The 56,849-nt window shown below is 47.3% G+C and carries 66 protein-coding genes (2 of these 66 cut by a window edge); 26 read left to right on the plus strand and 40 right to left on the minus strand.

The genetic code is table 11. The features are described 5' to 3' along the window. The 9 genes from WHJ28_RS09435 to WHJ28_RS09475 form a co-directional block, all read right to left on the minus strand. A protein-coding gene (locus tag WHJ28_RS09435) for a hypothetical protein (RefSeq protein ID WP_340041923.1) crosses the window boundary here: on the minus strand, positions 1-84 show its start. It extends 207 nt beyond the left edge of the window; the window shows 84 of its 291 coding nt (coding positions 1-84); the start codon lies at positions 82-84; its stop codon lies beyond the left edge, outside the window. A 5-nt stretch (positions 85-89) separates the two neighbouring features. After that, complete coding sequence (locus WHJ28_RS09440) at positions 90-302, minus strand: hypothetical protein (protein WP_340041924.1); 213 nt, start codon at positions 300-302, stop codon at positions 90-92. Between the two features lie 135 nt (positions 303-437). Beyond that, entirely contained in the window at positions 438-803 is a 366-nt protein-coding gene (locus WHJ28_RS09445) for a hypothetical protein (RefSeq protein WP_340041925.1), read from the minus strand. A 95-nt stretch (positions 804-898) separates the two neighbouring features. Beyond that, entirely contained in the window at positions 899-1,108 is a 210-nt protein-coding gene (locus WHJ28_RS09450; RefSeq protein WP_340041926.1) for a hypothetical protein, read from the minus strand. 15 nt (positions 1,109-1,123) lie between these two features. Further along, positions 1,124-1,504 (minus strand): hypothetical protein, encoded by a 381-nt coding sequence (locus tag WHJ28_RS09455; protein ID WP_340041927.1) that lies wholly within the window; start codon positions 1,502-1,504, stop codon positions 1,124-1,126. Positions 1,505-1,548: 44 nt separating this feature from the next. Continuing rightward, positions 1,549-1,818 (minus strand): hypothetical protein, encoded by a 270-nt coding sequence (locus WHJ28_RS09460; protein WP_340041928.1) that lies wholly within the window; start codon positions 1,816-1,818, stop codon positions 1,549-1,551. A gap of 14 nt (positions 1,819-1,832) precedes the next feature. Further along, complete coding sequence (locus tag WHJ28_RS09465) at positions 1,833-2,174, minus strand: hypothetical protein (protein ID WP_340041929.1); 342 nt, start codon at positions 2,172-2,174, stop codon at positions 1,833-1,835. A gap of 12 nt (positions 2,175-2,186) precedes the next feature. Continuing rightward, a complete protein-coding gene (locus WHJ28_RS09470; RefSeq protein WP_340041930.1) occupies positions 2,187-2,465 on the minus strand; it encodes a hypothetical protein in 279 nt (92 codons plus the stop codon). 2 nt (positions 2,466-2,467) lie between these two features. Then, a complete protein-coding gene (locus tag WHJ28_RS09475) occupies positions 2,468-2,737 on the minus strand; it encodes a hypothetical protein (protein WP_340041931.1) in 270 nt (89 codons plus the stop codon). A gap of 174 nt (positions 2,738-2,911) precedes the next feature. Here WHJ28_RS09475 and WHJ28_RS09480 point away from each other — a divergent pair, with 174 nt between their 5' ends. Continuing rightward, on the plus strand, positions 2,912-3,112 hold the full coding sequence (locus tag WHJ28_RS09480; RefSeq protein ID WP_340041977.1) for a helix-turn-helix domain-containing protein: 201 nt from the start codon (positions 2,912-2,914) through the stop codon (positions 3,110-3,112). A 5-nt stretch (positions 3,113-3,117) separates the two neighbouring features. Further along, positions 3,118-3,393, plus strand: coding sequence for a helix-turn-helix domain-containing protein (locus WHJ28_RS09485; RefSeq protein WP_340041932.1), 276 nt, complete (start codon positions 3,118-3,120; stop codon positions 3,391-3,393). Positions 3,394-3,415: 22 nt separating this feature from the next. Here the strand turns inward: WHJ28_RS09485 and WHJ28_RS09490 are convergent, their stop codons facing one another. After that, a complete protein-coding gene (locus WHJ28_RS09490) occupies positions 3,416-3,670 on the minus strand; it encodes a helix-turn-helix domain-containing protein (RefSeq protein ID WP_087394812.1) in 255 nt (84 codons plus the stop codon). A gap of 602 nt (positions 3,671-4,272) precedes the next feature. Beyond that, entirely contained in the window at positions 4,273-4,569 is a 297-nt protein-coding gene (locus WHJ28_RS09495) for a type II toxin-antitoxin system RelB/DinJ family antitoxin (protein WP_340041933.1), read from the minus strand. A 187-nt stretch (positions 4,570-4,756) separates the two neighbouring features. Here WHJ28_RS09495 and WHJ28_RS09500 point away from each other — a divergent pair, with 187 nt between their 5' ends. The 21 genes from WHJ28_RS09500 (at position 4,757) to mobP3 (ending at position 22,730) form a co-directional block, all read left to right on the plus strand. Beyond that, a complete protein-coding gene (locus WHJ28_RS09500) occupies positions 4,757-5,395 on the plus strand; it encodes a hypothetical protein (RefSeq protein ID WP_340041934.1) in 639 nt (212 codons plus the stop codon). Between the two features lie 10 nt (positions 5,396-5,405). Next, a complete protein-coding gene (locus WHJ28_RS09505; protein WP_101691930.1) occupies positions 5,406-5,801 on the plus strand; it encodes a hypothetical protein in 396 nt (131 codons plus the stop codon). Further along, complete coding sequence (locus WHJ28_RS09510; RefSeq protein WP_101691931.1) at positions 5,798-6,028, plus strand: PF20097 family protein; 231 nt, start codon at positions 5,798-5,800, stop codon at positions 6,026-6,028. The genes WHJ28_RS09505 and WHJ28_RS09510 overlap by 4 nt, the downstream gene beginning before the upstream one ends. Before the next feature lie 25 nt (positions 6,029-6,053). Next, a complete protein-coding gene (locus WHJ28_RS09515; protein WP_340041935.1) occupies positions 6,054-6,668 on the plus strand; it encodes a hypothetical protein in 615 nt (204 codons plus the stop codon). Between the two features lie 42 nt (positions 6,669-6,710). Beyond that, positions 6,711-7,106, plus strand: coding sequence for a hypothetical protein (locus WHJ28_RS09520; protein WP_340041936.1), 396 nt, complete (start codon positions 6,711-6,713; stop codon positions 7,104-7,106). Between the two features lie 22 nt (positions 7,107-7,128). Beyond that, complete coding sequence (locus WHJ28_RS09525) at positions 7,129-7,536, plus strand: hypothetical protein (protein WP_340041937.1); 408 nt, start codon at positions 7,129-7,131, stop codon at positions 7,534-7,536. A 34-nt stretch (positions 7,537-7,570) separates the two neighbouring features. Further along, on the plus strand, positions 7,571-8,164 hold the full coding sequence (locus WHJ28_RS09530) for a hypothetical protein (RefSeq protein ID WP_340041938.1): 594 nt from the start codon (positions 7,571-7,573) through the stop codon (positions 8,162-8,164). 16 nt (positions 8,165-8,180) lie between these two features. Further along, the gene (locus WHJ28_RS09535; protein ID WP_340041939.1) at positions 8,181-8,522 is read left to right on the plus strand and encodes a hypothetical protein; all 342 of its coding nucleotides are present in this window, start codon (positions 8,181-8,183) and stop codon (positions 8,520-8,522) included. A gap of 94 nt (positions 8,523-8,616) precedes the next feature. Further along, positions 8,617-8,976, plus strand: coding sequence for a hypothetical protein (locus WHJ28_RS09540; protein WP_340041940.1), 360 nt, complete (start codon positions 8,617-8,619; stop codon positions 8,974-8,976). A gap of 310 nt (positions 8,977-9,286) precedes the next feature. After that, positions 9,287-9,502 carry a helix-turn-helix domain-containing protein gene (locus tag WHJ28_RS09545; protein WP_195278539.1) on the plus strand — a complete coding sequence of 72 codons (216 nt, stop codon included), beginning with the start codon at positions 9,287-9,289 and terminating at the stop codon, positions 9,500-9,502. After that, positions 9,495-11,363: a class I SAM-dependent DNA methyltransferase gene (locus WHJ28_RS09550; protein ID WP_340041941.1), complete on the plus strand. Its 1,869-nt coding sequence runs from the start codon at positions 9,495-9,497 to the stop codon at positions 11,361-11,363. Before WHJ28_RS09545 ends, WHJ28_RS09550 begins: the two co-directional genes overlap by 8 nt. After that, positions 11,360-12,574, plus strand: coding sequence for a restriction endonuclease subunit S (locus WHJ28_RS09555; protein ID WP_340041942.1), 1,215 nt, complete (start codon positions 11,360-11,362; stop codon positions 12,572-12,574). Before WHJ28_RS09550 ends, WHJ28_RS09555 begins: the two co-directional genes overlap by 4 nt. A gap of 3 nt (positions 12,575-12,577) precedes the next feature. Then, positions 12,578-13,405 carry an AbiJ-NTD4 domain-containing protein gene (locus WHJ28_RS09560; RefSeq protein WP_340041943.1) on the plus strand — a complete coding sequence of 276 codons (828 nt, stop codon included), beginning with the start codon at positions 12,578-12,580 and terminating at the stop codon, positions 13,403-13,405. Positions 13,406-13,447: 42 nt separating this feature from the next. Continuing rightward, on the plus strand, positions 13,448-14,443 hold the full coding sequence (locus WHJ28_RS09565; protein ID WP_340041944.1) for a DUF3644 domain-containing protein: 996 nt from the start codon (positions 13,448-13,450) through the stop codon (positions 14,441-14,443). 44 nt (positions 14,444-14,487) lie between these two features. Continuing rightward, positions 14,488-15,027 carry a hypothetical protein gene (locus WHJ28_RS09570; protein WP_340041945.1) on the plus strand — a complete coding sequence of 180 codons (540 nt, stop codon included), beginning with the start codon at positions 14,488-14,490 and terminating at the stop codon, positions 15,025-15,027. Positions 15,028-15,052: 25 nt separating this feature from the next. Then, the gene (locus tag WHJ28_RS09575; protein WP_340041946.1) at positions 15,053-18,190 is read left to right on the plus strand and encodes a type I restriction endonuclease subunit R; all 3,138 of its coding nucleotides are present in this window, start codon (positions 15,053-15,055) and stop codon (positions 18,188-18,190) included. A 169-nt stretch (positions 18,191-18,359) separates the two neighbouring features. After that, positions 18,360-19,067: a hypothetical protein gene (locus WHJ28_RS09580; protein WP_340041947.1), complete on the plus strand. Its 708-nt coding sequence runs from the start codon at positions 18,360-18,362 to the stop codon at positions 19,065-19,067. A 357-nt stretch (positions 19,068-19,424) separates the two neighbouring features. Beyond that, entirely contained in the window at positions 19,425-19,634 is a 210-nt protein-coding gene (locus WHJ28_RS09585; protein ID WP_215655125.1) for a helix-turn-helix transcriptional regulator, read from the plus strand. Next, positions 19,631-20,047, plus strand: coding sequence for a helix-turn-helix domain-containing protein (locus WHJ28_RS09590; protein ID WP_340041948.1), 417 nt, complete (start codon positions 19,631-19,633; stop codon positions 20,045-20,047). Before WHJ28_RS09585 ends, WHJ28_RS09590 begins: the two co-directional genes overlap by 4 nt. A 359-nt stretch (positions 20,048-20,406) precedes the next feature. Beyond that, positions 20,407-20,772 (plus strand): hypothetical protein, encoded by a 366-nt coding sequence (locus tag WHJ28_RS09595; protein ID WP_340041949.1) that lies wholly within the window; start codon positions 20,407-20,409, stop codon positions 20,770-20,772. Beyond that, a complete protein-coding gene (gene mobP3, locus WHJ28_RS09600) occupies positions 20,760-22,730 on the plus strand; it encodes a MobP3 family relaxase (RefSeq protein ID WP_340041950.1) in 1,971 nt (656 codons plus the stop codon). The genes WHJ28_RS09595 and mobP3 overlap by 13 nt, the downstream gene beginning before the upstream one ends. A 69-nt stretch (positions 22,731-22,799) precedes the next feature. Here the strand turns inward: mobP3 and WHJ28_RS09605 are convergent, their stop codons facing one another. Further along, positions 22,800-23,474, minus strand: coding sequence for a metallophosphoesterase (locus tag WHJ28_RS09605; RefSeq protein WP_340041951.1), 675 nt, complete (start codon positions 23,472-23,474; stop codon positions 22,800-22,802). Positions 23,475-23,676: 202 nt separating this feature from the next. On the opposite strand from WHJ28_RS09605, the gene WHJ28_RS09610 reads away from it, so the two are divergent. Together WHJ28_RS09610 and WHJ28_RS09615 are read left to right on the plus strand one after the other, a co-directional pair. Next, complete coding sequence (locus WHJ28_RS09610) at positions 23,677-23,982, plus strand: hypothetical protein (protein ID WP_204860388.1); 306 nt, start codon at positions 23,677-23,679, stop codon at positions 23,980-23,982. A 4-nt stretch (positions 23,983-23,986) separates the two neighbouring features. Then, positions 23,987-25,093 (plus strand): tyrosine-type recombinase/integrase, encoded by a 1,107-nt coding sequence (locus WHJ28_RS09615; protein ID WP_340041952.1) that lies wholly within the window; start codon positions 23,987-23,989, stop codon positions 25,091-25,093. Here WHJ28_RS09615 and WHJ28_RS09620 read toward each other — a convergent pair. The 21 genes from WHJ28_RS09620 to WHJ28_RS09720 all read right to left on the minus strand — a co-directional run bounded on the left by WHJ28_RS09620 (position 25,071) and on the right by WHJ28_RS09720 (position 53,479). Next, positions 25,071-25,985 (minus strand): hypothetical protein, encoded by a 915-nt coding sequence (locus WHJ28_RS09620; protein ID WP_270338915.1) that lies wholly within the window; start codon positions 25,983-25,985, stop codon positions 25,071-25,073. The two genes, WHJ28_RS09615 and WHJ28_RS09620, sit on opposite strands and share 23 nt — an antisense overlap. A gap of 150 nt (positions 25,986-26,135) precedes the next feature. Then, on the minus strand, positions 26,136-27,662 hold the full coding sequence (locus WHJ28_RS09625; protein ID WP_340041953.1) for a recombinase family protein: 1,527 nt from the start codon (positions 27,660-27,662) through the stop codon (positions 26,136-26,138). Beyond that, entirely contained in the window at positions 27,647-29,305 is a 1,659-nt protein-coding gene (locus WHJ28_RS09630; RefSeq protein WP_340041954.1) for a recombinase family protein, read from the minus strand. Before WHJ28_RS09630 ends, WHJ28_RS09625 begins: the two co-directional genes overlap by 16 nt. Positions 29,306-29,308: 3 nt before the next feature. Continuing rightward, positions 29,309-30,937 (minus strand): recombinase family protein, encoded by a 1,629-nt coding sequence (locus WHJ28_RS09635; protein WP_340041955.1) that lies wholly within the window; start codon positions 30,935-30,937, stop codon positions 29,309-29,311. Between the two features lie 122 nt (positions 30,938-31,059). Beyond that, positions 31,060-31,284, minus strand: a complete 225-nt coding sequence (locus WHJ28_RS09640) for a DUF6870 family protein (RefSeq protein WP_117925360.1) — start codon at positions 31,282-31,284, stop codon at positions 31,060-31,062. A 532-nt stretch (positions 31,285-31,816) separates the two neighbouring features. Beyond that, positions 31,817-32,245 carry a sigma-70 family RNA polymerase sigma factor gene (locus WHJ28_RS09645; RefSeq protein WP_340041956.1) on the minus strand — a complete coding sequence of 143 codons (429 nt, stop codon included), beginning with the start codon at positions 32,243-32,245 and terminating at the stop codon, positions 31,817-31,819. Between the two features lie 489 nt (positions 32,246-32,734). After that, complete coding sequence (locus WHJ28_RS09650) at positions 32,735-33,481, minus strand: ATP-binding protein (RefSeq protein ID WP_340041957.1); 747 nt, start codon at positions 33,479-33,481, stop codon at positions 32,735-32,737. Further along, a complete protein-coding gene (gene istA, locus WHJ28_RS09655; protein WP_244095387.1) occupies positions 33,481-35,100 on the minus strand; it encodes an IS21 family transposase in 1,620 nt (539 codons plus the stop codon). The genes WHJ28_RS09650 and istA overlap by 1 nt, the downstream gene beginning before the upstream one ends. Positions 35,101-35,441: 341 nt before the next feature. Beyond that, on the minus strand, positions 35,442-36,101 hold the full coding sequence (locus WHJ28_RS09660; RefSeq protein ID WP_290570388.1) for a phospholipase D-like domain-containing protein: 660 nt from the start codon (positions 36,099-36,101) through the stop codon (positions 35,442-35,444). After that, positions 36,083-37,840 carry a DUF1998 domain-containing protein gene (gene drmB, locus WHJ28_RS09665; protein ID WP_290570386.1) on the minus strand — a complete coding sequence of 586 codons (1,758 nt, stop codon included), beginning with the start codon at positions 37,838-37,840 and terminating at the stop codon, positions 36,083-36,085. The genes WHJ28_RS09660 and drmB overlap by 19 nt, the downstream gene beginning before the upstream one ends. A gap of 1 nt (position 37,841) precedes the next feature. Continuing rightward, a complete protein-coding gene (gene drmA, locus WHJ28_RS09670; RefSeq protein WP_300262815.1) occupies positions 37,842-41,171 on the minus strand; it encodes a DISARM system helicase DrmA in 3,330 nt (1,109 codons plus the stop codon). 2 nt (positions 41,172-41,173) lie between these two features. Further along, on the minus strand, positions 41,174-43,822 hold the full coding sequence (locus WHJ28_RS09675) for a DEAD/DEAH box helicase (RefSeq protein ID WP_290570383.1): 2,649 nt from the start codon (positions 43,820-43,822) through the stop codon (positions 41,174-41,176). Beyond that, positions 43,823-45,436: a site-specific DNA-methyltransferase gene (locus tag WHJ28_RS09680; protein ID WP_290570381.1), complete on the minus strand. Its 1,614-nt coding sequence runs from the start codon at positions 45,434-45,436 to the stop codon at positions 43,823-43,825. Positions 45,437-45,460: 24 nt separating this feature from the next. After that, positions 45,461-48,085 (minus strand): DISARM system SNF2-like helicase DrmD, encoded by a 2,625-nt coding sequence (drmD, locus tag WHJ28_RS09685; RefSeq protein ID WP_340041958.1) that lies wholly within the window; start codon positions 48,083-48,085, stop codon positions 45,461-45,463. A gap of 2 nt (positions 48,086-48,087) precedes the next feature. Further along, positions 48,088-49,368, minus strand: coding sequence for a DNA cytosine methyltransferase (locus WHJ28_RS09690; RefSeq protein ID WP_290570377.1), 1,281 nt, complete (start codon positions 49,366-49,368; stop codon positions 48,088-48,090). Positions 49,369-49,389: 21 nt separating this feature from the next. Beyond that, positions 49,390-49,617, minus strand: a complete 228-nt coding sequence (locus WHJ28_RS09695; protein ID WP_290570376.1) for a helix-turn-helix domain-containing protein — start codon at positions 49,615-49,617, stop codon at positions 49,390-49,392. 489 nt (positions 49,618-50,106) lie between these two features. Continuing rightward, positions 50,107-50,529 (minus strand): HTH domain-containing protein, encoded by a 423-nt coding sequence (locus tag WHJ28_RS09700; RefSeq protein WP_340041959.1) that lies wholly within the window; start codon positions 50,527-50,529, stop codon positions 50,107-50,109. A gap of 71 nt (positions 50,530-50,600) precedes the next feature. Beyond that, positions 50,601-51,050, minus strand: coding sequence for a hypothetical protein (locus tag WHJ28_RS09705; RefSeq protein WP_340041960.1), 450 nt, complete (start codon positions 51,048-51,050; stop codon positions 50,601-50,603). Between the two features lie 48 nt (positions 51,051-51,098). Next, entirely contained in the window at positions 51,099-51,443 is a 345-nt protein-coding gene (locus WHJ28_RS09710) for a hypothetical protein (RefSeq protein ID WP_340041961.1), read from the minus strand. A 156-nt stretch (positions 51,444-51,599) separates the two neighbouring features. Next, on the minus strand, positions 51,600-53,009 hold the full coding sequence (locus WHJ28_RS09715; RefSeq protein WP_340041962.1) for a relaxase/mobilization nuclease domain-containing protein: 1,410 nt from the start codon (positions 53,007-53,009) through the stop codon (positions 51,600-51,602). A gap of 32 nt (positions 53,010-53,041) precedes the next feature. Continuing rightward, the gene (locus tag WHJ28_RS09720) at positions 53,042-53,479 is read right to left on the minus strand and encodes a hypothetical protein (RefSeq protein ID WP_340041963.1); all 438 of its coding nucleotides are present in this window, start codon (positions 53,477-53,479) and stop codon (positions 53,042-53,044) included. 120 nt (positions 53,480-53,599) lie between these two features. On the opposite strand from WHJ28_RS09720, the gene WHJ28_RS09725 reads away from it, so the two are divergent. Continuing rightward, the gene (locus tag WHJ28_RS09725) at positions 53,600-53,839 is read left to right on the plus strand and encodes a helix-turn-helix domain-containing protein (protein WP_125116840.1); all 240 of its coding nucleotides are present in this window, start codon (positions 53,600-53,602) and stop codon (positions 53,837-53,839) included. A 442-nt stretch (positions 53,840-54,281) separates the two neighbouring features. On the opposite strand, the gene WHJ28_RS09730 is transcribed toward WHJ28_RS09725, so the two are convergent. The 7 genes from WHJ28_RS09730 to WHJ28_RS09760 form a co-directional block, all read right to left on the minus strand. Further along, on the minus strand, positions 54,282-54,668 hold the full coding sequence (locus WHJ28_RS09730) for a hypothetical protein (protein WP_340041964.1): 387 nt from the start codon (positions 54,666-54,668) through the stop codon (positions 54,282-54,284). Positions 54,669-54,728: 60 nt separating this feature from the next. Then, positions 54,729-54,911, minus strand: a complete 183-nt coding sequence (locus tag WHJ28_RS09735) for a hypothetical protein (RefSeq protein WP_340041965.1) — start codon at positions 54,909-54,911, stop codon at positions 54,729-54,731. A 138-nt stretch (positions 54,912-55,049) separates the two neighbouring features. Then, complete coding sequence (locus WHJ28_RS09740; RefSeq protein WP_340041978.1) at positions 55,050-55,253, minus strand: hypothetical protein; 204 nt, start codon at positions 55,251-55,253, stop codon at positions 55,050-55,052. Positions 55,254-55,483: 230 nt separating this feature from the next. After that, entirely contained in the window at positions 55,484-55,783 is a 300-nt protein-coding gene (locus WHJ28_RS09745) for a CD1845 family protein (RefSeq protein ID WP_340041966.1), read from the minus strand. After that, a complete protein-coding gene (locus WHJ28_RS09750) occupies positions 55,780-56,091 on the minus strand; it encodes a hypothetical protein (protein ID WP_044946414.1) in 312 nt (103 codons plus the stop codon). Before WHJ28_RS09750 ends, WHJ28_RS09745 begins: the two co-directional genes overlap by 4 nt. 162 nt (positions 56,092-56,253) lie before the next feature. Next, entirely contained in the window at positions 56,254-56,598 is a 345-nt protein-coding gene (locus WHJ28_RS09755) for a plasmid mobilization protein (protein WP_340041967.1), read from the minus strand. Then, positions 56,595-56,849: the final stretch of a DUF3848 domain-containing protein gene (locus tag WHJ28_RS09760; RefSeq protein ID WP_340041968.1), read on the minus strand. Its footprint extends 552 nt past the window's final position; 255 of the gene's 807 nt are visible here — the last part of the coding sequence; its start codon lies off the right edge, out of view — the gene reads right to left on this strand; the stop codon is at positions 56,595-56,597. The genes WHJ28_RS09755 and WHJ28_RS09760 overlap by 4 nt, the downstream gene beginning before the upstream one ends.

Here is a 56,849-nt window from a genome sequence, read left to right on the forward strand (position 1 = left end):
GAATTCCTCGTAGCTCATATTCCCCTTGGCCTTCATGGCGGCGCTGACAGACTGGAGTTCGGCGGGTGTCCAATCTCTGCTCATGGCCATTACTCCTCTATGGTGAAATGCGCGCCTTCTGTCAGCAAAACCGTCCCCGTTCCAGGCTCGTAGGTCATCATGTTCCTGCGACCTATGTATTTGGCGGGCAGTTCTCCTGCTGCCACACGGTCAAGGTTAAACGGCGTCGGCTCCCATTTGCCGAAATAGCCTGGGCATTGCGCCACCATCTTGTCCCACTCTTTTTTTGTGTAGTGCTTCATACGCATACCTCCTACTCGACTTTCAATGTCATGTATGTAAAAGGGGCGGCGATTCTCCCCTGTGCCGACGGGTTCCCGCGACGCCCCAAGCGGGGCGTTTCGGCCTGTACCCAGCAGGCCATCATCAGGCGGGCGTTACCAGGTGTCGCGGTGCGGGATGAACTCGACCTCGGCACCAGCCGGAACCGGGTCGCATGGCTCTCCATCGAAGTCGTTATCCTGCTTCGTGCAGATGGCCGGATGGCGATCCGCCCGGGGGTCGACATCGACATACAGCCGACCGCCGCATTCGTAGACCGGGCGGCTCCAGCTGTCGCGGCCGACGAAGGTCAGCTGCAGAGGCATCTCCCATTCCACCGGATTCTTCATGATTGCCCAAGCGGACAGCGGGAGCTTAATTCCGCCAGGCATATCCTCCAAGGCTTCGAGCATCCCGCACTCGTCGCATATCTGCACCCCTGCACGCCGGCTCAACGCATTCTTCGACGGGTTGATGTTCATGGACTGCCTGCCACACCTGGGGCACGGGAAGTCCTTTCCGTATTGCTTTGCCGCAAATTCCTCAATAAATTCTCTCGGGCTGTTCATTGGTATCCTCACTTTCTGTCGTGGATCTCCTGGAGTTCGTCAATAGTTGCCATGTCAACCTCCAGGGCGTCGATCATATTCTGGAGGCCGTCCGCAAGACCCTTGGCCTCCGGGTGCGCTCCGGCACCTTCCAGGGCTTTTTCCTGCATCGCGCGGTAATTGTCAATCTCAGCCCGGATGCCGCGCCGGGCGTAGGACAGAATCTTCAGGTAAGTCATGCACATCACCGCCCGTCAGGCCGCCGGGGTAGCGGCGTCCTTGGGGGCCTTGGCGGCCTGCTCGGTCTTGACCTTGGCAGGCTTTTTGGCCGCAGGCTTCTTCGCGGCCTGCTTCTTGGGAGCGGGAGCCGGTGCGGTACCGGTCTCGATGGCCTCAATCTCGTCCAGCTTTTTCACGATCCGGCGGGCCTTCTGGAGCTCGCCGCGCACGGTCTTCAGCTCGGCCTCCTTGTCGGCGATGGTCTTGCCCAGGGCCTCGAAGGACACCAGAGCGTCGGAGCCAGTGATGGACTGGGCCAACTTCTGGAGGCCCCGGAGCTTCCGCAGGTCGGCGCACAGGGCCTCGGCGGCGGTCAGCTTCTTGTTGATGGTGTTCATGTACTCGGTCTTAGTCATGGTAATTTCCTTTCTCCCCGTAGGCCCGGTAGGTCAGGCGATAATTAACCCTCTGCGATTTCTTCGATGGTTCCGTAAAGGTCTTCTATGTCCAGCTCTCCAAGAGAGTCAACGACACCCTCCAGAGCATCGATGTACTCCTGCATCTGCTGTCCTCTGTCTGATTCCTGGAGCCCCTCCGGCAAGTTGTCGTAAGCCTCCTGCTCCTCGTTCAAGACATCCTGCAGGGCTTCCTTGACAGTTTCCAGGACGGTCGAGAGCTCGTCCATCTGCCCGAGGATTGTCCTTAGCGACTTGCGCCGAATCCTGTTCATGTTCTCCCCCCCCCTCAAAATGGAAGGCAAAACAGCCAGAGTTTGTGGATCACGCTGCTCTCTGGGTGCTTCTTATGGAGATCGTCCACGATGTCGAGGATCTTCACCCCGACGGGGTTGTACCCGAAGAAGTGCCAGCGAGCGCCGTCGAACCGCTGATAGAAGCGGTTCGTGTGCCACCGGCGCTGGATGGTCCAGCGGCCGGGGTACATGGCGTTCATCAGGAGCTTACAGGTCCTCGCGGTGTAGGTGACGCGTCCGACCTTCTGGCCGTGGAGCTCGAACCGGGTGCCAACCGGCATCGTCATCACCTCGGCCGCATAAGCGACCACGGAAAGGATAGCGGGTTTCTTCATGAGTCTCCCTCCTCAAATCTCGTCGCTGCCGTCGATCTCGAAGATTGTGGTGACGGCATCGCGCTCCAGGATGAACATGACGTTGGTGATCGTCTGGCCCTCGCTGTGCTCCTTGATGTCCTTGGCCAGCCGGTACAGGTTCTCGACGGTGGGCTGGAGCACGTCCGCGCTCTTGAGCATCTTGTCGTACTGATCGTAGGTGCCGCGGGTGTAGAGGTCGTTCTTGATGCAAGCGGCCTGGACGGAATCATCGGACCAGCGGCGGATTGCCTTGATGTCGGGGGTGTTCATGGTTAGTTATCTCCTTTCTGTTCCGGCTTGAGCTTGAAAGCATCGAACAACCGCTTGCCATCTTCGCCGTAGATCGTCTCCACGGTGGTTAGATTCCCAAGGGCCTTGCTCATCGGGGTTCCGTAGGTGCCGCGTTCCCACAACCCAGAGGCCTCCGCCATCTTCCAGAAGCAGTTGACCTCGATGCCAGCGTTGGGGCCGGGGAATGCGTGATGCTTTGTAAATCGAGCCCTGATGAAGTTCTCACACCACTCAACCTTGACCTGTTTCATTTCGCGTTCTCCTTCGTTTCTTTTGAGTTATTATATGTTGTTATCGTGTTCCTGTGAGCATACGATACATCATTCTGCTCGTCTTGTCAACACTTATTTTCGTTTTTCTTGAAAAAAGTTTTGACAAAGCGAAACTTACGTGTTATTGTATTCTCGAAGGAGGTGAGCCCTGTGGTGTCCTACAAACCGTTATGGCATACCCTAATTGATCGGGAGATGAAAAAGATGGAGCTGGTGGAAAAGGTCGGAATGAGCCGAGCCACTCTGAGCAAGCTGAATAACGATCAGTATGTTTCGCTGGAAGTGCTGGACAGAATATGTGAAGTATTAGAGTGCCCCATTCAAGATGTTGTGAAAATAGAGAACGGAGAGTAGTTACGATGTATGACGATATTCTTGATCGCGGGATTAAGCGAACCATCATATCGTTTGATCCGTTTCTAAAGCGAGATGATGTGAAGGGTCTGACCGATGCACAGGTAGGCAGACGCTTCGGTTTGGCAACCTCTACGGTAAAAGCAATGCGTCTGCACCAGGACGTCCCCTTTGACACCATCCAGAAGATTTGCCATGTACTCGGTTGCCAGCCAGGCGATATCTTGAATGCAACAGAGGTCTGGACTATACTGCCTACAAAAAAAGACCCGGACGATTGACGTCCGGGCCCTGTGGAGCGGCTTACTTCTTGCTATGTATCGGCGCACCTGTGCGGCTCTTTGTCCGCGGCTCGCTGTTCGGCTCCCGCACGATGAGGTCGGAGACTTCGCAGCCAAGCGCCTCACATATCAGGTCTATGTGCTCCAGCTTCACCCGCTCCGCGAGTTCGTGGTACAGCTCATTGATGGTCGATGGGCGAATACCTGTCATCCGAGCGAGATCCGCTTGCGTCCACCTCCGCTCGCCAAGCCGGGTGGACAGTAAAATCCTAATCATAGCCAAGCTCCTTTACGTGAGATTCTAACAAGGATTTTAAGATCCCGCTGGATTTTGTGAGAAAATCACGTATTCCGTTAGAACATTGGCGTAAGGCAAAAAGAGGCCGCTACACAGGGAATGCCCTGCATAGCGGCCTCTTTTTTCATTTCTCCGCACATAGCGGACAGACCAAGACGAACACTCCGCCGACTGCATAGATCGTCGGTGTGGTGTTCGCCTGGCTCTCTTTTGGTGGACCCGAAGGGGATCGAACCCTCGACCTTACGGATGCGAACAAGCCCCTAAAACTTTTTTCGAGCATTTCCGGCCCTTTTTAGCTGTTTCAGTTCCGCTCTACTTCATCTTTGAGCATCTTTAACCATGCTGTTTCCGTGTGGTCCGGAACGGTGTGTGGTAGGTTCTGTGGTCAGAAACGCTCCCCAGCCCTTGCCGGTGTTTTCGCCGACAGGGACGGGGAGCGTTTTTCATGCTTCTAACTCCTGCATTGTACCTCTGTGGACGGGATTAAGCAAGTCATTTCTGTGCTGTCCACGGCTCAGAAATTGGGGGACTGTAAACAAAAAGAACTTTGCCAGTCAGTTTGACTTGATACTCCATCCTCAAATACTCTCACTGATACGGGCAAAGGCAGAGTTCAGATCCATACCTTGACCCGCCTTGGCCTGATTCAGTCCTTTCTCCATCATCTGGTTGAACTGTTCCGCGGAGAGTTCGTCCTGCGTTGGAAGAGCGGGAATACGGAAGGAATAGGGGATGCTGTTTGTCATAATAATCTGTCGATAAAGAGAATCGATCAGCACAGATACCGGGATACCTAACTGATCGAGAATCGCCTCGGCCTTCTGCTTGATCTCGGGTTGGACCCTTGCCGTTACATTGGCTGTTTTGGCTGCCATAAAGGACACCACCTTTCCAAAACTATTATATTCATTTGTATAGCGTTTTGCAATACATTTCATCGAGAACATAGAGGTGGATTTTCTATCCACAGATTAAGAAACCTTAAGAAAATGTTCATGAGCATCCTCCATTCACTGTGATATAATTTCAGGACTTCACCAAGGTATAGCCGGAGGATATGATATGAAACGCATCATCACAAATGGGATTACGAATCTGGAGCCGCTGCCTGGCAGCAGCGAATGGTACTGGGGCACCGACTATGCCAGCAACGATTTATATGAGGCCGAGGAACTGTTCCACAGCGGCCATCCCATCGACAAAAACCGGCTTGTCCTGGTCCACTGCCCGGAGGGCACGGTCTATGAGCCGGTATGCACAAAGCCGGGGCAATATCTTGGAAGACCGGTGTATCACGACGGGCGGGTGGTACTGCTTCTGGTGGATTTTCCAAAGGAAGAGATTCGTATTCTGACCTTCCATGAAGCACAGGAAACCACGGAGCCGCTGGCGGTGTTGCCTCTCTCAATCGTGGCGGACTGCTATAATCTCATGCTGGAGGCATCACCGCTTATGCTGACCCGGTCAGCCCACGACAATCAGTTTCAGATTATCTGGCCGGAACGCCGGGACTTTGCCATAGAGGACCATGAGTTTTTTGAGTTTCTGGAAGGAAACAGGCTGTATACTTCGGTTTGGTATGAGGTCCCGGACTATCGGGAGGAGCTTCTGGTGCGGGATTATGATACCGGGGAACTGCTGGAGCGAATCCCGGGGAGCTTCCGACGAATGCCGAACGGCCAGAGGTGGCTCCTGGTGTGAGGAGGAACCTATGAAACCGGATATTGAGAAAACACGGGCCTATTACCACAATCTTGGCCCAGAGAACATCTGTGATTGCGCCTACTGCCAAAACTACTGTGCCAGGGTCAAAGCGGCCTATCCGGAGGTGGCCCGGTATCTGGACTCCCTGGGGGTAGACATTGAAAAGCCCTTTGAAACCTCTCCGCTGGAGCCGGACGAGAACGGATACCTGGAGTACTGCGTCTGCCAGTATGTGGTCTTTGGCAGCTGCCCCAAGGACTTCACCCACCGGATCGGGGATGTGACCTTTGGCCGCTCGGACTGCCATCCCAATACAGGAATTGATGAGGAGCACTTTGTGCTGGACTTTTATCCCATCAGGCTGCCGTTTGAGGAGCCGGAAAGCGAGGATATTGACCTATGAAATGTTTGGATTGCGGCGCTGAGATGGAGCAAGGCACGGCGGAGTGCGTTGGCGCTGGTTTTGAGAGCTGGTATGAGTTCACCTCAGAGACAGAGAAGGCGAAAAAGGGAATTGCGGGATTGTTCACCCGGCAGACCATCACCATTCCGTCTACCCTGGCGGAGCACCCCGCATGGCATTGTCCCAGGTGCAGAAAAGTTTTGATGTGGGTAGACAGTAAGGAATAAACGCGGAGCAAAACGGAGGCAAAGGATGGAGCAAATATTTAAAAAATGGTATCCTCATGATAACCTGGACACGATGTACGATGTGGACGATATATGGATGAGGCCGGATGGATACACCTTGATTTTGCTGCCGGATGGGAGATACAAAGAGAAGCTGGAAGGGCAGCGGCTGATGCTCACATGGGAATCCATCGTCAGCTATCAACTGTCTGGGAAACGTTACCGGGAAGATCTCTGGATCTCCGATTCTAAGCAGGCATGGTCTTTCTGGAAAAGTACAGACTCCGCATATTTGAATACGCTCCGAGAACGAAGCACCCTGCTTCCTGAGGGCACTGTCCACTGGCTGTTTGTGGGGACCAATCTTGTTGTAGATGTAATTGCAGCGCAGCCGCCTAAGGTCACCGTGATCGCGCCCAGTGCTGGAATTGCTAAGATGCACCGCAAGGAGTTTGAGTTCCAAGGGTGCGTGGAGGTGCCCATGGAGCTTTCAGAGGACCAGTTCCTGGACCGATTCCTGATGTTCATCGAGGAAAATCGCTGGAGCTTCGGCGGCGGTGTACGAACCATCATAGACGGCTGCTATATCAACGCGGACGGCACTCCGGGGAAGCCGGTTTGGCCGGAAGGAGACAAGTAAGGGATACCCTGTAAAATAACGAAAAGAAAGGACGATGAAAGGATGGCACTTGATATATATGCAGCCAAAGACCTTAACCATGCGTTTGAGATTGCGTCGGTGAGGCCCAGAAAAACGATGAAACATCACGTGGTATCAGAACCGGAAGAAATAGGCCACTTCCTGTACGATATCAGAGACGAGCTCACAAACTATACATGCTATTATCAATTCGATCCATACATGGAAATCCAACTGGAAGCAGACCAGGTTCCGGCAATCAAGACTTTTTCGCAATCTATCGTCAAGTGGCTTGAGGAACATGGCGCAGAAGAAAACCGTGTAATTCAGCAATATGGCTTGTCCTTCCCGAAGATCCGGCGTTTTGCGGACGAATTGGGTCATGTATGTGATGTAGCCATGGAGCATGGATACGGATTGTCCGGCCTGGGAGACTAAACAGGCCAGAAGGAAAATGCATATGACAAATCTGCTATACAGCTTAATGCTGTTTAATGAGCGACAGGAAGGCTTTTTCATCGGCCTGTTCGAATCCACTGAAAAGGCCCGGCAAGTGGCGGAACACTACTTATCTGCTCTCTCAGGATTCCGGGATTACCCCTGCACCTATGAGATCACAGAAAAGTTGGTGGTTGGTACAATCGGCCAATCTCAGAAAGTCCATATGATCTGGGGCTGGGACGAGGACGAAGACGGGACTGAGACAGGCGTCTGGAGCAGCACCTGCTATGCGGATGAGCAAGACGCCCAACAGGCTCTGGAAGAAGCAAGACGGAGTATGAACAAGCAAGAGTGGAGCCTGGATACCTACCTCATTGGTCAATGCCACTGGACAGAGGGCTTTGTAAGAGTCTTTTCTTCAGAATAAGAGCGAAAAAATATATAAGCGAGGAGATCAAACAATGGCTCTAAGTTATGATGAAATGCAGCAACTGTTTGAACAAATGGGGTTCAAAGGTTTTTCTATGCGAGCGTATGATGCAGAGATGGAATATCTTATTTCTGAGGCGGCGGAGGACAATGCAAAAGCGTATTTGATCGATATAGTCCCCGGCGACCTTGAATACGGACAGAATGATGGGATAGCTTTACTGGAAAAGCATTATTATAAAGAGGCTAATATGGCTCGTCTGCTTCGTAAGTGGTTGGATATTGTTCTCCATTTTTCATGTTACTATCCGCTGGAGACTGTTCTGGTTACTGGCGTAGGCTTACCAGATATAGAAGATTTCAAAGAACAAACGCCCAATGAAGAAGGATATTTCCTTGAAATCCCGATGGAATCCATCGATGACATGGATGAACTGTCTGACCTGGTGTTTCAAAAGACCTTTGGAACTATGAGATTCTTGTTCCCGGCACTTGATATGGTGATTCATATTGAAACCGGCGAAGTATACAATATTGTTACGCTGAAGAAAATTACAGAAGAAAACCAGACTGCCGTAGAACTCCTACGAAAACTGGTGGAGGCTCAGGGGATGTTTCTTGTGTAGAGGAGGATGGTGTGTCATGAGCGAGATGTTGCTGAACGGGATACCGTTTGATGATTACTTTGAAAAGTACAAAATATTAGAGAAAACCAAGCAGTTCATGATGGAGTACCTGAAAAAATGGTACGATGATAATCCGGAGGATTTTCAGAAAGAAATGAGGGCAGATTACCGGACTGTAGCGGAAACTTACCAGTTTAAGCGCAAAATTGCCGCATTCGAGAAAAATTATATGTATGACTCGCCCTTACTCTGCATCGCTTTCAGTATGGACATCTACGATGATGAGGGCGATTATGTGGCAATTTACACCGCAATTTTTGATCTTAACGGCAACTACATTGATGATCTAATGCGCTGATCGTGATGACATGATACTTCCAAGAGGAATTACAGGATTTTGGGGCACGGACACCGCTCCGCCGCCGCATTTGGACGAAAAAGCGTTCTGCCAGATGTGCTACTCCATTGCCATGGAAAATGGTGGGGCTGTGACGGAAGTGGATACGGATACTGCCGCAAGGAACTTCTATTCTGCCAAACTCAGCCGGTATGACCAGTCCGTCTTTATTTTGCAGAACATCCATTATCCCTACATAGCTTTTGCACAGCGGGACGCCGCCAGCAGATTTGTTCTCATCAGTCCACCGGATTGGTTGCAGCTGTCGGATGACCCAGTGCGGGTTCTGAGCCCCAACGAGCTGAACCAAGACTGGCACGGCCTGTGTGGGGAGCTGAACCCGGAAGAACTGGAGCAGATCCGTTATTGGAATCCGCAGACGGCAGGCGAGATCATATTTAACACTTGGGATTGACAGGAAAACTGGTCGATGTTAATTTTATCATCGGCCAGTTTAATTATATCATTTTAGAAAAATGATATAATTAAAGCAAAAGCCACTCGTCAAACATTTTTAGCGTAATTTTCTTAGAGCATTAAAGATAAAAACAGCCCAGATAGACAAACAGCCCGGCCTGTGAATGAAACAGGCCGGGCTTAATTATTGTGGGAGTTATTTTCAGACCTTTAAGATATTTGTCGCAAGAGCTTGCGATATTTTCTTGTGTATGATGATATATTTTGCTATAATTGAATCAAAATTTTATACCCTGGAGGACACGCAAATGGCTGTTTCATACAACAGACTTTGGAAATTGTTGATCGACAAAAAGATGAGTAAGGCAAGCCTGCGAAAAGCAGCTGGGATTGCCCCCAACACGATGACAAAACTAAGCCGTGATGAAACAGTTACCCTTGCGGTACTGGAAAAGATCTGCGCTGTGGTCGATGCGGACTTTGGCGACATTATGGAATATATCCCGGAGGAAAAACATGATTAACATTCGTAAATTAGAAGCCGAACTGTGGGAGTCCGCTGATCTGCTGCGTGCAGGCTCTAAACTAACCTCAAATCAGTATTGTATGCCAGTCCTTGGCCTGATCTTTCTGCGTTACGCGTACAGCCGCTTCAAACTGGTAGAGGCTGAGATTTTGAAGGACCGTCCCATGCGCGGCGGACGGGTGCTGCCAGTGGAAGCCAGCGACTTTGCCTCCCGCAGTGCCCTGTTTCTTCCTCGTGAGGCTCAGTATGCCTATCTGGTGGAGTTGCCGGAGAACATCCCCGCTGCCGGGCTGACCAACTGGCGGGGCGAGGTCATGAACAGTCTGGGTGAGGTGGTCAATAATGCAATGGAGCTGGTAGAACAGCAGAGCGAACAGCTCTCCGGCGTGCTGCCCAAGGACTACACCATGTTCTCAGATGAACTGCTGGCCGAGCTGCTGCGCATCTTCAACAACAGCGCTCTGGACGAGGTGGGCGGCGACATTGTGGGCCGGATCTACGAGTACTTCCTCAATAAATTTGCCAAGAATATTGCCCAGGACGACGGTGTGTTCTTTACCCCCAAGTCCCTGGTCAAGATGATCGTCAACGTGTTGGAGCCCACCCAGGGTATCCTGCTGGACCCGGCCTGTGGCAGCGGCGGGATGTTTGTCCAGACCGGTGACTTTGTGGAGCACGCCGGAATGCGAGCCAACAACACCATGACTTTCTATGGGCAGGAAAAGGTGGAGTATAACGCCCAGCTTTGCCTGATGAACCTGGCGGTCCACGGCCTGACCGGCGTGGTGAAGTCGGGCGACGAAGCCAACACCTTCTATCACGACGCCCACAATCTGGCGGGCGAGTGCGACTATGTGATGGCAAATCCCCCCTTCAATGTGGACAAGGTGAAGTCGGAGTCCGCCCAGAGCGCCGGGCGGCTGCCCTTTGGTTTGCCCTCTGTCAACAAGAACAAAGAGGTGGGCAACGCCAACTACCTGTGGATCTCCTACTTCTATGCCTACCTGAATGAGCAGGGCCGGGCGGGCTTTGTTATGGCCTCCTCCGCTACCGACAGTCAGGGCAAGGACAAGGACATCCGGGCACAACTGGTAAAAACCGGTCATGTGGACGTGATGGTTAGCGTGGGCAACAACTTTTTCTACACCAAGAGCCTGCCCTGTTCCTTGTGGTTCTTCGATAAGGGAAAAAGGGAAGAACTGCGGGACAAAGTGCTGTTCATTGATGCCCGGAACTATTACACCGTGGTGGACCGCACCCTGAACGAGTGGAGCGAGTGGCAGCTGAAGAACCTGAACGCCATTGTGTGGCTGTATCGGGGTGAGGTGGACAAGTATCAGGCGTTGGTGAAGGAGTATGACCGGGCCTTGGTACATCATGTAACGCTGATGCATGCCAATGAACTGCTGTCTGCCGTCCATGAGAGAAAGAACTTTTCTGAAGTTGTAACCGCTTTTGAGGATTACCGGAAGCGGCAGCAGGAGCTGGCCAAATTTGATTTGGAAAAGGTCGTTCGGAAAGATAAGAAAAAGACCCAGGCCCTGTGGGATGAAAAGCTGGCCGTCATTGACGAAGCCATTGTAACTGCGAAAGAGGCCGCTTGGCTGACGGAGAAATTCGGCGAGGGCGAATATGCCGACATTCCCGGCCTGTGTAGGGTAGCCACGCTGGGGGAGATCGAAGCCAAGGGCTATTCCCTCACCCCCGGCGCCTATGTGGGCGTAGCCCCCACTGAGGACGACGGTGTGGATTTTCACCAGCGCATGGCCGAGATCCACCAGGAACTGCGCTCCTTGCAGGAGGAATCCAACCGCCTGATGGAGACCATCTCGAAGAATTGGGAGGAGATGGGGCTGTGAGTTGGGAGAAAGTAAAGTTAGGGGAAATTAGTCTCTGCATTCAGCCTGGACCATTTGGCTCGCAGTTGCACAACTCCGATTATGCAGATGAAGGGACTCCGATTGTTATGCCCAAAGATATGGTTGATGGGCATATTCGACATACGGGGCTAATCAGAGTACCAGAAGAACATGTAACGAGGCTTCAGCGTCATCAAGTTTATGAGGGCAACCTTATGGTTGCACGAAAGGGCGATGTACGCAAATGTGTTTACATTACGCAAAACGAAAATGGCTGGTTGACGGGAAGTGATTGCCTAAAGGTTGCGCTAAATGAAAGTTGTTGTTTTCCCAAGTACATATATTATCAGTTAAGAAGCCCCTATATAGGGAAATGGCTGGAACAAATTTCAATCGGAGCAACTATGCCGAGCATAAATACAGGGTTGCTTAGCAGCATTGAGATATATTTACCACAGCTTGACACCCAGCGCAGGATTTCCGATATTCTTTCCACCTATGACGATCTGATCGAGAACAATCGAAAGCAGATCAAACTGCTGGAAGAAGCGGCCCAGAGACTGTATCAAGAGTGGTTTATAGACCTGCGCTTCCCTGGCCATGAGCACACTAAAATCGTGGACGGTGTGCCAGAGGGGTGGGAAATTTATCGTTTTTCTGACAAAGTAGATATTATGAGCGGCGGGACACCCAAAACGGACAATCCAAACTATTATAATGGAACAATTCCTTTCTATACCCCCAAAGATAGTGATGGTGCATTCTTTGCATTTAAAACTATTACCAATATTACCGAGGAAGGGCTAAATAATTGCAATAGTCGCCTTTATCCTAAAAATACAGTAATTATTACAGCCAGAGGTACTGTTGGGAAAACTACATTGCTTGGTGTTCCCATGGCCATGAATCAGTCTTGTTACGCACTAAAGTCTGATGAAATTTCTGCTCCATACTATCTGTTTTTTGCATTGAATAAGGAGATCGCTTCTCTAAAAGCAATGTCCAATGGTGGAGTATTCAATACCATTATTGTAAAGACCTTTGATAGTATCCATATTACAATTCCTTCAAATAATCTAATAACAACATTTGAAACTTTTGTGACGCCCATTATGGAACAGATAAAAGTGAAAATAAAAGAAAACTTCGCTCTATCAGAAGCCCGTGACCGACTATTGCCCAAGCTAATGAGCGGAGAAGTGGAGGAGTAAACCATGGTATTTTCTCAAAGAAATGCTTATGTAGAAAAAACAATTCGATTAGAAACGGTAGATAGAAAACTGAAACAACGAATTATCAGCGCGTTTCTAAAACATGAATTTAATTCATATGAAAGTTCTGACTGGTCGTATTATGGAGACGAGATTCACGACTTAATAATCAAAATTGGCGCACCAAATCAGTTCTCCTCATTAGAAACAGTCAAACAGCAAAATATAATAAATTTACAGAACTATTTGATGGAATCAAGTGAGTGGTACAAAATATTTGATTTTATTGAGTATTATTTAGAATGCGTATCTACCACCAAAGTAGACGAAGTAACAAGTGTGATAAATCGTATTTTAGAAGAAGAGTCCTATGGCTATAGGGTGCTCGATAAACAGGTTATACCTATCACTAATGTACAGGAACTATCCACCATTCATGAAGCACATTCGACTCTATTTGATTCAGTAAATAAGCATTTTAGCAAAGCGCTTGATTTATATGCTGACAGAACAGAGCCTGATTATGAAAACTCAATTAAAGAATCTATTAGTGCAGTTGAAGCTATGTGCTGTATTATTACCGGTGAAACAGGATCACAAGCAACATTAGGAAAGACAATTAAGAAGTTGAAGGACAAGGGAATACATATTCATCCGGCGATGGAAAGCGCGTTTTCTTCCTTATACGGTTATACATCTGATGAAGATGGTATCAGACATGGAAGCATAGGATTCACAAACGCCCCTGCCGAGGACGCAAAATATATGTTGGTTTCCTGCTCGGCATTTGTAAATTATCTGATTGAAAAATGGTCCAAGGTTAGCGATTAAAATCATCGTTGAATTGATTATTTGCTGCATGGAGGTGTTACTATGTCCCGAGGCAAATCTGTTACAAAACTTCTACTTGATTCCTCACAAGCAGCACTTTTTGCCGGAATTGAAATTCATAACAAGCCGCATATTTCCTATCGATACTCTACTGCTGTTATACTAATTATAAATGCCTGGGAACTGGCATTAAAGGCCTATGTCTACAAGTTCATTTCGAAAAAAGGCATCTATGAGAATAAAAAAGACCCCAACCATACAATTACATTCACAAAAGCGCTAACATTAGTGCGTGACCATGTAAATACATCTGAAAAGAACAAGAAATTTCAGGCCGTATACGAGAACTTAGAGCGTTTAAATGAATACCGCTGCTCCAATGTGCATTTCTTCGAAAAATCACTTGATCCTGTTATGTTTATGCTTATTTGTAAAGCAGTGCTGAATTATGATGCCTTTCTAAAAAAATATTTTAAAAAAGACATTTCCAAGGATGATAACTTGATTATTTTGCCGGTTGGAATGAAATTGCCATTTGACCCCATAGACTACTTGAAACAAGACTATGGACGAGCTCATAATGAATTTGTAAATGACGTGATACAATCCATCAAGGGCTTGCATGAAGCAGGAGTTCAGGATAGCATTGTAGTTGGGTTCAATATTATTACAGAAAAAGTTCGTGATACGAAAAATGCAGATATTATTGCGGCATTGAGTAAAGATCCTGCAGCAGTTGCTTTATATAGAAAAATCCGTCCTACTGATGATCCTAATGCACCAGTGTTTCGAGTTGAGCCCGATATTCCACCGTTACGATATGAAGACTTGCGATCGAAAGCCAAAGAGAAAAATCCGGACATCAAGTTTGGGAAGATTTTTAATATGGCGATGAAAAAGATAAAGGCTGATAAACGCTACTGCCAACCTAATTATCTCGATCCACATAACAAGGCTGGAACAAAGAAAGATTTTTACACATTAGAGGCAGTTGATGCTTTACTTGCGGAATATGAAAAATTGCAGGCAGTCACATGACTGCCGACTACTAAAGGCGTTGAGCAAGAAATGGAGGTGTGGATTTGACAGAAGAAATTTATAAGGATTTGATTGCGGCCGTCAGCCAATTATCTGAAAAAAGCGTATTGGATTATGTTATCGCTATAGCGCCAATAGTGTTATCTACTGTTGCAGTAATTATTTCCCTCAGTATTGCATATCGGCAAAATAGGATCGATTTGTTTGAAAAAAGATTTGAGGTATATGCGGAAATACAACGATGCCTCGCTTTTCAACGATTGCTTACAGATGCCCGTAGTCCTCAAAAAGCGTATGATGCATTCTGTGCGGCGTATGGTTGTGATGAGTCAATTGACTTTTTAAAACATGGATGGGCAGTTAAAAAGTATATTCCAATTGAAAAGCAACTAATGCAGTCACATTTTTTATTTAATGGCATAGATGAAAAAATGCTATCAAATGTTTGCAGAAGTTTGCTCGCCGTTTTATTGCAAATTGAGACTCAAGAAGATTTGCAATATCAAAAATTACAATTCAATAAAAGTACTACAGAACTGTTGCAACAGTTTTGTAAAATACATGATCAATTGAAACTAAAGTAATCCAAAATTATATAGGGGGGATTCTATGAGCTACGACTACTCCGAAAATATCCTTGTTCAGGAGAGTACCGGGCACCTGCTGGAGCGGGAGCTGGGCTGGGAGATAGCCTTTGCCTACAATACTGAACAGCTGGGCAAGGATGGCACTTTTGGCCGGACAAGCTACCGGGAAATCCTGCTCACGCGGTATTTTCGGCAGGCCATCCAGCGGCTGAACCCGTGGCTCACCTCCGCCCAGCTGGACGAGGCCCAGAAGAAGATGGAAAGCCATCTCTCCACCGCCTCCCTCATGCAGATCAACGAGGAGAAATACACCCTCATTCGGGACGGCATTTCCGTTACCGTGCAGCGCCCCGGCGGCAGAACTGAGGAGAAGAGAGCGGCGGTCATCGACTTTCAGAACCCGGAAAACAACCACTTTCTGGCCATCAAGGAACTGAAAATCCACGGCGATCTCTACCGCCGCCGCACGGATATCGTGGGCTTTGTGAACGGAATCCCCCTGCTGTTTGTGGAGCTGAAGAAGAACACGGTGGATGTTCAGGACGCCTATACCAATAACTACACCGACTACCTGGACACCATCCCCCACCTGTTCTACTACAACGCCTTTCTCATCCTTTCCAACGGCCTGGAGGCCAAGGTGGGCACCCTGGGCAGCAAGTATGAGTTCTTCCATGAGTGGAAGCGCCTCAGTGAGCAGGAGCAAGGCAGTGTGGCTCTGGAAACCATGCTGCGGGGTATCTGTAAAAAGGAAAACTTCCTGGATCTGCTGGAAAACTTCATCCTCTTCGACCACTCCGGCGGACGCACCGCAAAGATCCTGGCCCGCAATCATCAGTATCTGGGTGTCAATGAGGCGGTTAAGGCCTACGAGGCTCGGAAACTAAACAACGGCAAGCTGGGTGTCTTCTGGCACACCCAGGGCAGCGGCAAGAGCTATTCAATGGTGTTCCTGGCCCAGAAGATCCGACGGAAGTTCGCAGGCTCGCCTACCATTGTCATCCTCACTGACCGGGATGAGCTGAACAAGCAGATCAGTGACACTTTTGAAAACTGCGGTCTGCTGGGTAAGACCAAAGCCAGCCAGTTTATCGCCACCAGCGGCGAGGATCTGGTACAGAAATTGAAGGGCAATCCCAGCTTCATTTTCACCCTCATTCAGAAATTCAACAAGGCAAACCCAGAACCAATCTATCCCGACCACGATATCCTCATCATGTCTGACGAGGCCCACCGCAGCCAGTACGGCATCTTTGCCGACAATATGACGGCGCTGCTGCCTACCGCCTCACGGATTGGCTTTACCGGGACGCCTCTGCTGTCCAACGACAACATCACCGAGCGCACCTTTGGTGGATACATATCGGTGTATGACTTCAAGCGGGCGGTAGAGGATGGCGCTACAGTTCCTCTGTACTATGAGAACCGGGGCGATAAGATCGCGGATCTGCACAACCCGGAGATCACCGACCGGATTCTGGACGCCATCGAGCGGGCCGATCTGGATGTGGATCAGCAGGAAAAGCTGGAGCGGGAATTTGCCAAGGAGATCCATCTGCTGACCGCTCAGCAGCGCCTGGAGTCTATTGCAAAGGATTTTGTGGGCCATTATTCCGATCTGTGGACCAGCGGCAAGGCCATGTTCGTCTGCCTGAACAAGGTCACCTGTGTCCGGATGTATGATCTGGCTCACAAATACTGGGCGGAGGAGATCGCCAGACTGGAACAGAAGATCAAGCACGCCACCCAGCAGGAGGCCCAGGAGCTGAGCCGCAAGCTGGAGTGGATGAAAGAAACCGAGATGGCAGTGGTCATCAGCCAGGAGCAGAACGAGATTCAGACGTTCCAGAAGTGGGGCTTGGACATCAAGACACACCGACAGAAGATGGAAAAACGGGAACTGGACAAGGAGTTCAAAGATCCTGCCAATCCCCTGCGGGTGGTGTTTGTGTGCGCTATGTGGCTCACCGGCTTTGATGTGAAGTGCCTGTCCTGTCTGTATCTGGACAAGCCCCTTAAAGCCCACACCTTGATGCAGACCATTGCACGGGCCAACCGTGTGTCAGAGGGCAAGAGCAACGGCCTCATTGTGGACTATATCGGTATTGTAAAGGCTCTGCGGAAGGCCTTGGCGGACTACACTGCTAATGTAGGCGGGCAGGGCGGCACCGATCCTACAGTGGACAAAGAAGAACTGATTGCCCGAATTCTGGATACCATCTCAGCGGCAAAGGACTATTTACAGCAGCATGATTTCTGTTTGCAGGATCTGATCGATGGAAAGGATTTTGAAAAACTGGCACTGCTCCAGGAAGCAGCCAATGCAGTGAGCGGTACCTTGGAGGAACGAAAGCAGTTTCAGACTTATGCTACTGAGTTGGTCCGCCTGATAAAGTATGCTGACAGCCAGGATGTTTCTTCGGCAGACAGGAAGGAATATGAAGCCATCGTGGCCATCTTCCATGAGCTGCAGAAAAAGCGCAAGAGCGCCAGCAATGTGGATCTGATGGTGGAGATCAACAGTATTATCAACGAATATGTGCAGGTGGATTCACCCGGAGAGGGAATTGTCCCTTCCCGCCAGTTTGACATCAGCAAAATTAATTTCGATTTGCTCCGGAGAGAGTTTGCAAGAGCAAAGAAGAAAAATCTGATTCTCAAAGACCTGGATGACCTCATCCAAGAGCGTCTTGATAAGCTGCTGTTTTCTAACCACCTGCGTATCAATTACTACGAGCGGTACCAGCAGATCATCGAGGACTACAACAGTGAGCAGAATCGGGCTACCATAGAGAAAACCTTCATGGATCTGATGGATCTGGCCAACAGCATGGATCAGGAGGAGCAGCGGTATGTCCGGGAGGGTTTCTCCAGTGATGAAGAATTGTCCCTCTATGATCTCTTGTTTTCTGAAAATCTTTCCAAACAGGATATTCAGAAGATCAAACAGGTAGCAGTTGATCTTCTGGCAAAGGTGAAGGCCAAAATCGCGGAGCTGGATCACTGGACGGACAAGCAGGAAACCAAAGCCGCGGTAGACAACCTCATTCGGGATACCTTGTGGGCGGAATTGCCGGAGTGCTACGACGAGGTCAGTATTTCTGGATACCGCCAAAAAATCTATGAATATGTGTATACCCGTTATCCCGATGTTGCGTAATGCATGGAGATATACTGGTGCTGTAGGCCTTCATGCAGTTTTGCAAGCAAGACGAGTAAACCTATATGGCGAAGTATCGGTGCTGTAAATTTCCTCCACAGTGGTATTTGGGTAGAAAACCTCCTCAAATTCTGTGTGGGAATAAACAATAAAAAGAGGAGGTGCGGAAATGGCGGGCAGGCGGATTAGTGCTGGATACTATCGACGGTACGACGGTAAAGTGGTCTATGTTATCTCACTGGCCACCGACGCCGACACTGACGAAGAGATGGTCGTCTGGACCACCTACCCCTTTGCGGCTGTCCCCAGATACTACACCTCCAGCAAAAAATCCTTCTGCGCTTTTATCGAAGTGAACGGCGAGCGGAAAGCTAAGTATAAGCGATTGCTCAATATGAAGATATCAGGGGAGGCCATAGAGCGTCTGGAGGAAGAGGGCTTCCGGGGACCGGTACGTAAACGAAAAAATCGGCAACTGGATGAAGCTTATGACTCCCGAGATTATCAGCAGTCTCTTACCTACTACGCATACGCAAAAGATCTCTGTGAGCACTACAACTTTGACTGGAACAAATATCGCCTCTGTGTGAAGGAAAAGAGATTTGCCGCCATCACCAAAAGTGACTTCGCCAAGCTGAAAGAGGACCTACAGTTTCTGGACAATGCCCTGAAAACGGTGCTGACTGCATACCAGGATTATTTCCGGGAGCGGTTCGTGGACGGCCTGTCCATCCGCAAGTACGCGGATGCCCATCAGCTGAACCGTGGCAGCGTGGACTATCAGCAAAAGAAATTCTTCTCTGCTCTGGCCTCTCTGCTGAAAGAGCGGGACGAGGCGGAGGGAACATGCCGGCTGCTGAAACCAGCACAAAAGTAAATAATCTAACCTCAAACGGAGCGCCTGCGGCAAAGCAGACGCTCCGTTTTTCTGTCAAGTGTATGTCAATAGGATGTGATTTCCCCAATACAAGTAGAGAGGCAATTCGGGCGCCATCCAAAAGTTATGTCAAATCTATGTCACACGCAAATGTTTGCGGCTAAAGAAGTAGGGGGAGATTTGACAGCATGGAGTATACGGTGGTTATTTGCCAGCAAGATTGCTAAGTCAAATCGCTCCAGTTTGGTCAAAGCTCTGAAATTTATTCTTCCGGCTTTCTAAAACTGCTCTTCCTCCTCCTGTATATTTGTAAAGCTTCCTGCTTGACGGGAAATAGGATGAAAGGAGATGGTCAACATGAAAGAATCTGTCTACAAAAGTTACGACGAACTGCCGCTGTTTCTCAATTCGGAATTGGTGGCGAAGGTACTGGGCGTATCGCCGTCCAGTGGGTATGAACTGATGCACGAACCGGACTTCCCGGTACTGCGTGTGGGCAGCCGCATGGTGGTGCCTAAAGAAAGATTTATTCAGTGGGTGGAGGAGCATACGGGAGGTGCAGGATGAAGTACATGGGAAACTTTTTCTCTCTGCCAAATGAGATCTTTCTCTTGGGACTGAGTTCCGGCGAGTTGGCGGTGTACTGCTATCTGCGCCGGTGCGAGAACCAGAAGACGCACCAGTGCTGGCCCAGCTACAAGACCATCGGGGAGGCAGTCGGTATGTGCGCAAATACCGTGAGCCGGTATGTGAAAAAGCTGGAGGAGCATGGGCTCATTGTAGTGGAGCCCACTAAGGTCACAACAAAGGCTGGTGTGACGCGCAACGGGACCTTGCAGTTCACATTGCTCCCACCTCAGAATGTGATTGCCCGGCACTACGAGGAAAAGCTGGCGGAACTGGAACTGACAACAGAACGGCAGCGGGTGCAAAAGTGCCTGGAGCAGCAGGCCAAGAACAGCCCGTATTCCCCAGCGTAAGGCGCTGTGTGCCTTCTTTCGGTGTTGGGCAGAGTCCCTGCCCCACCAGGGGCTTTTGAGGCGGAATTGGGCCGCTTTCGGAAATGTCTCTGGGGACGAAAGAAAAAGCAGGATAAAGGCAAGGCGTCGACCGCGACGCCTTTGGCCGGTCACAACTGCCCGCAGTGCGGGCAGTTTCAGGAGTTTCTGTGGGCGTTGGAAATGGGGTCAAAATCAGAGAGCAAACAGAGTTTTGCGGTCGTTATCCCCCAATGCTTACTCCCACAAGGAAAAAACAGGGGTCAAGCCCCGGAAAGGAGATCATGATGAGCAAAAAAGAGAAATTTCCTCTCTACCTCTCACCGGAGAAAAAAGCAACTTTGGAACGACGATATACGGAAGATGGCAGCCGCAGTCTCACCGCTTTTATTGAGAATGCCATCGACTTTTATCTGGACTATCTCAGCGCCAACAACGCCGGATTGTTTCTTCCCACCTCGGTTCAGTCCTACCTGGACGGCCGGCTGGATCAGTTTGAAAATCGCATGGCGTCGCTGCTGTTCAAGCAGGCGGTGGAACTGGACATGGGTATGAGCACGCTGGCCGACTGCGTCAAGCTGGACGAGGAGTATCTGCGCCGCCGCCGCGCCAACAGCATCGCCAATGTGAAGCGCACCAACGGCAGGCTGCGGTTCGAGCAGATCGTGAGAGATGCCAACGGGAGTGATGATGAGTGGCGAGACTGATTGTCAAGAGTCCCTACATCAAGTGCGGCGGCGGTCAAGGTGCGGGCGGCTACATGAAGTATATTGCCACGCGGGAACGGGTGGAGATCATTCCAGATGACCGTCCGCCCACCCGCAAGCAGGAGCAGCTCATCACTAAACTGGTGAACGATTTTCCTGACACAAAAGGTTTGTTGGAGTATGAGGACTACACTACTCGTCCCACCAAGGCCAATGCCTCGTCTCTCATCACTCTGGCTTTGGAGGAGAACTGGTCCCAAGTACAATCATCTGAGGGCTACGCAAAATACATTGCCACTCGTCCTCGCGCTGAGCGTCTGGGTAACCATGGACTGTTTGGAGATGAGGATAGTGTGGATCTGGACAAGGCCATGTCGGAACTGGAGCACTACACAGGAAATGTGTGGACGCACATCATCTCGCTCCATCGGGAGGACGCGGAGCGCCTGGGCTATAACAACGCCCAGGCGTGGCGTTCTCTCCTGCGTACACACCGCAATGACATTGCTACTGCCATGCAGATCCCGCTCCAGGATTTCCGTTGGTACGCCGCCTTCCATGACGAGGGTAAGCACCCCCATGTGCACATGATGGCGTGGTCGACACAGCCGGGAGAAGCATATCTGACACGGGACGGCATCCGCAATATCAAATCCACACTCACCAATCAGATCTTCAAACAGGAGATGCTCCATCTCTACGAACAGAAGTCTGAAAGCAGAGATGAACTGGTGCGGGAGACGCGAAATGCCATGCTGGAGTTATCACAGCAGATGAGTGAGTCGGTCTGTGAGCATCCAGAGGCAGAGCAGATGATGCTGGATCTTGCGCAACAGTTGGGTGATGTGAAAGGTAAGAAGTCCTATGGGTATCTTCCAAAATCGGTGAAAAAGCAGGTAGACGAGATCGTAGACCAGATGGAACGGCTGCCGGTTGTGAACGAGTGCTACCAGAAGTGGTGGGACCTGCAGTGCAGAGTAAGTGACCTCTATTCAGAGAAGAAACGCCAGCGTCCGCCGCTGTCTCAGCAGAAAGAGTTCCGCGCTATTAAAAACGCAGTGATCCAGGAGGCCGAGCGTATTCGGCAAAATCAAATTTTCTTTGAGGACAGGGACATGGAGGATGGCGGTGGCTGGGTAGATGACCGGGAACTCACCTGGGTGTGCTGGGAACTGCGGGGGACGATTGAAAATGAAGAACTGCCTCTCGCGGAACGGGATGCTGCCGCAGCAAAGATGGAACAACTGGCCCAAACGGGTGACGCACATGCGCAATATTTTCTGGGACTGTTGTATCGAGACGGCGGACTGCTTGTTCCGGATACAGAGAAAGCCAAACATTGGTTGGAACAGGCAGCAAAGCAGGAGGCCCACGCCGCGCAATACTCCCTGGGCGGATTGCTTCTCTCTGACGATCCGGATGTGCGTGATCCGAGCGAAGGCATCCGTTGGATGAAAGCATCCGTCAAAAACGGAAACGACTACGCTGCCTATGTGTTGGGCAAGGAGTATCTCAGCGGTAAGCATGTGGTGAAGAATTCTGGCACAGCAGCGGAGTATCTCCACCAGGCGGCGCAAGCGGATAACCCTTGGGCACAGTATCTGCTGGGCAAACTGTACCTGATGGGCGAAGGTGTGGAACAGGATGATGACGCCGCCTACGAGTGGTTTCAGGCCGCAGCAGAACAGGGCCACACCTATGCGCAATTTTTTGTGGATCGGATGGAACAGCAGGGACAGCTTGTATCACCCAGCCTGCTGCTCTCGGCTACCCGACTGCTCCATCATATGGGTAACATCTTCCGTGACAATGCGCCAACCACTCCAACCTCGGGTGGTATGCAGATTGACCGCAAGCGTTTCCAGAAGCTTCGGGAAAAGAAAATTGCCCTGGGGCACAAGCCAGATGACCATGAGGAAGAGCAGAATATGGGCGGCATGACCATGGGCGGATGGTAAGAGGCGAAAACAAATACAGTGGAATAATCAGTGAGCCTCCCACACAGTTGCGGGAGGCTCCATCAAAACTCAAATGAAGATTTCGGTTTCTATTCCGCCCACATAGAACTCAGCCATGTCATCCAGGCGCAGGCAGGCCAGACGACGGTGGGGAGCGTTCAGGTTACCGCAGCCACAGTCGATGTCGATGATCCCGTTCCCGTGCCAGATAGAGGAATCCTCGTCCATTCTGCCGGTGAGAAATACTGTAGGGGTGTGGCCGACGATGCAGATGGTGTCCGGATAGGGGCTTACGCTGTCTGGTTCTACCCGGCCCCAGATGCGGGTGTCGTGGTCGTCCCCTGGGAAACCGTGGACAAGATGGAATTTTTGATTGCCCACCGTGAGCTCCAGAGCATCCGGTAATTCAGAGAGGAAACGCAGAATGCGGTTTCGCTTCTGGTGCGTGCAGTGGTAGAGCAGCTCCCGGTAGGTGGTCCCTCCGCCGTTCTGCCGCCACAGGTCGCGGGCACCGAATTCGTTGTGGGGACCGAGGGTGCTCAGACACATCTGCTCGTGGTTGCCCAGGAGCATGGTCATGTTGGAGGCTTCCATGATCTGCTCCAGCAGATCGATGCCACCGGTGCCCCGGTCGATCACATCCCCAAGGATGTATAAATGGTCCGTATCAGAGAACCGGATCTGCTCCAGCATCCGAAGAAAGAAATCCCGTTCTCCGTGGAGATCTGCCATGCAGTAGATCATTCGTTACACCTCCCACAGCTAACACGGAGTAACCGCATCTTACCACAAGCTACGAATCGATACAAGACGGCGCGCAGGACTTGCGCTGCATAAACAAAAATAAGCGCCGGGCAATTGATAACAAATTGATAACTCGCTGGGATTGGGATGGCTATTGACCAAACCTTGTGGTATGTTGTGTCGCTGATAGGAGGCGGTACACATGAACGACTACATGAGAGCCCTGCACCAGAGGTTCTACCGGGAGCCGGATTTCAGTGAGTTAGAAGAGGACATTGAGAACACCCGCCAGGAAGTGCGTGACTGCCTGGACAAGCTGCAGCGGCGCAGGCTCATGCACTTGGTGGATACTCAAAATCTGCTGCGGGAGGAGACTTCCTTGGCCAGCTTTATGGCCGGATTCAAACTGGCCTGGGGACTGAGCAAAGAGCTGGAGGTGGATGGTCTGTATTCCTTCGATGAGGAGGAGACAGAGCGCGTCTGCCGCCAGATGAGAGAGGAGGAATGAAACTATGGGAAAGCGCAGACCGTCCGGGGACGGCATGGTCCGCAAGCGGGAAGATGGACGCTGGGAGGGTCGAATCGTAGTAGGGCACAAGGAGAACGGCGAACCTATCTTCCGATATCTATCCGCCAAGACGCAGAAGGAGCTGTTGAAAAAGCTCCATCAGAATATCGAGGAATATCGGGATGTGGAACTGAGCGAGAACAGTAAAATGCCCCTGGGCCAGTGGCTGGACCGCTGGCTGGAGGAGTACGCCGCCCCCTCGGTGCGACCCTCCACTCTGGAGGGTTACCAGGGATATGTCGAGCGAAACATCAAGCCCTATTTGGGAGACAAGCCGGTGGCAAAAGTCACCCGAGAGGATGTCCAGAAGCTGTACCGGGAACTCCAGAAAAATGGTCGGAAAGAGTTCCATCCGGAGTATGGACACAAGCTGTCCAGTACGACCATCCGCCGCATCCACGGGGTATTCCACCAGGCCATGGATGCGGCGGTGCGGGAAAACCTCATCGCCCGAAACCCCACCGAGGGCATCACCCTGCCCAAAAAGAAAACGGCCCCCAAGCAGATCCTCAATGACGATCAGCTGGAGCGATTCATGGAGGCAATCCGGGCGGACAGTGTCTGGCACGACTTCTTCTACACCGAACTGACCACCGGCTTGCGGCAGGGTGAGATATGCGGCCTTATGTGGAGTGACTTCGACGAGGTACATGGAACGCTCTCCGTCCGCAGGACGCTCCATGTCCAGAAAGGTGGCAGGCTGGTTGCCGGTGAGACCAAGACGGGCACAGGAAAACGGACCATCACCCTGCCGCCCAGCACCGCCCAACTGCTGGCCCAGCGGAAGAAGCACTCCTACTCCCAGTGGATCTTCCCACATCCGCTTCGACCGGAGCAACCCACCAGTCCCGGCACCGCCTACAATCACTTAAAAACGCTGTTGAAACGGGCAGGGCTACCCAGCATTCGCTTTCACGATCTCCGGCACCCGTATGTCAAGCACACGACAAAAAAATATAATTCTGAAAAGCAGAAAACCCAAACTACCAATCTTAGTGCTGATAGTCTGGGGTTTCTGTTTTTGCTTTTTATTCTACGACTTTGCCCGTAGTATAGGTGGGATTATCCCCATCATTTCCTTCAAAGACTACTTCTGTTGTAGCACCGCATTCTTCACAACGGAGATATAGTTTTTTCACCATTCCATCTTCATCTGAATCATCACCATCAATGCTTAATTTCTTACTTTGGCAAACTGAGCAATGGTATTGAGAAAGTGGATCGAAAACTTTCTGAAGGATGTTTTCATAAACGCCAACAAGAGAAATACAAAGCGTAACACAGGTTGAGGCTTCGTAGTATGTAGCACTACGCGAATGTGTAATCTTATTGGCGTAATCCCAGGTGGATTCTGTTAGTTTCTTAATAATACTTCTGTAATCTGCGTTTTCCGATCCTTTCAAATAGAACTGAATAAATAGTTCACATTTTCGCTTGAAATTTGATGCTTGGGGCTGCTCCCCATCACCAGCCATTGCAGGGTCATAAATGTGGTTGCCGAGTTCAATCAATGTTTCTCTGCACTGAACACCTATCGCTTGAAAATCTTCAATCTCCTTAGCGGTATCAATTAGCGCAGCGACACTTTTGAGCTTTCGGAAAAGTTGAGGAGCAATTTCTGCATCGAGCGTCACACCATTTACAAAATCCTCTGGACTATATTCACCCTGGGCTGCGCTCATTCTCTGCATTAAGCCCATGTGGAAAGAATACACTTCATCTGCTCCAAAATAATATGCACTTTGGGGATAGAGATTCATAGGAATCCCGTCGCCCTCCACTACCCACCAATCTCCATCAGTATCAGTTTTGACATTCCAGACACGTACATCAACACCTAAATCATCGAAGTGTTGCTCTGTTTTTGCACTCAATACTGTACGTTTCCCTTGAGATTGCCATTCTACATAGCTTTTCACATCTTCAAATGTTCGATTTCCCATTTTTGTTCCCCCTGGTACGGCTTTCATAGCAAATAGAATTTAACTATATTGTACCACTTGTTGTTCGACGATAAAAGCGCCGAAAAGCAGAAAACCCAAGCCACCAAGATGGATTTGATAGCCTGGGTTTTCCGTTTTTTGCACCTTCAATTATTCAAAGAGGTCATGGATTTTGTAAACAATCTCAATGCGGTTGTTGGGGAATACATACACCTTTTCAATCAGTAGATCGGTCAGCTCGGAGGTTAGCACATCCGCTTCCGCAATCGAGTGAACGATCTCTTGTCGGCTGATTTGGCGGGCCTGTTCTTCTCGCTTCAGCTTTGCCTGGGCGGTGACAGCAGCATAGGCATTTTTGACTTTCAGTATTTCTGCGTCATAAACTGCTTTCTCCGATTTATATGTGTCCAGCTCGATCTGCCCCAAGAGGTACCGTTCAAAGAGAGATTGCTTCTGATCCCTCAAGGCTTCCAGCTGTTTCTCATACTCAGAGCATTTGGCAACGGTGGCCTCCAGGTGAATGGTGCCGTCCTCATGTACGGGAAACAGGATTTCCAGCTGCTTTTTCAAAGTGAGGAGGACTGCTTCTTCCAGACCGGCAGCATCTGCACGAACATCGCGGCAGCGGCTGTTCACATCGGCAGTAGAATGGCGGCACATATAAAATGGTTTCTTTTGAGCGATGCGGGAGAGCGTATGGTCACAGCAGCCGCAATAGACTTTTCCTTTCAGTGGGTACTCTCTGGTTTTCTTGTTCGGCAAGGAAAATCGGCGCTGCACAGCCTGCACCTTTTCAAATAGTTCTTTATCAACGATTGCCGGATGATGGTCGGGAATAATGAACCATTTGTCCCGGTCCTTCCTGCGGCTCCGTGTGCCGCCCACTTCAATAACAGCACGACGCCCGATGACATAGGAGCCGATATAGCGTTCGTCCTCCAGGATACGGAGAACCGTAGCGCCACTCCAACGGCCACGGGTGCGGGAAACATCATGGAACTGCTGCCCATGAGCTGCTTTGTATTCTCCTGGGGTCGGGATACCTTGCTTGAACAGCTCTCTGGTAATGGCTGCCGCTCCAATGCCGGTTGCAGCAAGCTGGAAAATGAGCTGTACCACAGCAGCGGTTTCCGGATTCGGTTCCATTCTGCCATCGGCGCTTTTGCGATACCCGTAAGGGCAAACTTTGCTCTGGTATTCGCCGCGTTGCATTTTGGCGTACTTGGCGCTTTTGGTCTTGATGGACATATCGCGGCTGTAATACTCGCTGATTAGATACTTGAAAGCCACATCCATACCGCCGGTATCGCCCTTGTGCTGATCGCTGTCAAAATCATCGTTGATGGAAATGAACCGGGTGTGAAACAGCGGAAACACACGCTCAATGAAATAGCCAGTCTCAATGCTGTTTCGTCCAAATCGGGAAAAGTCTTTTACGATGATGCAGTCGATTTTATTGGCCCGTACCATCTCAATCAGCTCCTGGACTTTGGGGCGTTCGAAGTTTGTCCCGCTATACCCGTTGTCGATAAATTCAAGGACTTCTGCATTAGCGGACTCCGGCATGGAAGAAACAAACTCGTTCAGCGCAAGGTGCTGGTTTTCAATGCTCATACTGTCGTATTTATAATCCTCCAAGGAAAGGCGGATATAAAGGGCAATCACATATTTCTGCACTGGCTCAGCACCTCCTCACAATGTTCAAATTCGCTCTGGAAGCGGAAACGAACCGTAATCCGCTTTTCTTTTGAGACTTCTACACGGTCAATCAGGCGGTCAATCAGGGCTGCCGTCAGCTGGCGATCTTCCTTGATATGCTGTGCATCCTGGGACAGCATTTTGTACTGTTCCAGCTGCTTGGCGATGATTGCAAGCCCTGCTTTCAGCTGTTCAATTTCCTTGCTAATGGCCTCGATTTTGGCTTCGTATTTCTCTTTGAAGGTAAAATACTCGTCTTTTGACAGATGGTTCTGGATCAGGCCCTCATACAATCCGCGCTGATAGGTTCGCAGCTGCTGGATTTCCTGTTTCCGGCTGGCGATTTTAGCCTGTATGTTTTTCTGTTCCTCGGCTTCTTTGGTGAGGTTTTCCAGACCGAGAGAGTATTGCCCCAGCGTGGTATCAAGCTGTTCCTGTATCATATCAGCCAGGGCATCCAGCAGCTCTTTTTCAAAGATAAAAGCACCAGGACAAACGCCCTTTTTGATGCGGTTGTTGCTGATACAGTGATAGACATATACCTCCGATGTCTTTCTGCGGACGCATTTTTGCCGATGAAGGCTATGACCACAGTGGGCGCAGAAGATCTTGCCTCTCAAAAGATTGGGAGACCAGGAATGTATCTCCCTGTCTTTGGCCTGCTGTGCAGCCTGGTCCAATGCGTTCTGAACAGCGGCAAACAGCTCCCGGCTGATGATGGCTTCATGGGTGCCGCGTACCGTTGTCCATTCATCGGCGCTGGCTCTGACCTGTTTGTGGTCAATGATTTTAGATACCCCTTGCACCAGATCGCCGGTATAAACTTCTGCACGGAGAATTTTGGCAACGGTGCGGGTTTGCCAATGCCCGTTTCCCACCAGATTCTCATGGGTGATCTCTCCCAGGGTTCTCTTGTAGTGGCTGGGAGAGAGATACCCGGCCTCGTTCAATCGTACCGCTATGGTGTTTAATCCTGCGCCCTCGGCGGCCCATTGAAACATGGTTTTGACTACTTCGGCAGCCACCGGATCAACAATCAGCTGGTGGCAGTCATCTGGAGCTTTCAAATATCCATAGGGTGTACGCGCACCAACATACTTGCCGTCTTTCATGGCCTGCCGCTGCTGGGCTTTGATTTTTCTGGCAATATCCATCGCATAGGCTTCGTTAATCATGTTCCGCAGCGGAATGATGATACCATCGTGGGCGTTATCCGGGGAAGAAGAATCGTAGCGGTCATTCACGGCAATAAAGCGGACTTTCTGCATGGGAAAGTAACGCTCAATGTAGTAGCCGGTGTCTATGACATTTCGCCCCAGCCGGGACAAATCTTTTACAATGACACAGTTGATAAGACCCGCTTCAATATCGGAGAGCATTTGCTGGAAGCCGGGACGGTGGAAGTTCGTACCCGTTGCGCCATTGTCAATGTAGGTCTGTACCACAATAATCTCCGGGTTCTGCTCCAGATACCGGGCGATAATCAGCTGCTGGGTTTCAATAGAGGCGGTGTGAGTATGCTTATCCTCAACGGAAAGCCGCACATAAACTCCGGCGCGGCAAGAGGTATCCATCTCCGGCGCAGGAAGCACCACAGTTTCTTTTCTGCTTTTTCTTGCCACAAATCATCCCACCTTTCTTTGGCTTGTTTGCTCTGCCAGCTGAATCAGCTGGATCGCTTTCTGGTATTCATCCTGGTATGTAAAGGTGATCTCCAATTCCTTTTTCCCAATCACCTTGATGCTCTGTATCATGTGAACCACAGCTTTGCGGTCCAGGGTCTCCATCGTAGAGAACTGTGTGAAGTGGGAAATCCAGCGGTTCCGTTCACTCCGGTTCTCCAGAACATCAGCCAGCTTTTCCTTTAAGACCCGGATACTCTCTTTTGCATTTTCTGCAATCCTCGTGTATCTGGCCTTATAGTCGGTATATTCCTCTTTGCTGATGGTGCCGGTAATCAGGCTTTCATACAGGCGGGCCTTAAATTCAAGCGCCTGCTCCACCTGCTGCTCATTGGCGGCGATATGGGAGGCGTATTCATTGGCAAGCGCCTGATTGATGCTGCTCTGGTCGATACCGTCCAGGATGGCTTGCAGGCAGCTCACATTGTCAATGTAGCCTTTCAGACTGTCCTTGACGCACTCCACCAGATCGCTTTCCTTGAGCATTACCGGGTTGGTGCAGCCATGCTTTTTCCCGGTGGGGCAATAATAATAGTGATATTCCTTGCCTTTGACCCGGTTTGTTTTTCGCGTCATGCGGCTCCCACAGCACCCGCAGATCAAGACGCCGGAAAAAAGATACACCGTATCCCGTTTGGGAGAAGTCCGGGTATCCAGTCTGCGGATACGCTGGACCAGCTCAAAATCCTGCTTGGCAATCAGCGGCTCATGGGCATCAGGGACGCGAATCCATTCAGAGGATGGCCGCTGCTCCATCTGCTTGATTTTGTAGTGCGGGGAGCCTTGCTTGCCCTGTACCAATGTGCCGATGTAGGTTTCATCCTGCAAAATGCGGATGATCGTTGTAGCAGACCACTTGCAATCCTCTTTGTCGGCATAGCCATGTTTGGCATAGGGAAAACCATTGTTTTTCTTATAGGCCAGGGGGGAGAGAATGCCCATTTCGTTCAGCACGGTGGCGATCCGCAGGGCGCTTGTCCCGTCCAAGCGCATACGGAAGATGTCCCGGACAACGCGGGAAGCATACGGGTCAGGCACAAGCAGGTTTTTGTTTTCCTCGGACTTCATATAGCCGTAAACAGGAAAGGCTCCAACAAAATCTCCGTTACGGCGCTTTATATCCAAAGAGGTACGGGTCTTGATGGAAATGTCCCGGCAGTAGGCTTCGTTCATAATGTTCTTGACGGATACGGTCAGATCGTCACCGCTGCCTTCATGGGCGGTGTCGATGTTATCCGTGATGGCAATAAATCGAACCCCATAAGTGGGGAACACCCGGCGCAGGTAGCGTCCGGTTTCGATGTACTCTCGTCCCAGGCGGGAGAGGTCCTTTACAATGACGCAGTTGATCTTGCCATCGGTAATGTCCTGCATCATTTCCTTAAACGCCGGACGGTCAAAAATGATACCGCTATAACCATCGTCGATTTTTTCGGATACGATTTGGATGTCCGGATTTCGTTCAATGAAGTTCTCAATCAGCTTCCGCTGGTTGGTAACGCTGTCGCTCTCGCTGGAGCGATCATCTGTGTAAGACAGACGAATGTAAGCTGTCGCCTGATATTTTGGCATGAAAAAGCACTCCTTTCCTCCCGGAAGCTCCCGCAAGAAAAGAGTGGATTTTGAGGTTTTCAGTTCTCATCCTTTTCCATACACATCGTAGCACGCTTTTGGCAAAAGAGCGAGGATGTCGATTACCTTAAAATCCCTTGCAGGCATTCCTCCAATGTGACCCCGTTGCTGGCAAATGCGGCGTTTACTACAAAATCGCCGCAGCGAAAGCGATAGGGATTTTTGATTTGGTGAAGAAAGGCCGCGATCCGTTCCTCTTTGGGAAGGTCTTTATCTACCGCAACTTCACGGATGTCAACCAATTCATCGGTTGCCGATTGTGGACAGGTTTGCGTCAACTGGTTCATAAGGGTTCTCCTTTCTTTGAAGTCGGTTTCAAAATCACATGAATGCGCTGGCAACCGAAGCTGCCAGCGCATGGTATCTGACTTTGAAAAGAAAGGGCTGCACCCAAATGATGACTTGTTGTTGCTAACAGCAAATGGACGTAGCCTTTCAGATTATATCCGTTGCTTTCGTCACATTTGCCACGCGCCCCTGACGATAGGGACATTCCTGGTCTCCGCTGGCGCGGCTGTCATAACTCCGCAGCGTCGTTTTACTCGTGCGTTGCAGGGTTCCCCCCAAGTCTTTAGGAGGCCGTGAGGAAGTATCTTTAAGCCCCCATGCAGTCATCGCGCTCCGGAGTGCCACCTCCGGGTTTCAGGCTTGCGTTGATCGCTCAGGACAGCCGGTTCATCACCTCCTTGGCTTGTCCTTCTTGGCGGCGCGCCTGATCCGCTCGTACATGGGTTATGTACCAGAAATGCCGTCTATTCAGTTGTCAATGTTCAAATGAAGGCAAAAGTTGTCCTTCTAATAACACTGACAAAAATGGCATTATTCGGACGCTTGAGAAAAAACTTTTTCCAGTTTTTTTAAGCCAAGATGGATACTGTCACGCACACGGCGCGGGTCAACGCCTTCGGCTTGGGCAATCTCCTTCACGCTCATATCCAAGTAGAACCGAGCATAGATCCGTTTGGCCTGCTTGTCCGGCAGTTGCATCACCGCAGCGTAGAGCTGATCGCGCAGCTGTTTTTCCTCTAGGACTTCTTCCGGGGTCGGAGAACGATGTACAACAGCGTCCTCAATACCATTGTTGCAGTCCAGAGAGTATTGCGCCTTGTAGCGATACATCTGACGCTCATGTGCGGCTTCCGCTCGTTTATCGGACAGGAACACCGCCTGTACCTCATCTGTCACTTCCAAAAATGTGTCCGTCTTATACATATCGGGATACAGCTCCCGAAGATTGATTTTCTGCATTATGTACCTCCATTTCGATTCACAGGTCCGGTTGACAGGTGAACCGAATGAAGGCGGTGCGCGGCACCGTGGGAAAATATCAAATTCAAGAAGTTTTAGCGTGCCTAAAAGAAAAACAAAAGCGCCTGTGTGACAAACTGACACACAGGCGCAATGGATATTGATTGCCGCTATTTTACAACATTTTTCGCAACTATCCGCAAACCATATTGGAGGAATTAACTGGATTTTTTTAACGCTTGAATCAATTTTTCGAGTATCTTCATCGTAAAAACTCCTTATCCTGTTACGGCATTGCTTCTTCACTCCTTAAACATCAAAATATCTTTATTGATGTCATTTTATCTTAAAAACCGCAAAAAGGTTGTCAAAATCAGGCTGAAACACATCGAAATTTTAGAGGAATCTATTTATGTGCATTCTGCGGCACACAGCGGCCGTTGGTGCGGTGGTCCAGCGGCCGCTGTGCGGTTTAAGCAGCGGCCGAAATTAGTCAGTTATATTAGGTTTAATCACCACGGTGTAGTGCTTTGTTGCCCGCTTTAGGATGGCGTTGGCAGACACCTCGTCATTGAGGATCATGGAGCTCCAACTGGCCGGTTCCCGTTGCGAGCAGATGATGGTGCTTAGGTTAATCTCGCATCGTTTCTCCAAGATTTCAAACAGGACCTTCACCTCGCGTTCGTCTGTAATGGTGTGCAGCAGGAAGTCGTCCAGGATGAGCAGAGCAGCACCGCAAATCTTCTTCAGTCGTTTCTGGTACTTGGAATAATCCTGCGCCTTGAGCGCTACCAGAGTTTCCAGAAGAGTTTCGCAATGGTGGTATTCCACCTTGTAGTTGTTGCAGGCAACAATGCCCAGTGCCTTGGCCAGATAGGATTTGCCGCTGTCAGAGGGGCCCAGGATACACACGTTCAGGCCAGAGTCAATGAAGTCCAGCGTGGACAGCGTTTCGGTAATTCCACGGGGCAGGTACTCACGCTCGGCTGAATCAACACAGTTGGTGAGTTCCTGCGGACACCCTCGCAGATGTGCGCTGCGCAGACGGCTCTGGATGCGTTTGTTCATCTTCTTCTGGTACTCCGGCTCCACGAGGGTGGCAATCGCCATCAACGGGTCGAGTTCCAGAAAATCAGGAGACCGGTACATTTCGTCCAGCGTGGCAGACATATCGGGCAGTCCCATTTCGTTTAGTTCAGCCAGAAGGGTGTTAAAAAGAGCTTTTCCGGTGAGCATTATTTGTCACCGCCCTTCCCTTTGGACTGGGCCAGGCTCTGGCTGCGGGAGAGAAGCCGGTCAATGTCCATGGACTCGGCGTCCATAACGAAAGCACCCTTGTTGCGTTCTTCATTTGCCCTGGTGTTGTAGCCGGAAACACCAAGATCTTCAGCAACAACAGGAATTGTATTTTTAATAAAAGTGTAATTCACCTTTCCCAGTTCCAAAGCCTGAGCACAAGTCTCTTCCAGCGCCTGTTTGCTGTATTTTCTGGTGAAACTCAGAACACCCTGACACATCCGGTAGGTCTGTACCTCCAGTTTGCGGCTGGCAAGAATACGCTTAATCACCGCTTCGGTGTTGGGGCCAATGGTCATGGCCTTCCGGATGAAATAGGTCCCGTTCCACTCGGAAAGTTCCCTGTAGTTGGCCGGGAGATGATTTGGATCCGTAGACCACTGACTCTTGGCGGTGGCTCTGGGCCATTCGCAGATAAATGCCCCTTCTTTGGAGAAAATCTTCACCGTGGCAGCAGATGCCCGGATGAGGACTTCTTTGTGCAGATAGGCTCGGTCTACGCTGTAATAAGCGTTGTCGAAGCGAACATGGTAATCCGAGGAAACCTTGGCCGTCCTGCGCTCCATGTATTCATACGGTACAGGAGGCAGCGGCATTAACTCTCGGCGCTCCTCGTCCCAATAATAGCGCCGGCTGTGAGGTTTCTTGGTAAAAGGAGCGCTGTTGAGCTTGTCCAGATGCTTCCAGAGGTCTCGGTTGAACTGCTCCAAACTGAAGTAGTCCATCTCCTCCATGTCGTGAAAGAATCCCTTTTCCAAGATGCCAACGGCATTCTCCACGGAACTCTTGTACTTGGGTTTCTTAACTTTGGCAGGCAGGATAACCGTGTGGTTGTGCTCAGCCCATTCTGCGTAATCCTTGTTCAACTCCGGGGCGATCCAGTCCCGGTTGGCAATAACGGCTTGCTTGCAGTTGTCGCAGATGACCAGCGCCGGAACGCCGCCGAAGTATGCCAGGGCATTGTTGTTGACGGCAATCCACTGAGGCTCCTTGGTGGAGACCATTCCCTCGGCATAAATGTACTGGGAATACGGAAGAACTGCTACGAAGACAACGATCTCCACTACCTCACCGGTAAGCGGATCTACCATCTGAAAGGTTTTCCCGGCAAAATCCACTTCCATCTTCTGGCCAATGACGGCATTGAAATGCAGAGTCTCCTTATTTTCCTCGCACCACTTGGCGTAGTTCTCACAGAACTGCCGATACGAGTAGAACTTTAGACCGCTGTCCCGACACTTCTTCACATACCGATTCCAGAGAACCTTGAGGGTCATGTTCTTCCGGGAAGACATATCCTTTGAAACCGCCTCGTAATCCGGCAGTTCATAGGAGACATCCCGTCCAACATGAGTGGTAGGTTTCCGTGGATAGACGACCGCAGCAATGCCGTAGTTGGTGATTCCCTTGGGCAGCGGATACTTCAAATCTTTGCACGCCTTGAATGCACGCAGAAAGTCATTTACCCCCGATTTGCTGACGCCGAGGGTTTCGGCAATTGCGCTACCAGTCATCCCCAATGCGCAATGTTTTGTAATGATGTCCTTGTAGTCTAACATCCATTACCCTCCTAATAGTGAATTTCCGCTGTTGCGGATACCACCATTATGGAGAATATCTGGACTACATCAAGTTGTTAGTGGCGGCTGTTACTCAGACCGCACCGCGGCCGTTCTGCTCCGCACCAGCGGCCGCTGGCCGCCGCCGTATGCATTTATGTCATAACGATTGTGATTAACGGGCCGTAAAAAATAGTTTGCAAAAGAATATAAAAAGATCAGCACTCAAAAGAAGCATAATAGCTCCTTTTGAGCGCTGATCTTTTGCGTAAATCGCTCAATAAAAACAATCTATCTATAAAAGGCGAATCAGTTTATTGGCGATACACCAGATACATATTTTATATTTCTTTTACCACTTTGTTGAAGATTAAATGTGTGAAAATATCATCAACTTGTTTTGCAATTTCAGTAGACTTCACGAGTGTTCCTAACTCTATGTTTCCTTCTTGACCGTGATATGATAAGTTGGCAGAAGTGATCAATGTTTTTTCTTGATCCACTGAAATCACTTTGGCGTGTAATGCGGCCATGGAATCGCGTCCACCAGGGAAATCATATATATGAAGGAATCGCCCTTTGTATCGGCAAAGTTTGTCAAAACTTTTCTGGGCACCAATATTATTTACAAAAAACTTGATATAGATGCCTTTTTGACTTTTTTCTATAAGCACATCAAGAAGATCGGCAAAATACCCTGACAATGAGTACCCTGTAATCAAAATATTTCGCTCAGCACCCTGGATCAGACTTTCTACCGTGTTTTTTGTGGATTTTGCCTTTACCGCAAAAGATGGGGGGACGGTCACAACCAATGATGCATCTATGCTTGAATTCAATCCATACGCTGTTGACACCATTTTATAGATTTCTTCTGCTTGCTTCCAAGACAAAGAAGGATACCTTTTCATAATTTGTGGTATCGAGGCATCTGTTCCAGCAAGTCTATCGGTGTTTATTTGTCCCAGTAAAATATCGAGATTTATATTTCCAGTTGACATAGCTCACACACCAACTCTCTGAAGAAGGACTCTTTTTCTCGTAAGGCAATGGGTACTACCAAACCTCTATCAAGCATACGATTTCCGTTTTCGCACGCAGTTTCAGAGATCATACAGCATGAGTGACAGGCTGCACCGTTCAGGTTGTTACCAGCCGGCACATTACTCATACACTCCGGATCATTGGTGCAAAGGAGTGCTTCTTGAAAAGCATCCTTCATTAGCGGCACTAGTTTATTGATATTTCCAAGCTCCACCAGTCCGCCTAAAGAACCTTCTTTATCAGCGCTACCCGTATAAAGGAGAATACCTGTCATCTTCTCGTTAAAATATATGCGTTCTCGTATTGCAGACGAAGAATACCCAGACGCCATTGACATTTGTTTGATTAACAGGTGCGCGAATGTGTGCATAAGAACGTATATGGCATTTCTCTTTATGTTCAGAGTCCATCCTTTAGAAACGCAAAACTCCTCATAGCACTCTTCATACCTCTGTGAAAGTGCTTTGACAGAGGGTATATCAAGCCAGCGGCTCAATGCAGCTTTATTAAACTCAATAAATACACCTTCACCATTTACTTCGGCGGCTGGTAACCATTTTTCAGTTTTCCCCTTATTGAGATACACTATATTGGTCTGGGCATCCGCATCAGGATCTGGAGCATCCACACGAGTAAATCCAAGAAGAACTTTTACTTCTCGAAGGCGGGTGATTCTGATAATACGACTAAAATACGGTTTCAGATATTCTGGCAGTGAATCTTCTTCTGCCTTGAAGTGTTTCTTGTTTGAAGCATACGCTGGATCGTTGTGATGGGTGATAGCGTCATACTCCATTTGCTTGATCTCTTTGAACTCGGTAATATTACTTAATCTTCGAGTAAGGGCTTCATCAAATTCCTCACGAGAATATCTCTCTGCAAAGTATTTTTTATATGCAGCTGTGATGCCGTCATCTCCCATTACATCCTTCAGAAGTTCAATATCATGAAGATGTTCATCAATCAAATTATATAAAGGATTTACCCAAGGAGGAATAGAGATCGCACTTCTACTTACAGAGAAGTAGACATTGGATGCACCTCGCTGCGACGGAATGACTTTTTTGTCACACCTCTCATTCCTCGATCTCGGACGAAATGGGTGATGTCCCATACAATGTAAATCAGAGAAGTTATCTCCTTGAGTGGCTCCACTCATGCTACGCTTTGCCCCGCATAGCTTACACTCAACCCACATATCAGCAAGCGTAGAAGTGTTACCAGTAGAATACATTCTAAGCTGCCCTTTGCAGTTGGTCGCCCCCCGATGGACCCACCAACTCCAAGGGAAATCATCCATGTGCCCATTTTCGCAAATCGTGATAAATCGAGAAGGATAAGCAGGTTTGTGGCAATCCGGACAATTTACTCCAAATCTCAGATAACAATCCAAGTCAAAATTGTCTCTCATATCAAAAAGACGCCCGCACTTCAAGTTGGAACAAACATGAATATATGGGAAAGAAACAACCGGAACATCCCCAGAGTAAGAAGTCCGAGGCATATAGAAACAATCAACTCCAAGATACGAGGCCAGTCTACCGTCAATGATCTTCTTGCCTTTTTCTTTCCAATAGTTTATGTCTAGCACTGTTACAGAATCTTTGACCGCATCAACGATTGCACCAGGGCCAAAGGTAGTGATAATCTGGTTTGGGCGTAATTCACCCAATTTGTTGTTATCATATCCAGCCATATTACTCCTCCGTGTAATAGAACATATTTGCGGCATTTTCCACTTCACGCATAGAGTTAAGCGTAGCCTTTTCGGTGTCTTTACAGGCCTGGCCGTAATAGTTCATGAGCCGATTGTATCTTTCTGTTCCATAGACGTAATACCGCAAAGGCTTGCCTTGGGCGGCTAAAAGTTTCCACCAATCGACAAATTGGTCAATCTCAGCCTCAGCGTCTTGTCGAACTTCCGGTTTAACTATATTCAGACGCTCCAGAATTAGAGACTTTATCTCCGCCATCTGCTCTGCGGAAAGAGCTGCAATCTCAGCAGCGCCCTCATTGGAAGCCATATCTGGATATTTGAGCCGTATTGCTGAAATAATCAAAGCGTGCAGCACACGATCTCTAGCTCTTGCAGAGAACGGCGTTGCAGTAGTTCCTTCTACAAATCTGTATAGCTGAGAGTGGTAACCAGTGAAATTCTCATAATGAGAAAGATCACGAGGACGATACGGATTATAGAGAGTAAATACTAGGCCAGGAAACGCACGACCAATTCGGCTTGTAGCCTGAATATACTCGGAATTTTGCTTCGGCTGACCGGTTACTGCCATTAATCCAAGTCTGTCAACATCCATACCAACTGCTATCATATTCGTTGCAACCGCAGTATCAAGACAATCCTTGGAATCACAGGTTGCCTCAAGCTGTCTTAGCTTGTTAGGGATTTCATAAGACGACATTCTCGATGTGATTTCAACTCTTTTGTTGAGATAACGAACCTTTTCCATGTTATACTTCGTTTTAATTCGATAGATTCGCTTCGGAATATCGTCTTGCAGCAAACGAACAGCACCGCCCAACTCTCGAATACTGTTATAGTACCCAACTAGTGAATAGTAGGGATCAATGACATCCTTATACTCATCCTCTTGGGCAAGTTGGAACGCAGTTTGGAGAATAATTGCATACATTCTCAGCAAAGTGGTCTTGACCGATTGCCCTGGCGCGCAAACTCCTACATACTTTCGGAACGGATCATCTTTAATAGGAATTTCGTTTATAAAGAAACTATCTCCAATCTCAAAACCATTCGGTGGAAATTGCGCCGTGGATTTACGTGCATAAAGACACTTTGTCTGTTCGGATGCATTTTTTATAGTAGCAGTTGAAACTACATATTTGGGCTTAATTCTTTTTTCACCATAAGTACACATTTCCTCTATGATGGTCTCATATGCACCATATACGGTCCCGAGCGGACCGGTAATCAAATGCAACTCATCTTGGATAATTAGCTCCGGCGGAAGGAACGGACGAATTGGTGTTAATGTTGATGTTGGCAACTTTTGTGTTCTGTTATGCCGTTTATGTTCTTCACCTATGGCAACATACCCATCTCGACTACAAACTCTATCTACCCGTCCAAATAGGGCGTTGGTTTTAACGTCCCAAGGTAAACGAGCAAACTTATCAACTGTGGACAGAATAATTGTCGGGCACTTTGCATAGATTTCTTCATCCACAAGATATACCGGAATCTGAATCCGCTTTTGCTTGTATTTATAAAACAGGCAAGTATTGTCTGCACAATAAATTGCAACGGATTTCTGCTCAGGATCAATGTAGAATTCTTCTTCCGTAAGTGGCTTTCCACAGAAGGGACAAGTTAACAGTTGCTTATAGAGCAGGTTGCGTTTTCTTTTCGCCTCACCCGGCTTATCAGCCTTTTCTACTAGCTCCTCGAATTTATTTGGTGTTACACCTCCACCAACCCAGAAACCTATGCTGATTGGCTCGGTTCCATACTTGGGATATGTTTTTTGGCGGATTAGCTCAGCAGCAAGAACCATTTTAGTTATACGATCTCGTTGTTGTGTGGTCAGAAGACGAAGTGTGTAGCGGAGTATTGCCGTTACGCCACCATCAGAATTGTATTCAGATGTATCCGACGCCCGTAACCTTCTGTTTGCAATGACAAATGCCATCAATCCCAAATATGCCTCTGTTTTACCGCCGCCAGTCGGAAAATAAAGCAGGTCAACCACTTCGCGGTCTTTATGCAACGGATCTACAATTCCGCTTAAATTCATCAGAATAAAAGCAATCTGGAAAGGTCTCCATCCAAAATCGGTGTCCGGATTTCTTGGGTCTACAAAATCCTTGAAATTACATTCTATGCCAGCGCCATGCTTCTTAGAGTAACTCATAATATTTCTCTGAAGCAGCATGGAGCGGTTCATAAAACAAAACGCATCAAACGCAATCTCATTACTTGTGATAAGAAAAATACCTTCACGAATTCTATTCAAGGCTTCTCTACAATGGGCAACCACTTTGTCGCCTATCGTACTCTTAAATTCCTGACTGGCCATTTTCTCATCTGAGACAAGTTTTTGTTCAATCCATTTCTCGTATGAATCAGCTAAAATATTTAACCGTTCAAGGATGCCATCTTTGTTTTTAGGATTGGACATGAATCGCATTGAGAAAAAGAACTTATCAAATCCTTTCAAAGCAGCGCTTACACCAGGAAATTCATATTCAGGAATGAAATCAGATTTTACCCATGCTGTTTTTCCATCAACAGCCTCATCCCATGTTGCAGCACAATTCCTACCACGCCCCAAAATCGGACGTTGTTCAAAGTAGAACTCATCCTCAGCAAGTACGTCTCGACAAATATTTTCAGAAAAGAAGACCCTATCTCCATTGGCGGAATATGCTTTCAGTTCGACTTGAAACATCATGGATTCCACATCATTCTCGGAGTTTTTACGACGATTTATAACATAGGCTGTTACCAGCGAATACCTCGTTTTAAGAGGTATTCTGGAGATATGTACGACGACATTTGAATCTTCTACAAGACGGAATTCTGCATTTCTTTCAAAAGAGGTAAAATCAATGCAAATTGTGGATTTCATTGGCTGTCGGGTAAAACTAGCATGGTTATATTCCTTGCCATCTTTCCCGACTTTCTTGTCTACAGAGCGTACATAGTCGCCCCAAGAGACATCAATGTTGATGCTCTTAGTGGATGATGCGATGTAAAAACTAATACCTATAGACGTAGGCAGCTTAAAGCTGGTTGTCATTATAGGTTCATTATCATCATCTTCACCAGCGGTATAATCGTCAGAATCACCATACGCAATATCGGCATCTACCTCTTGTTCGCCAGCAGTAGCAGTGCCTTTATCAACAGCCTGAGAAGCAAGCATCCCCACAATATAGGCGCTTCTCGGATTTTCATCTAATACCTCATCGTCAGACTGCGGCCCCATCAAGTCAGTTCTAAGAGCATTGATAATCTCCTGCCGCACTTTTGCATATTTGAATCTATCAGGCAAAGTTATCCCTCCTTGATCTTATGTGCTGTACCTAGGGTATACTTACAGGTGTTTCCAAGTTTGATGTTATCATCAGAAATCAAGCGATACTCCCAAACCTTATGGTCAGGATCTGCTGTAGATGCAAAATGACACCATTTGATACCTTCACGCGCTTTTGCAACCACTTCATCTGCGGTGACTTCATTGGAGGCTTTTACTTCTACCATGAATTTTCCACTTGTTGTCTCCACTAAGAAGTCTGGGTTATACTGTTGACCAGCCTGCCAGAAAAGGCCCAACTGATTCAAAGGTGGTTTAATCCAACGAATCACGTCTGGATCTTCTTCCAGGATGATAGAGAACAGACGCTCAGGATCACTGTCAAAAGCATTTTCGGTATAATATGCCTTCTTATATCCTGTAAATAGGTATTTCTTGATATTTGCCTTATCCGTGAATGGTTTATCAAAACGAATGCGACCATCTTTTTTGACATTCTTTACGAATTTGCGGAAGAGGATCAAATCTTTCTGAACGATATGAATGTCCTCAGTTTTACGTTCTGTATGTTCAAAGATCTGTTTTCTGATGTCGGAAACGATCAGGGAGGCATAACGACGAACTATCTTACGCTTGTCCTCTTCATTACCATCGATCTGTGCAAGATATTGATCCACAACGTCAATAATGAAATCAGCATCTTCGTAGGATAGCTCACTGATAGAGTCAAGAAGCATACAGGCTAGGGTATTCAGTGCATCGTCTACTTCCAGAATCTGTGCATCAACAGCAGTTAGAAGCTGCTGGTTAATAGCATCAAATCTCTCGATTTTAGCCATTGCAACTTCAAAATCTGGAATATTCCTCTTGACTTCAAAGCGATTGAATTTGACCTCAGAGGTTGTCTGTACCAAAATCTTCGGTACAGAAATAGCCTTACCGGAATATTCCTTGATTTTCTGAACAAATTCATCCTTAGACAAAGGTTTCTTACCTTTGCCATCTACCGGTGAATCATGAGTGATTTCATCGGGTTTAGTTGCCGCATTACCGGCTTCTGTGCCAAAAATTTGCTCCATAGTAAGCTGTTGCATATCGGATGGTGTTTGTTCTTGCTTCTTCCCAGAACCAAAAGCCTTCAAATATGCCTCGTACAATTCCTGTTGCGTTTTTGTGTTGGTATTGATTTCTGAAAAAGACTTCACACCAGCATCAGTCACAGCAAAGTCAAAAATAGTGAGCTGATCTTCGTCAACAGGACTGCTAATATCTACTGTGTCTGAAGGTTCAACCACAGACTTGTCCAAATCTCGATACCGGAAAATATCACTATTTTTAATTTCATCCACCAATTCGCGGTAATGATCGTGAGCGACAATATCCAGTGTGTCAATATCCTCATTGCCAGTAGTTTGCCCAAAAGGTAGACGAAGACCGCGGCCAATAGTCTGCATAGCCAAAATGTCGCTTTTGGCTGCGTTCAACGGAATGATAGTAAAAAGATTGTTGACATCCCAGCCCTCTTTCAGCTTGTAGACATGAAGAACAATTTCGACTGGATTCTGGGTGTGTTCAATGGAAAGGAGCAAGCGGATGTTTTCCTCCGATTCATCGCCTTTCATATTGGAATGGATTTCAATAACTTTACCCTTGTATTTACCATTCAAAAATCCATCGCTATCAATTAGTGTGCGGATCTCCTTGGCATGATTTGTATCACGGCAAGCAATCAAAACGATAGGCTTTACATACGGCAGGCCATTGTCATTACAAAATTGTCGAATAACTCCCTTGCGATGCTCATGCAATGTTAAGCCATCGCGTATTTTCATTTCCTCAATATCTTCTGCGTTATACCCAGCCATGTTAGAACGGCCCATGACAACAGGAGTTTTCAAATATCCCTCTACAGCACCCCGTGCCAAGTCATAGGCATAAATTACGTTATTGGTTGATTTAGGAGTCGCTGTAAACTCTAAGCCCAAGACAGGCTTAAGAAAGTTAATGGCTTTCATGGAAGCTGGAGCATAGTAACGGTGCGCCTCATCCATGCAGATTACAAGATCATCAAAACTGGAAAGAACCTCTGCAAAGGACATTCCTAGGGTTTCTTTGAACTTATGGAAGTTAAACTGGGTGTCAGTCTTGCTGTTAAAAATCTTGCCGATGTTAAAAATAAACAGTTCAATTTCTGAGCCTTTTTCAAACTGAAGGCTCATCTGCTCATATCTTACAGGATAAGAATCATAGTTTTCGCCGTCATACACTTTCGGGCGTCCCATTTCTGATTCTAATCCCTTAAAGATATACTTGGGATGATTCGGATTAGACTCTTTCCGAAGTTTTTCATAGATTGTATTGCCTGGTGCCAAAATAAAGAAGTGGCGATAGCCCTTCGTCTTGTAGAGATAATAAATACTTGCACCCATGAGGCGGGTTTTGCCAATGCCGGTTGCCATAGCGTAGCAGAAAGAGGGGAAATCAAACTTATCGTCAACTTTGATTTTACGTTGCTTTTCACAGTATTCTGTTGCAACAGCCTCAATCGCTGCCTTGCTATCCTTCTTATAATCGCAGTGAGTACTGATTGCATCCAGATAGGAAAGTGCTTCTTGCTGGGGCTTACGCAGACTCATGGCATATCCAATTTTAGCGACAATATCAGCCATTTATCGCACCTCACTTTCAAAAGTACACTTGTCCAGCAGATCCTTCGGGATACGTTTGACTTCAATGTTATCTGGAAGTCTCAGATCAGACTGAACCTTTGTACTATACACCAGTAGTGATTGATCTTCACCAAGAGTAGTCGCAATGGAACGAATATAGTCGGCGTTTACAAATTCTTTTGTGATATGGATGAATCTTTTTTCCGAAGAGTGTCCGTGATACACGCCGTCTGGTTTGTATTTAAATCCTTCGATTTTGCAAATGGCTTCGCATAGCATTTCAAAGGTGTACTCAGGATTTATTTGATAAATTGGTAAACGCTCATTTTTGACCAACAAGCTGGGCGCTAGTTCATAGAAGTGATAGCCACCTCCGCCTTGCCAATTCTCACTTTTTGAAATACCGGTTTTATCGCCATCAATTACATTGTCCATTCTCACTTTACATAAGGTATAGGCGTGTTCGCCAAGTTCTACCCCAATCCACTTTCGTTTCATTTTATGCGCTGTAGCAATCGTTGAACCACTCCCTAAGAATGAATCTAAGACCCAATCACCTTCATTAGAAAAGTATCGAATAATCATCTCAATTAGGGCTTCCGGTTTCTTTCCGCCGCGGAATTCTACTCCGCCTTCATGTCGACAGTTGCCGAAATTGCCAGCCATATCATAAAACCCATTTATAGGTTTTTTCCTTTTGATTTCATCACTTTCAAGTTTATCTATTGGAACACCTTGGTAATACTTACCTTTAGTTGCTCCCGCCTTTTTGGGGCCAGTAAAATAGCGGTAATCATATCGATCATCACCTATTCCATAGACTTTATATAGAATGCCATATCCGTCGGTATTATAACGTCCTGTAAGATAATCTCTAAAAAATCGGCCCGAAGAATTGCCATCTAAAATAGTTCCCGTTGCCCAAATTTCTTTTAAGCCGTACTCATCTCCAACAGCTTTTTTTATAATCTTATACTCACTTGGATTGAATACAACGGTTCTCTTGCCCCCAATGACTTCTTCTCGTCCCTTTCCGATTTCTTTGATTTCATAGATGAACTTTTCAAAACCAACTTCCTCATAATCAAAATTAGGAACAGCACCATAATGCTTTCTATAAACAAGAACTTGTTCAATTTCTTTATGAAAATCCATATCAGATTTCAATGTTTTGTCAGGATACCGTACCCGAACATAGAGCGTTGTTAAGTAATTAGTGCGCCCAAAGATTTCATCGAGTAGCACTTTAACATAGTGACTCTCGGAATCATCAATTTGACAGCATAAAAATCCATCATCTGACAACAAATCTCGTAAGAGAAGCAACCGCTGTCTCATCAAGGAAAGCCAAATGCTATGTTCCAAATTATCATCGTAGTATTCAAACGCGCTACCCGTGTTATACGGAGGATCAATATAGATACACTTAATTTTTCCGGCAAAATCCTGCTGAAGAGCTTGTAGCGCAATCAGGTTATCACCGTGAATTAACATATTTTCACTACGGGGGTCTCCATATGATTTCTCACGATCCTCAACTAAAATACGAGGTTCGAGCACCTTGTCATCATATTTTCCAACCCAGGTCAATTCCAATTTCCCTTTATGTTCCATAACTGTGTCTCCAATTCCTTTCTATCAGAACTTTAGCACAACATTGACAAGTAAAATCGGCTGAATATCGAATTGCTGATTAAAGTCAAAGATTTCTCTTTCAGCCTCTGCTTGGATAGAGGAGACCTTTTGATGGAAGGCAGTTTGTACCTTCTGAAGCTGTTTCTTTTTCTCCTCAACCTTTTTGCGAATATCAATCTTCTGTAAAAAGTCCTTTGCTGCTGCGGCTTGGGCAGACAGTTGCTCAATTTCCGTTGTCATCTCAGCAATCTGGATGTTCAACTGTTCTCGCTGAATATCAGCCCAATTCTCTACCTTGTGTCTGTTGTAATCCATCACAGGTTTGGATGCCGCTTGATACTTGGCCAACATCTCTTTAACTAGAGTGTCATAAATATCTCTATACTGTGCCATCTCTTCATCCGTTGGCTTAAAGTATCTAACATCCCCATCATCCACTGCCTCAAGTGCGCCAATGATGTCATCCTCGGTGAAGTCAATGTATCTGCCTTGCTCATCGCAGAGCAGCAACACTGGGAAAAGCATTTCACAGTTAGATTTACAAAAAGCGCCGACAAATAAGGTTCCATGCGAACCGAAAGTTTGCTCACCCCAGTTATCAATTTTCCAATAACAGGTTTTCCCTTCGACCTCTGGGTCAGCGACCTGAGACCAATAGTCCACTTCTCGTAGATACCGATCTATATCTTTTTTTGTTTTCTCAAGTGCAGCGCCCTTTGCGCCAGTACTTTCCGTCATTAAAATTGAACGCAGCTGAATGGCCTTTTTGTTGCGCTTAGCATCAAGTTGACGATCTAATTTATCAAATGCCTTTTTGAACTCTGCCCTAGTTCCGCAATGCTGATAAATATCCAGAATTGTTTTTTCAAAACTGCTGCCCGATTCCAGCGCTCCCAATGCAATGTCTGAAGCACCAAATACACCGTCAAACAATTCAAATTTCTTTGAGAGAATCTCATAAACACGTCGATCAGCTTCGTTGCCAGTGTTCAAAAGGTTAATTGCAACAACATCATGCTTTTGGCCATAACGGTGACAACGACCAATTCTTTGCTCGATCTTCTGCGGATTCCAAGGAAGGTCATAGTTGATAACAGTGTTACAAAATTGAAGATTTAAGCCTTCAGAACCAGCATCTGTTACGATGAGGATTCTGGAATGTTCCTTAAAATAATCCACAATAGCGTGTTTATACTCAACTCCGCGACCATAGTTAGTCTTGCCAAAGTTTTTCACCTTCCACGCACGATAGATTTCTTTGGTCATGGCATCGTTAAAGTCGCCATTGAACAAAAGAATATCATCTTCATCGAATCCGTCCTTGCGCAACTCAGAAGCAATGTATTTCTGGGTTCGCTTCGATTCCGTAAACACAACAACCTTTTGCGGAATACCTTGTTTTTCTTGATACTCAAAAGCCGTATGAATAGCAGTTTTCAAGGCTTTTATCTTGGCATTACTTTGGATACGGCTTGCCGTTTCTATGATTGCATTAACCTCATCAATTTCAGCTTGTATCTGCTGCTTTTGAAAAGCGGTATCCTCATCATCGATTTCCTCAAAACCAGATTCATCAATTTCATCTTCTACAAATTCCCAGAATAAATCAAAACCGTCTTGAGCATTTGCTGATTTTGTGCCTTCGTATAACTTTTCAAGCCTCCTTTTCAATACCTCAAATGTTTCTATCAAGGCATAACTTGACGAGGCAAGCAACTTTCGGATAACTAGTACAATTAGCCCCTTATTTGCATTGGGGATAGAATACAAAGCGTCACGCTTTAAGAAGTTGTTCACACGCATATATAGTTCGACTTCATCGGGAGAAAGAACGAAATCAATCGTTCGACATTCTCTTTTTTTGAAGTCCATATATTTTCCAACATCCCGTCTAAGCGTTCGGTACAAAACAGGGATGAGTTCTCTCTTTAGTTCTGCATAGTCCTCGCCTTCGATAAATCTCTTATTGAATACCTTCTCGCTACCGAAAATGCGCGGGTCAATAAAGGAAATCAAACCATGAAGGTCTGACAGGGTGTTTTGTAGAGGGGTAGCTGTAAGCAGAATTTTCGGGATACCTTGAGAAAGGTCATAAAGCCTTTTTGCACGTTTTGTGCCATGAAAAACATTACGAAGATTATGAGCTTCATCAATGATGATAAAGTCCCACTTCACATTAGGAAATCGTTTCATGAGCTTGGAAGAGTAGTCATAAGAAGCCAACACAATTCGGACCTTACTTTTGTCCTCTAGCCAAGTCTTCCATCCCGTAGGTTCACTTTCCACGGTGAAGCGATCCAAAATCGTGGATTCTAAGCCAAATTTTTCTTCTAGTTCAATCTCCCACTGTTTTCGCAGAGTTGCTGGGAGAGCAATCAAGACACGCTTCGCTCCTGAATCCAGTACATATTTGAGTGTAAGACCTGCTTCAATGGTTTTACCGAGACCAACTTCGTCCGCAAGAACAATACCCCCAGTTTTCAAAGCCTGAATCGCAGCACAAAATGCGTTGATCTGGTGGGGATTGATTTCAATGTTAGTATCCAGCAGACAGCGGAAAGGAGATTCTTCCAGCTCTGCTTTTTTGAATTTTCCGTATTGTTCTAAAAGCAAGTTGCTCTCCATCATTATTACTCCTGTCTTTTATCCAGTTGCTCAGCTATGCCTAAAGCGATTCCCTTTGCCATAAGAGGAGGGACCGCATTTCCCACTTGGATAAACTGTGCAGTTCTGGGTCCCTCAAAAAAATAGCTATCGGGGAAGGATTGAATACGAGCTGCTTCTCTGACTGTTATAGAACGATGCTGCTCCATATCTGGATGAATAAAGTAGTGTCCATCTTTTGAGAGATGTGCGAGAACAGTATGGCAGCATGGTTCATCTCCCTCGACAACTTTGAAACGATCCACAAATGAATGCCTATTTTTATGTGTTTTTAGTTCTTCTGGTAAGTCATTGTAGTTCAGGCGCTTGTGTCCATCGTTCCATAGTTCTATTGCTCTTTTATAGATTTCAATATCTCTTTCTTTATTAGGACGGCTGTTATGAAGAGTAAGTACATCTTCCGCAGTTCGTATTGCGGTTTCTGTTACGCATTGACTCCATCCAGTTGTTCGATATTCAGTTGCGCCCTGGCCAGGTGTCAATTTTGGAAGATCAGCCAATAAGTCATTTACCGTGAAAGTTGTCTCTTTTTTCAAAAATGTAGGATAGTTCATCCCACTGTTTTTTAGCCATCCTACTATTATCATCCTACGCCGATTCTGCAAGACACCAAAGTCTTTTGAATTCTGTTCATGCCATTCAATTTCATAGCCAACTCTACGGAGATACTTTGTTAAATTCTTAAAAGTTGTTCCCTCATTCGCAGAAGAAATGCCCATTACATTCTCGAAGACAAACATTCTGGGTTGATAGCGCTTCAAAACTCGTGCGTACAGCTTATACAGCTCATTTCTCGGATCTTCGGACATTGGGCGACTCATATGACTACTTTGCGCACGGCCCACCAGCGAATATGCTTGACACGGCGGTCCGCCGACCACCACATCTACACTCTGAATGTTCCGAATTTTCATAATCCCATCTATGGTTTTGAAAATTCCCGGTAGCGTGTCATCGGACATAGTTTCACAAATAACAGTTTTTACGATACGATTAGGAATTATCTTCAGAAAATCTTCACGAGCAATATCACCACGCAGATAGTGATAATAAATGTCCAACTGATCTGTTTGCTTCAAGTAATAATAGGCGCTGCGTGTGATTAAAGTCTGCGCAGCAAATGCATTCATTTCTACATGGGCTATCGGATTAAAGCCAGCCTGAATAAAGCCTTCAGATAGTCCTCCGGCTCCTGCAAATAAATCTATAAAATTGTAATTGCCCTTGCCGGGGATCTGGTTAGGCATACTGATTCTCCTGTTCTATGATTACTTCTCCTGCTCAAATGCAAGCCAACTACTTTCAAGAGGATCGTAGTCAGCATTATATTTTGAGCAGAATTCTTTAATTTGCCGCATGGTAGACATATTGGGCTTGCTTTTTCCTGTTTCCCAACGGCTTACTGTTGTCAAATTCACATTAAGCTCTTTAGCGAAAGCCTCTTGCGAAAAGAACAAACGCTGCCTTGTCTGTCTAATACTTTCTGCAAATGTCATATTCATCGTCTCCTTGGCCATAAATACGCATGATTACAGCTTAATTTTAGCATCAATTAGGCGTTTGGTCAATAAATATTAAGATTCACCAGAGTTTTTTGATGTTTTATCTTTCTTAAGTAATACTATGAAGCTATACCGAATTCAGGATAATCATGGCAAGCAATGCCCCTGGATAGCCATTCGGCTTCCGGCGCTGCTTGTTGAGGGTATTCCCCCAAGCCCCCATGAACGCAGAATTTCATTCTGCGGCTGCGCGTCCGATGGACGCTATTAGCCCTACCCAGGACAGTTCAGGGCAGGGCTTTTATTCTAAGCAGTATCAATCCCTAAATCTTGTTGTGTAAGCACATATTGAGCCATAAGTACGCTATTTTTCTCTTTTCCATGTTGTAATTTGTATAGACATAATTTCAATCATAAACATAAACAACGCCGGACGCAGAGGCACGCTGCCCCCGCGCCCGGCGCTTTGCTTGACGAAACTATTTATTCTTCAATAGGTGGTTCACAATCCTTTAGGAAAAACCTCAATGACATAACAGTAGTTGTAATTTTATATTTTGTTTCTGTATCGACTTCATCGGCCAAGCCTTCCATCATTTTTTCAATATCGCCAACTTTAACTTTTGCCATTTTTGCAATCGTAGCTTTAGATAGGTGATGGTAGGACATAAGCACTTCCAAAAAGGCACTTGCTTTCAAATCGGATTCTTCACAAGTAATAACATAGAGAAACATGATCTTATCTATTATCGTGTGTTTCCCTACAACACATTGCAAATTTCCGTTGGCAATATCATTGATCTGTGCCACAGATAACCCCAAATATTTTGCAAGGGTGTTTACATTAAACTCATACTTTTCGAGTAATGTTTTTACTTTCTCGGATATATTTTCTATTACGGTCATACCATACCCCTAAAATCAAAGAAAACATTCGTCATCCACTATTTTCTTTTATGCCAAAATAGCAGCAAGTTTCACTGAACAATCTCTAAACAGTAGAATGATGGGTGATTGGGGTCTTTATTGTTCCAATTTTCTGCATCGTTTATTTCCTTGATGTCGGCAACAGTTAAATCTTTAATACTAACGATTTTTTTGCGAATGTACGGCCTATCGTCGTATTCCCAATATCCCAACAGCCAAACTTTCCAAAGTTCTACACTTTCCGTTTGACGGAGAGCGGACTTTATATAGTCGATTATTTGCCTTGCTCGTCCATCGGTGTATAGAGGGAGTTCAAGATATACCCCAAATTTCTTTTCACTGTATATGTTCACATCATCAAACGGAAGCAGAAAGAAATTATCATCTTCGCCACCATCATAGACTACATTAGTATCTATATTGATGTGCAGTGGATAATCCTCCGTAGGTTTAACTTCCGGTAAAGGGCAATTTGCTGCAATAAAAACACAAACACTCATTACAAACATCCCCTTTTCTGTTTATAAGTAAAAAAGTAACATATCCCGCTAATTATGTTTTGTTAGTTCCGTCCCATAATGTTCTGAACTAAAGCCGTTGTTTAAGAATATGGAAAAAAATGGGGTCATCTTGTTATAGATTTCTGTATCAGATGGTTTAGGTAAACTCATAAGCCAATCCTTAAAAGGCTGATTAACTTTTCCTTCAATGATCGTTCCACCATTCCACTTAAAATCTTTTTGGATACCGAACTGTAATGCAAGGTTGATGCATTCTTGTTCCTCGTTCCAACAATGGATTTCAAAAATAGTTGCAGAGGACAATTCCTCATTCATAATTTTTCGCCATTTATTATAGTCATCACATACAATATTGTATTCGCCGTGTTTCATTTTTTTCACCTCTCAAATTCGGAGTTGATACCATAGGCATACTTCTTAGTTTGTCAGCTTACAGAACATAAAATTCACATATATTGTACCACATACATATGAACAATTCTATGTTAATCAGCTTTCGCAGATGTATTGCTTCAAACAAAAACACTTTTATCGGTCACGCTCCTTGTTTTTCTCTTTCTGTCTTTCTTTATCCATCTCCAAAAGTCGATCCACATTAGCCTTCGCCGCCAGTAGCTCCCGCATTTCCTCACGGGAGTGCCTGTACTCGGCATAGGTCTTTTTCTTTTCCTCCAGGAGCCGGGCGTACTCAGCTTGCAGCTCCTTAACTTTGGGGAGCTTCTTGACCCCCATATCATCAAAGGCATTTTTAGCAGCCTGATGGAGCAGGATTTCCTCCTCATGTTCCTCTCGGAATTTCTTGGAGTAACCGGCCTTCCGGTAGGCCACATAGGTGTCACGAGTTTTGGCATAGTTGATGATATGTGTTCGCAGCACGGCGATCTCTGCCATACGCTTTTCCGCTACTTTAATTTTGGCAGATAGCTCATTATGGTGGGCCGTAGCTGCCGCAGCCTTTTCCTCCAGAACCGCATACTCCAACAGGTTATGCTCCGTGAGATAGTTTACGGTCTGTGCCATCTGTTTCAGATTAAAGACCTTGGCCCATCTCGCATATCCGGCACCTTTTCCGGCCTGGAGCTTTGCCTGGATGTCAACCAGCAGATTGACCTTCGGCGGATCTGCTTGCTTGACCGGCTTCCGACGGGGCGTATGCTCCTTTTGTCCGGCGAGGACAGCCAGCAGGTCCTCCAGGGTGTAGCCGTCGCCCAAACTGTCCAGGCGGGACACTTTGCCCCAGCCGGGGAGCTTCAAACGGTAGGATTTGCCGCGCTTGGATACTTCGCAGCCGGATTCCCGGAGCAGCTTCAACAGCTCGTCCAGGTCAGCAGGCTTTTGTGCCAGGGCGTTATCAATAGCAGCACGGAGCAACTCCCGATGGGAGGGCTTCGCCTGATCGCCCAGCCATTGGTCGTAACTTTTGCGGTGGGGTCTTGGGTTTTCGACAATGGACAGTCCGTTCTCAATGCAGATGGTGTCGCTCAGATGCCGGACAGCTTTTGTGCTGCCCCAAAAATTACGGAACTTCCGGTCACAGTCCAGGTTGACCGAACTCCAAATGATATGATTATGGACATGGGCCTTGTCAATGTGGGTACAGACGATAAAGGCGTGTTTGCCCTTGGTGAACCGCTTGGCAAACTCTACGCCTAGCCGGTTCGCTTCCTCCGGGGTGATCTCCCCAGGACAGAAGGACTGGCGTACATGGTAGGCGATTACATCATCTGCGCCCCGGACCCGTCCGGTGACAGCGATATACTGGCGCTTGGCCAGCATAAACTCGGCGTCGGCCACACGGCTATCACACTCATAGCCGGTGATGAGCCTACCGTGGTCGGTCTTTTGCGGGTTGGCCACATAGTCGATGATCTCGCTGATAGCACGGCTCTCGGTTCGGCCCTTGCCGATGTGTAGCGGCATAATGCGTGTGGTTGCCATGAAGTTTCCCTCCTTTCAAAAAATGGGCAGCCTCAGCTGCCCATCTCGTCACGATATGAAATAATCTGCTTCTTTTTCTGCTTAGCGCACCGCAGCGTCGTGGCAGCTCCGCCCCAATCATGGAGAACATACGCTACTACCACATCGCTGACTTCTACCATCCAGCGGTTTCTATGAGAAATCGCAAAACGGCGTGGCACGGTTTCCAGCGGCGGATACACAGTGCTGTCATAGCCAGAAGTGTTCCTCCCGGTGTTGAGATAAGCTAAGACAAGAACCAACTCAATCTGTGGATACTTTTTCTTTTGTTCTCGCAAAATGGATGCCGCTAAACTATCAAACTCTCCATATCCTCCGAGAAATAAAGTTGTTGCTCCTTGCTCAATTAGATTTTGTGTTACTGTACGAAGCCAACTCGCAATCTTATCTTCTTTTGTGATTTGCGAATGACCACAAAATGTTACATTCATACGATGGCACCCCTATTACCATCATACCGCAAATATCCTCATTAGTACAGGTACAGGGACTAATTTTAGCAGAACTGCCCATATACTAAATATAGTACAGTTACAGGGGCGGTGTATTGAATGAAACTAAATGAGGCGGTGAGCAAACGCCTTTCTGAATTACTGGATGAAAGAAATATGACGCAGTATCAGCTGTATATGAAAAGCGGCGTTCCCAAGTCCACCATAGGTAATATCATCAACTGTTCTTACGATTCCGTAAAGTTGCGGATCATTCACGAGATGTGCCAGGGGTTGGAAATTGGGATAGATACCTTTTTTGCATCGCCACTTTTCAAAGAAGATAATCTGGAACCATAAGACCTCCGACGAGCTTCGCCGGAGGTCTTATTATCTGATCTCGGCGGTCACTTCCTCACGGGTTTTCTCCCTCGGTTTCGTCATGGGTGGTCGCTCCTTTCTGCCCATAGGCAAAAGCAAAGAGCAGCCATTTCCATGATTGAAAATAGCTGCTCTTTGCTAATATTTACTTCTGCTTTCTACGATTTTGAATGGTATTGATTATAGCGATAATCAGACATACAGCGGCTAAAATCAACAATAGTTGTTGTATAGGTTCTCCGTTAATTTGCCAATCCGTACTTGTATAATTGACCTGTGCTGCAATCAAACGCACATGGCAATATGTTTCGATAGTTTCTTCACAAAAACGCATAATTGCATAAAGCAAAAGTGAAATAACAGACAAAACTGCAAACTTGTCTTTAAGTATAACCTATTTTCCTTTCCAGTTTATTGTAGTTTATTCCATTCTTTGTGTACCTAATTGTAACTGTTCAACCTTTAGTTTTGCCGTATCACTATCCTTTTGAAAATTCTCTATTTCTGAACTCTGAATAGATAAAATGATTTCATCACCAACCTGCAAATCATCAAAGGATATGTCTTTTAATTCATGTGTTTCATAATTGCAGAAAATCATTGGAGTTTCCGAACAGTCAATAAGACACTCTTGCTGCAAAAATCCTTTCTTATCACTGCCTTTCACAGTTATGGTTTTGGTTGTGTCATCAATTTCAGTGATTACCGCATCTATTCCTAAATGCAAAACATCATCTTTTGAAGAACCACATGATACCATTGTGGCTAAACAAATAAGCAAGCACAACATTGCTGCAATTTTTTTCATTTTATCAATCTCCTTTCTACCGTCTGGTTGTCCGTCCTGTTATATCCTCCAGCAGAAAATTCATTTGCCGAATTTCGTTTTTACTACATCCGCAATTATGCTTATTATAATCCTAATTGCCAATAAAGAATATAAAAACAGAACTCCTTTCCAAGAGGAAATCCAGCCTATTTTCCAAAATACGATACATAAAAAAGCCAATATAGCGATAGCAATAGCAACATCTCTTAATTTGTTTTTCATATGTGACACTCCCATCAATTACCGGTTTTATCTGCTTGATTATATTTAATTTTATCACAAGACTATGAACAAATCTACATTGTTTCAGCCTGTCGGCAGCGTTTTGCTCCGTTATGCAGCTTTCTGGTCTTCCTCGCTTTATGGGGCGGTCAGACGGAAAGAGAAGCGGCCTTTCTCAATATCAAACTCCATGCAGCCCGTTTCCGGATCTGCGTCGGTCACTCCTCGCAGGTTTTCTCTCTTGGTTTCGTCATGGCTGGTCGCTCCTTTCTGTCCGATAAACGGCGGCTGTTGCCAGCCGCCGCCTACATGGAGGGAATGAATTGTAAATTCACTGGTCAATCTGCAAGCCCATTATAGGGTTCATTGACAATGACGCTTCCTTCGCTATCGTTCACCTTGGGAGAAGCCGTAACATTGGATATTGTCCAAGATCCAATAGCGACCAACAAAATATAGAGTACAACGATAACAGCTATGATTCCAGCAACCACTTTCACTATCCCAACAGGGAAAGCTAAAATTGCGTTACACTAAAAGTTGCCCTCTCCGTTAATGGGAGAGGGCAACTTTTATCCATAAACCAAATCCTGTATTGCAAACTTCAAATCCTGCACCTTGCCCAGCAGCCAAAAGGCCAGCTTCGGCAGCCCAAAGGGGCTTATGAGAAACGCGATCACCAACAGGATAAGGCCGTTCTGCGGGGAGTATGTCACCAGGACGGCCACGCCCAGCAGGGCGATTACCGTACTGAGCAGCCCCAGCACCAAGCCGGATACATAGACCATCCCCACACAAATCCAGATGGCCAGGGTGAGCAGCAGGATCACCGGCGCAATCACAATCTTCAAAATCAGTTTCAATGCGGTCATTTCATGGCCTCCTCTCGACGATCCAAATACTTCTGGCACAGACGGCGGACCTGTTCCTCGTCGGCCTCGTTTTCTTCCCGGCGTCCCTTTGTCAGCTGAATGGAGGCAAAAGATTCATACTCGACCAGCAGATGGTCAAACAGTTCCTCCGGGGTCCGACACACATCACCCTCGCAATAGGGCGGGTCCGGGGGTGAACCGTTGAAGGACACGCAGACATATCCATATCGGCTCTTGTAGACTTCCAGCTCCATATCCTGTGCCAGATAGTCCTCGAAAATCTCTAAAACCTTTTCAAAGGTCAACATCGGTATCTCAACTCCTTTGTGAGATGTGAGAACACTTTGCTATCTGCCTTTATTATCCGGCAAGCACCAGAAAAAGGCAAGGATGCGGACAAAAAGAAAAAGCGGAGGAAGGCGCGGCGAAAAGAACGCCGTTCCTTCCTCCGCAGATGGGATATATACCCCTCACGATAGATTGGAGAGCTGGGTCAGGATTTCCTTCACGCCCTCCCATAGCTGCTCCTGCCGCTGGGCTATATCCTCCAGGTCAGCGTCGTAGACACGCCCGGTCTCATGTACTCGGCGGGTAAGCTGGTTCAGATTGTTGCTGCTCCGGCGCAGCAGGGACACCAACTCCTTCAGCTCCGGCAAATCCAGCTGCACCACATAACCGTCCAGCGCCATCTTTCGTAGATAGGCTTCCCGGTTCTTCGTCCCAACTTGGGACATCTTCTGCTCGATCAGCGCCAGCTCCTCCGGGGAGACCCGGAAATTCACCTGGACATCCCGCTTACGGTTGGGGGCACTCACCGTTCCACCTCCTGTTTCTTCGGCAAAGCAGGCTTGTGGGCGGGCGGCTCCTGTTTGAGCTTTTGCAAGACGGAGCCTTTCTCCGGCTCCTGGAACATTTTACGCGCCTGCCGTGTAAACAGATCGGTCAGTCCAGGATTGACTCCATCCACAACCAGATAAGCACAGTGGCGCGAAGTGCCGCTGTCCTCCGGCATAGGAATGGTCTTTGCCCAGGCTTTGTTGTCACGGGAAACACGGCCATCGCTGTC

Source organism: Flavonifractor porci (genome assembly GCF_037572415.1).
Classification (GTDB): Bacteria; Bacillota; Clostridia; order Oscillospirales; family Oscillospiraceae; genus Flavonifractor; species Flavonifractor porci.

Coding starts and splice junctions, on each gene's coding strand:
- WHJ28_RS09440 (WP_340041924.1), bottom strand. CDS start 302: ATGAAGCACTACACAAAAAAAGAGTGGGACAAGATGGTGGCGCAATGC.
- WHJ28_RS09445 (WP_340041925.1), bottom strand. CDS start 803: ATGAACATCAACCCGTCGAAGAATGCGTTGAGCCGGCGTGCAGGGGTG.
- WHJ28_RS09450 (WP_340041926.1), bottom strand. CDS start 1,108: ATGACTTACCTGAAGATTCTGTCCTACGCCCGGCGCGGCATCCGGGCT.
- WHJ28_RS09455 (WP_340041927.1), bottom strand. CDS start 1,504: ATGACTAAGACCGAGTACATGAACACCATCAACAAGAAGCTGACCGCC.
- WHJ28_RS09460 (WP_340041928.1), bottom strand. CDS start 1,818: ATGAACAGGATTCGGCGCAAGTCGCTAAGGACAATCCTCGGGCAGATG.
- WHJ28_RS09465 (WP_340041929.1), bottom strand. CDS start 2,174: ATGAAGAAACCCGCTATCCTTTCCGTGGTCGCTTATGCGGCCGAGGTG.
- WHJ28_RS09470 (WP_340041930.1), bottom strand. CDS start 2,465: ATGAACACCCCCGACATCAAGGCAATCCGCCGCTGGTCCGATGATTCC.
- WHJ28_RS09475 (WP_340041931.1), bottom strand. CDS start 2,737: ATGAAACAGGTCAAGGTTGAGTGGTGTGAGAACTTCATCAGGGCTCGA.
- WHJ28_RS09485 (WP_340041932.1), top strand. CDS start 3,118: ATGTATGACGATATTCTTGATCGCGGGATTAAGCGAACCATCATATCG.
- WHJ28_RS09490 (WP_087394812.1), bottom strand. CDS start 3,670: ATGATTAGGATTTTACTGTCCACCCGGCTTGGCGAGCGGAGGTGGACG.
- WHJ28_RS09495 (WP_340041933.1), bottom strand. CDS start 4,569: ATGGCAGCCAAAACAGCCAATGTAACGGCAAGGGTCCAACCCGAGATC.
- WHJ28_RS09500 (WP_340041934.1), top strand. CDS start 4,757: ATGAAACGCATCATCACAAATGGGATTACGAATCTGGAGCCGCTGCCT.
- WHJ28_RS09505 (WP_101691930.1), top strand. CDS start 5,406: ATGAAACCGGATATTGAGAAAACACGGGCCTATTACCACAATCTTGGC.
- WHJ28_RS09510 (WP_101691931.1), top strand. CDS start 5,798: ATGAAATGTTTGGATTGCGGCGCTGAGATGGAGCAAGGCACGGCGGAG.
- WHJ28_RS09515 (WP_340041935.1), top strand. CDS start 6,054: ATGGAGCAAATATTTAAAAAATGGTATCCTCATGATAACCTGGACACG.
- WHJ28_RS09520 (WP_340041936.1), top strand. CDS start 6,711: ATGGCACTTGATATATATGCAGCCAAAGACCTTAACCATGCGTTTGAG.
- WHJ28_RS09525 (WP_340041937.1), top strand. CDS start 7,129: ATGACAAATCTGCTATACAGCTTAATGCTGTTTAATGAGCGACAGGAA.
- WHJ28_RS09530 (WP_340041938.1), top strand. CDS start 7,571: ATGGCTCTAAGTTATGATGAAATGCAGCAACTGTTTGAACAAATGGGG.
- WHJ28_RS09535 (WP_340041939.1), top strand. CDS start 8,181: ATGAGCGAGATGTTGCTGAACGGGATACCGTTTGATGATTACTTTGAA.
- WHJ28_RS09540 (WP_340041940.1), top strand. CDS start 8,617: ATGTGCTACTCCATTGCCATGGAAAATGGTGGGGCTGTGACGGAAGTG.
- WHJ28_RS09545 (WP_195278539.1), top strand. CDS start 9,287: ATGGCTGTTTCATACAACAGACTTTGGAAATTGTTGATCGACAAAAAG.
- WHJ28_RS09550 (WP_340041941.1), top strand. CDS start 9,495: ATGATTAACATTCGTAAATTAGAAGCCGAACTGTGGGAGTCCGCTGAT.
- WHJ28_RS09560 (WP_340041943.1), top strand. CDS start 12,578: ATGGTATTTTCTCAAAGAAATGCTTATGTAGAAAAAACAATTCGATTA.
- WHJ28_RS09565 (WP_340041944.1), top strand. CDS start 13,448: ATGTCCCGAGGCAAATCTGTTACAAAACTTCTACTTGATTCCTCACAA.
- WHJ28_RS09575 (WP_340041946.1), top strand. CDS start 15,053: ATGAGCTACGACTACTCCGAAAATATCCTTGTTCAGGAGAGTACCGGG.
- WHJ28_RS09580 (WP_340041947.1), top strand. CDS start 18,360: ATGGCGGGCAGGCGGATTAGTGCTGGATACTATCGACGGTACGACGGT.
- WHJ28_RS09585 (WP_215655125.1), top strand. CDS start 19,425: ATGAAAGAATCTGTCTACAAAAGTTACGACGAACTGCCGCTGTTTCTC.
- WHJ28_RS09590 (WP_340041948.1), top strand. CDS start 19,631: ATGAAGTACATGGGAAACTTTTTCTCTCTGCCAAATGAGATCTTTCTC.
- WHJ28_RS09605 (WP_340041951.1), bottom strand. CDS start 23,474: ATGATCTACTGCATGGCAGATCTCCACGGAGAACGGGATTTCTTTCTT.
- WHJ28_RS09610 (WP_204860388.1), top strand. CDS start 23,677: ATGAACGACTACATGAGAGCCCTGCACCAGAGGTTCTACCGGGAGCCG.
- WHJ28_RS09615 (WP_340041952.1), top strand. CDS start 23,987: ATGGGAAAGCGCAGACCGTCCGGGGACGGCATGGTCCGCAAGCGGGAA.
- WHJ28_RS09620 (WP_270338915.1), bottom strand. CDS start 25,985: ATGGGAAATCGAACATTTGAAGATGTGAAAAGCTATGTAGAATGGCAA.
- WHJ28_RS09635 (WP_340041955.1), bottom strand. CDS start 30,937: ATGCCAAAATATCAGGCGACAGCTTACATTCGTCTGTCTTACACAGAT.
- WHJ28_RS09640 (WP_117925360.1), bottom strand. CDS start 31,284: ATGAACCAGTTGACGCAAACCTGTCCACAATCGGCAACCGATGAATTG.
- WHJ28_RS09645 (WP_340041956.1), bottom strand. CDS start 32,245: ATGCAGAAAATCAATCTTCGGGAGCTGTATCCCGATATGTATAAGACG.
- WHJ28_RS09650 (WP_340041957.1), bottom strand. CDS start 33,481: ATGCTCACCGGAAAAGCTCTTTTTAACACCCTTCTGGCTGAACTAAAC.
- istA (WP_244095387.1), bottom strand. CDS start 35,100: ATGTTAGACTACAAGGACATCATTACAAAACATTGCGCATTGGGGATG.
- WHJ28_RS09660 (WP_290570388.1), bottom strand. CDS start 36,101: ATGTCAACTGGAAATATAAATCTCGATATTTTACTGGGACAAATAAAC.
- drmB (WP_290570386.1), bottom strand. CDS start 37,840: ATGGCTGGATATGATAACAACAAATTGGGTGAATTACGCCCAAACCAG.
- WHJ28_RS09675 (WP_290570383.1), bottom strand. CDS start 43,822: ATGGCTGATATTGTCGCTAAAATTGGATATGCCATGAGTCTGCGTAAG.
- WHJ28_RS09680 (WP_290570381.1), bottom strand. CDS start 45,436: ATGGAACATAAAGGGAAATTGGAATTGACCTGGGTTGGAAAATATGAT.
- drmD (WP_340041958.1), bottom strand. CDS start 48,085: ATGATGGAGAGCAACTTGCTTTTAGAACAATACGGAAAATTCAAAAAA.
- WHJ28_RS09690 (WP_290570377.1), bottom strand. CDS start 49,368: ATGCCTAACCAGATCCCCGGCAAGGGCAATTACAATTTTATAGATTTA.
- WHJ28_RS09695 (WP_290570376.1), bottom strand. CDS start 49,617: ATGACATTTGCAGAAAGTATTAGACAGACAAGGCAGCGTTTGTTCTTT.
- WHJ28_RS09700 (WP_340041959.1), bottom strand. CDS start 50,529: ATGACCGTAATAGAAAATATATCCGAGAAAGTAAAAACATTACTCGAA.
- WHJ28_RS09705 (WP_340041960.1), bottom strand. CDS start 51,050: ATGAGTGTTTGTGTTTTTATTGCAGCAAATTGCCCTTTACCGGAAGTT.
- WHJ28_RS09710 (WP_340041961.1), bottom strand. CDS start 51,443: ATGAAACACGGCGAATACAATATTGTATGTGATGACTATAATAAATGG.
- WHJ28_RS09715 (WP_340041962.1), bottom strand. CDS start 53,009: ATGGCAACCACACGCATTATGCCGCTACACATCGGCAAGGGCCGAACC.
- WHJ28_RS09720 (WP_340041963.1), bottom strand. CDS start 53,479: ATGAATGTAACATTTTGTGGTCATTCGCAAATCACAAAAGAAGATAAG.
- WHJ28_RS09725 (WP_125116840.1), top strand. CDS start 53,600: ATGAAACTAAATGAGGCGGTGAGCAAACGCCTTTCTGAATTACTGGAT.
- WHJ28_RS09730 (WP_340041964.1), bottom strand. CDS start 54,668: ATGAAAAAAATTGCAGCAATGTTGTGCTTGCTTATTTGTTTAGCCACA.
- WHJ28_RS09735 (WP_340041965.1), bottom strand. CDS start 54,911: ATGAAAAACAAATTAAGAGATGTTGCTATTGCTATCGCTATATTGGCT.
- WHJ28_RS09745 (WP_340041966.1), bottom strand. CDS start 55,783: ATGACCGCATTGAAACTGATTTTGAAGATTGTGATTGCGCCGGTGATC.
- WHJ28_RS09750 (WP_044946414.1), bottom strand. CDS start 56,091: ATGTTGACCTTTGAAAAGGTTTTAGAGATTTTCGAGGACTATCTGGCA.